The sequence below is a fragment of the Flavobacterium sp. genome (assembly GCF_052437795.1).
In the GTDB taxonomy this organism is placed as follows: domain Bacteria; phylum Bacteroidota; class Bacteroidia; order Flavobacteriales; family Flavobacteriaceae; genus Flavobacterium.
In genome coordinates, this window is record NZ_JBQVPA010000004.1 from 513,386 (window position 1) to 564,512 (window position 51,127).

Genomic DNA, 51,127 nt, shown 5'->3' on the forward strand with positions numbered 1-51,127 from the left:
GACCACATTGTTCCACGAGTTTGGGCACGCCTTGCACGGTATGCTTGCCGATACTGTATATCCCAGCCTTTCAGGCACAAGCGTATACTGGGATTTTGTGGAGCTGCCGAGCCAGGTAATGGAGAACTGGTGTTATGAGCCGGAAGCACTCGCATTGTTCGCACACCACTACCAAACAGGTGAGGTGATCCCGATGGAATACATTGAAAAGATAAAGGAGAGTGCCAGCTTCCAGGAAGGAATAGCTACAATGCGCCAATTGAGTTTCGGGCTGCTGGATATGGGATGGCACAGCGCGGACCCAAGCGGCATTACCGACCTGAAGGCTTTTGAAACGGAACAATTCGCCGCGACAAAACTTTATCCTGATGTAAAGGAAAATGCCATGAGCACGGCCTTTTCGCATATTTTCCAGGGTGGTTATTCTTCAGGGTACTACAGCTATAAGTGGGCAGAGGTGCTGGATGCCGATGCGTTTGAGCTCTTCCGCGAAAAAGGCATTTTTGACAGGGAAACCGCAACTAAATTTAAAGACAACATATTATCCAAAGGCGGAACGGAACACCCGATGCTGCTGTACAAACGTTTCCGCGGGCAGGAGCCGAAGCCGGAGGCGTTGCTGAAAAGGGCAGGATTGGTATAACAAAAAAGAGCTGTTCAAAACAGCTCTTTTTTGTTAATCTTCTTTTTTATCGGTCTTATAAGCACGCTGCTTCGTATATAGGTCGAATAGTGATATGTCTACCACGATGCCCGCGCGCCAGTACCATTCTTTTTCAACAAATTCGGGTGTCCCGTCACTGTTCACTTTTGTAAGTTCCGGCCCCATCTGTCCGCCAAGATTGAGGGATATGGGGCACTTGCCAAACCCAAAAGTAAGGTAGGCTCCGGGCGCAAAGACATTCCCCCACGATACATCGGCCATTTCTGTTTCGTCATCCTGAAGCCTGAAGGCAGTAACCGCTCCCACATCTACTAAAGGAAGAAAGAGCCCAAAGGATTTACCATCGACACCTTTGAGCGGGTTCTCGCTATTTTTGCCAATGTTCCCCCAGCCTGCATATATGCCAACAGGAGCTGTAAAGCCATATATCGTGGCATCATCAGGGCCAAGCCCCGCAAAGCCTCCCGCATATGCGTTTATGGAAATATTAAAGGTTGAATTTCTTTTTATGCGGTAGCTCCCCACAGGATTGGCAGATGTATCGAGGGCATCCATCAGGTCATCTTTACTGTCCGCACTGAGGGCATTGGCTATGAACCCGGCATATTTTTTAAAGCGGGAGAACTTCTCGCTGTCTTTGTCAGCCGGAAAGAATATTACTATTATCTGTACGAGCTCGTTTAGTGCCAGCCCATAGTCTTTCTGCTGTATATTCCTTGCTATTTTTACCACCGAATCAAAATACCCCAGCGCAACTTCAAAATTTCCGGCATCAACTGTAGTATCAATATTGGCCTTATAAAGTGCAATGATCCTTTTGAGGCTGCCTGACACATCGCCTGCTGCTTTTATTACATCAATTGCTTCAAGTTTCCCTGTCGTATTCTTTGCGGCGAGGGTGCTGGCCAACTGCCCTATCAGCTGATATTCCCTGACAGCCTCAGTAACAAGCTTCTTTACTTTATCGGCATCACCTTTTTTAATGCCCAGCCCTTCTACATATTTTTCATTCTGCCTGTAAAGTAAAGCATAATAATGTTCCTGAAAAACAGAATTAGTACTGCCGGAAAAATAGGCCAGGTCCTTTTTATCCATGAACATACCCACGCCTGAGCCATTTTTATTTCCGGCATTAAACACCAAGGCAAGCCCGTAAAGCGACTTTTGCAAAACACTGTCATTCCCATTATAATTATAAGCCATATCGTTCACGACCCTGACTATGTCCTCTGCTATGGCACTGTTAGACAATCTTAACAACAGCATTATCTGGTCTTCATAACCTGCCGTTGCTTCATACTGCTTTAATACGATTGGCAGGGTAATAAATAAGTTTTGCGAATCTACCCGGAAAGCCTGCTTGAGCGCATTCATGAAAACAGGATAATTATAGGGATCGCTGTTTAATAAAACCTTTTTACTTTCGGGAAATAACGATCCTAAATGATATTCATCATTTTCCAACGCTTCCTTGAATTTCTTAAGGAAGGCAATATTTATTTCCTGTTTAAAACGTTCGGCGATAACACTGCCCAAAGCGTCTACTCCCAATGCAGGGTTCAGGATACCCGGTAACGTTCCCGCCTGTGCTCCTGCAATGGTCGCATCCTGCATACCTTTAATACGGCCTTTATCCCCATTCGGGTCAACGCTAAAATCAGCCAGTGTAAATCCGTATTTTTTATTAAATGCCTGTATCTCGGCATTACCGTCAAAGTAGTTCGCCAGTATCTTGTCCCTTTCGGCCGGCGTTGTCTGTATATCTTTAGCATCATTGAAGATGCTCCTGCTGAACATAAGTTCTTCAGCAGGTGTTTGCGAATAAGCCATAAAAGCTGTCACAAAGAATAATACTGTAATGAGGTACTGTTTTTTCATAATGTAGATCGTTTTATACTAATTTGGTTTGCGTGTTGTCCAAGATCGTGTTCATAGGTATCAGATAGGTAAACTGCCCGTTGCCGCCTATTACCATACCTATAGCTACTTTATCCTTAGTCCTGTATACCAGTGCACCCGAGTCGCCCGGATCTGTAAGCGAAACAGGATCGTTGGACCTGTTGGCCGCTATTTGTATCAGCCTTGCATGCCTGAAGGTGCCTCCGTTATACTGAAAAGGAATTTCGTGGCTAGTAAAGCCAATAATGTAGCCGTACTTTTGATTGAGGTTGCCATTTACAAATACCTCTTCATGCTTCATATCTTCCCTGAAGGGTGGTGGATAAGTTGCATTGGGTACCGGGTCTGTGTACTGCTCGCTGTCGATCAGGGCAACATCGAATCCGGAATCAATAACCCCATAGGCCCATGAGCCCAGACTGCCATAACCAATGTCGGCGCTGCTTGCATCATCGGGCAGCGGGCTGGAGAACCAACCTTTGTCAACAGCAGCGCTTACGGAAGAAAGGCCACCGGTCATGACGTGCGCGCAGGTAAGCAGGTACTTTTTATCACCCCGGCTCACGGTACAGCAGATTGTGCCGGACGTTTGTGCTGTTGCAATATTGCACACACTATCGCCTGAGTTGATGTAGGCCCTTGGAATAGTGAACCCATACACCACCTCTGCCTTAACTTCAAAATCTTTCCCGCTGGGCAGTTTAGCTTTAAAAGATGGCGGGTATGTACCTCCCGAGGAAAGTGATGAGTGCAGTATGATCACCGGCCTGCGAAAAGAGGGATCGGAAGAGATGCCAACAAAATAATTTTCTACACCGGGCAGCACGGCGATTTTTTGCTTATTCTGTTCGATGGCTATCCGTGCCAGCTCATTATGATCGGCATTGATGTATTCGTCCAGCTGTTTGGTATTCTCGAATTCGTAGGTATGCTTGTCTACCAGCTTCGCCTTAAGGTTTTTGGCCTCCAGCAGCAGGTCGAGCAGGTCATGCCAAAATTTGGAGCCAAGGCTTATGAAAGAGCCGGTAAGCGCACAGCCGAACAATATCGATACAAGCCGCTCAAATCCACCCTCAGCAAAGATATTCTCATCTTCCCAGCTGAACAGATGATTCCAAACCCCTGCCTCATCCGGCGTAAAAGAGAACATATCAAAAAGGCTGGCTTTCGCACATAGCGCAATAAAAAACCCGACGGTAAGGTTTATGGCCAAAATGCTTCGGGACCGTTTGGCCTCAGCCGCAGCATCATTCATTTTGGCACTTGTATCTACTTCTTTTGGCACAACGAAGAAAAGGAACGTCCGCCCCTCCGTACACCAAAGCTTAATAAAGGTGACTACCCTTTCGCTTATCATGCTCAATATAAAAAGCATTGTAGCAACTGCTGTTAATTTGTCTGAAACTGCCATAGGATCGGTTTTGGTTGTGATAAAATTAACAATTTAAAAGTTGCCCCATTTAGGTATTTCCTACTGTTTTTCAGGAAAATACCTAATAGGTAAAAATACCTGCTAAATTATATTTCATTTATTTTTGAAAGTTTAAAAATAATCTGTAATTTTGACACTATGGAATTCAGGGAAGCAAAAAATAAGTTCGTACAAACCTGGGGTGCACTCGGCTCCCAGTGGGGCATCAATAAGACCATGGCGCAAATTCACGCCCTGCTTCTTATTGCACCCGAACCACTCTCTATGGAAGATGTTATGGAGGAACTTCACATATCCCGTGGCAATGCCAGCATGAACCTGCGCGCCTTAATGGACTGGGGTATCGTATACAAGGAATTCAAGCAAGGGGAGCGCAAGGAGTATTTCACATCCGAAAAAGACCTTGACGAACTTGCCGTAAAAATTGCCCAGGAGCGCAGCCGCCGCGAGATCAAGCCTGCCCTGAAAGTATTAAAGGATGTTTCAACCTCTGTAAAAGAAAGTGATTCGGCAGAGGCCAGGCATTTTACAGAGCAGACCGCAAAATTGTACGACTTTGTACTAAAGGCAGACAATATGCTGGAGAAAGTTACCGAATATAAAGACAACTGGCTTGCCCGGCTTGTAGTAAAGATCATGGGTTAAAAAAATTTAATTAATTGTTTCATTTTTTTCTGAAAGTTTAAAAATAATGAAGGGTTTAAACAGAATGAATTATTTTATGATGGGTGTACCATCTTTATTAGGGTTATTGGGATTCCTTGAACCTGGATGCTGGTTTTTCGGGGCGTTGTTTACCATTGTCACGGGTGGCTTCCAGTTCATTACAGGAACTGGGTTACTTATAGATACCGCAGGTAAACGAATAGAATATGTGATCTACTTTGCCGGGACAATATTATTTTTTATCCTTTGGATGGCTACCGACTGGTTCTGGATCGTCCTGTTGCCACCTGCCCTCGCCCTTTATCTGTCTGTACTCCTTTTTATCGAAACAAAAAAAGAAAAACCATGAACATCACCATCCCCAACTGGCTGATCATCCTCGGCGGCTGTGGCCAGATCTTTACCGCACTTATCTATCCTTATATCCGTCACAAGGTATTCGACTGGTACAATGATGTAAAGCAGCTGAAGCCCCTAAACCAGGAGATCGCCAAAACCTACGGCCGCTACATCCAAGGGCTCAACTTCAGCTTCGGCCTGATAGCAATATTGATACCTGCTGAACTGAAAGACCAGACCCATCTTGCAATAGCGCTTACAGGATTGATAGCTGCCTACTGGGTGGGCAAAGTGGCCACTCAGATCGCTTACTACCCTATGTATGACATTCCTAAAAAGCAATTGTTTAAATGGGGTGGCTACGGCATGAATACATTATTTGTGTTCTTTGCTGTGGTCTACACATTATTACTGATCCATAATTTAAAAGTCCTGTAGCATGAAAACCATCCACCAAATCAACTTCTGGACATGTATAATTAACGTTTTCCTTTTTATAGTGCCCTATTTAGGACTGCTATTCATGACGGTACTGGGTGCCATACAGCTCATATTGGCAATGGCGGTCGTATTTTGCTATTATCGCGAACTGGATCAAAAAATGCGTAAGATGATCATAGGGTACTGGGTATTTGTGGCGATAGACTTTAGCGGACTGGCATTGGCCTATGGACACGACAGTTTTTCTAACGATCTGTTCTGTGTGCCCCTCCTGTTCCTCTTCCCCGCTGCCATAGCCATCTATTTTGTATACACGAGTTATACCATTACCAAAAACCTCAGCCATGAACATGCTGCAACTCAACACTGAACTGCTGCACGCGCAAAACAATCGCAGCACTGCCGACCTGTATAACGAAGCTACCGAAGACTACGAATTCTGGAGCCGCGACTTCAACATGCACTTTGGGTATTACAGTCCGTTGAGCACTGATCCGTTCCGCCGCGACAGCATGCTCAACGAAATGAACCGCCAGATCTACCAGAGGCTCGGCACAAAAGGGGTGCTGTGTGACATGGGCTGCGGAATGGGTGGCACCATGAAATTTGGCCTGAAAAATTACAGGGACCTGAAGATAATAGGTGTAACCCTTTCTGATTTCCAGGCGGAAGAGGGTAACAAAAGGCTTAAGGGAATGGATGGGATAATACTGAAAGAAGACTACAACCATACCTCTTTTGCCAATGAAACATTCGATGGGGCTATGGCCGTCGAGAGTTTTTGCCACAGCGGGCACAGCGCCGATCCGTTTAAGGAAGCCTGGCGCATACTAAAGCCCGGCGCAAAGCTGGTGATCGCCGATGCGTTCCTGAAAAAGGATTACGAAGACCTGTGTATTGGCGGGAGCTATTGCTATAAAGGCTTGTGCAACGGGTGGAGCCTTGAGAAGCTGGGCAACATCCACAGGATAAAAACCATGCTGGAAGAAATTGGGTTCAGGGATATAAATATTGAAGATATTTCGTTCCGCGTGGCGCCATCGGTACTGCATGTGCCGTTCGCCATCAGCGGGTTCCTGCTGCGAAAAATTTATAACGCCGAACCGCTAAAAACCCAAAGCATCAAAAACCTGAAGGGGTCACTGTTCGCGTTGCTATCCGGCGTGCAGCTGAATAATTTTGGGTATTATATCATTACGTGTACTAAATAACTGTAGGACAGACCTCACCCCCAACTCCTCTCCAAAGGAGAGGGGAGCCGGAATGGATACTCAAACTTTCTATTTCCATCCGAGTGAAGCTTCTCCCTCTCCTTTGGAGAGGGCTGGGGTGAGGTCAAAAATCAATCACAATGAAAAAAATGATGATCGCCGCCGGCACCGGATTCTTAGGAAATGTGCTCATTGAACATTTTAAAGGAAATTATAACATTGTGGTGCTGACCCGCGGCAAAGCCGAAATAAAAAACGACATCCGCTACATAAATTGGGATGCCAAAACTATGACCGGCTGGGAAGCCGAACTGGAAGGCATGGATGTACTCATCAACCTGGCGGGGAAGTCGGTGGATTGCCGCTATAATGAGAAGAACAAGAGCGAGATCATGGCATCGCGGGTGGACAGCACCGTGATACTGGACAAAGCTGTAAGCGAATGCACCAACCCGCCAATGCACTGGCTCAACTCGTCTACCGCGACCATATACAGGCATTCGGTAGACAAGCAGATGGACGAGGAAACGGGCGAGATCGGGCATGACTTTTCGATGAACGTAGCCAAGGTTTGGGAAAAGGCTTTCTTCCGTAATGAAACACAGGGAACCATAAAAACCGCATTACGTACCTCCATAGTTTTAGGGAAAAATGGCGGCGCATTCATTCCGCTGAAAAAGCTGGCACAATTTGGCTTTGGCGGCAGGCAGGGCAGCGGCAGGCAATTGGTAAGCTGGATACACGAAAAGGACTTTGCCCGCGCGGTCGAATTCATTATAGATAATCAAATGGAAGGCGCGGTGAATGTGGTCTCCCCAACTCCCATTCGCAATGCCGCTTTTATGAATATGCTGCGCAAAACCGTGGGCATGCCGGTTGGTATCCCCATTGGCACAGGCCTGCTAAAGTTTGGCGCTATGCTCATTGGCACCGAAACAGAACTGGTTTTAAAAAGCCGCAATGTGATCCCAAAACGATTAATAGATGCAGGGTTTACTTTTGGGTATGGGGATCTGGGGACAGCGCTGGGGAATTTGACCTGAAATATCAGAAACGAACGCAGATAAAATTCATCGCTATCATCACGCATACCGTCATTGCGAGGCACGACACCACCTTTCCTCCGGTCCGTCAATACTACTTTTGTTGATACAGAAAGATTGCTTCGTCGTTCCTCCTCGCAATGACTGGGTGGTCATTACAACCAACCAAACAACACCACCGATCCCAGCCAAAATATCGGCACGGCTTCTACCCAAAATAATGTGTAATACTTTGGGCGGTTGGGCGTAGCGTAGATCGTAAATAAAGCGGTAGCGGTTACCATACAGAAGTTTGCGGCCAACTGGCGGTAGTCGATAGTTGTGCGGAGCAATTCCAAAAAGAACAGTACCGTTAAAAGAATGAGGTTGAGGATCTTTGCCTTGCGCACTCCTATCTGCTGGGGGATGGTTTTCAGGTGTGGGTCGTCCTCCCGCAGGTCGATGATCTCGAAGATGGCAATGAGGGTAATGATGAGCAGGAAACGCTGGCAAAATTTTAAATAAACATCGGATGTGATGGGTGCCCCAGCATCGATTAAGGGTAACAATAGCGTTATCCCGGCCCAGCACAGGGCAACAATGTAAATTTTGACCCCGCTCCAGTTGCGCAGGTTCTTTGTTTTCGGGAAGAACGGGACGGTGTACAATGCCGTAAGCCCGAAGGAAAGGACTGCTGTTATTTGCGAGGCCCTTTGTAGGAAAAAGAAGCTTACCCCGGCGATCACCAAGGCCACTGTGCTCAATGCAACGATGATCTTTACCCTTGGCCCGGCGGCCTTTTTTACGCGGAAAAGCCCGTCATACTTCATGAAGTTATAGCTGAACATCGTACCACAATAAGCAAAAGCGGCCACCCATATATTGAAAGGCAGGCCAAACTGATGGCTGGTCATAAGCACAAGTGCCAGCACGCTCATGGCAACGTGCATACTCCCGTAGATATAAAGCGAAAATAACTGTTTAGTGACTTTCATACCGTAAAAATAATGAATATCACAACAGGAGCCGATTTATAATGAAAAATTCACAAAATGTCATTTGCAATAGTATTTTTATCCCAATTAAAATAATTACTTTTGTGCTTCTTAAAACTATACGCAACACACATGAAAACAGATGCTTTTGCATTAAGGCATATCGGACCACGAGAGGCAGATCTGCAACATATGTTTAAGGCCATTGGAGTAGGATCCATTGACCAATTGATATACGAGACCCTTCCGGACGACATCCGCCTGAAAGCCCCGCTAAACCTGGAACCTGCCATGACCGAATATGAGTACATGAGCCACATCCAGCAATTGGGGAACAAGAATAAGATATACAGGTCATACATAGGGTTGGGCTACCACCCTGCCATAGTTCCGGCCCCAATTCAACGCAATATTTTCGAAAATCCGGGATGGTACACTGCCTACACGCCGTACCAGGCCGAGATAGCGCAGGGCCGCCTTGAGGCATTGCTGAACTACCAGACCACGGTTATCGAGCTATCGGGCATGGAGATCGCCAATGCATCATTGCTTGATGAAAGTACCGCTGCCGCAGAGGCCATGGCACTGCTATTTGACGTACGTACCCGTGACCAAAAGAAGAACAACGTAAATAAGTTCTTTGTTTCTGAAGAGATACTGCCGCAAACCCTTTCGGTGCTTCAAACGCGTTCTACCCCGATCAGTGTGGAGCTTGTTGTGGGCAGCCACGAAGAGTTTGGTTTTGGTGATGATTTCTTCGGGGCGATACTGCAGTACCCGGGCAAATACGGCCAGGTATATGACTATGCGGGCTTCATCGCGAAAGCAAAAGAGAAAGAAATAAAAACAGCAGTTGCTGCCGATATCCTGAGCCTTGTAAAACTTACTTCACCAGGTGAAATGGGCGCTGACGTTGTAGTGGGAACCACACAACGCTTTGGTATCCCGATGGGATATGGCGGGCCGCACGCGGCTTTCTTCGCAACCAAAGAAGAATATAAACGTTCGATGCCGGGTAGGATCATCGGGGTGACCGTTGATGCGAACGGCAACCGTGCGCTACGCATGGCATTGCAGACTCGTGAGCAGCACATCAAGCGTGAAAAGGCAACTTCGAACATTTGTACCGCACAGGTACTGCTTGCTGTTATGGCGGGTATGTATGCCGTTTACCACGGGCCAAAAGGCCTTGGCTACATTGCCGATAAAGTACACGCGTCTGCCGTTACGACTGCCGATGGGCTGAACAAGCTGGGCGTATACCAAACCAACACGGCTTTCTTTGACACCATCCTTGTAAAAGCCGATGCTGCAAAAGTAAAAGCCGCTGCCGAAAAGAAAGAGATCAACTTCTACTATGTGGATGCTGAAACGATCTCTATCTCATTCAACGAAACAACGTCTGTAAAAGACATTAACGACATACTTGCCGTATTTGCGGAAGCAACAGGAAAAACTGCTGAAAATGTAACCGAACTCTCAGAAGGCACTGCCGTTCCTGACTCGGTGAACAGAACAAGCGAATTCCTTAAGTATGATGTATTCAACAAATACCACAGCGAAACGGCCATTATGCGCTACATCAAAAAGCTGGAGCGCCTGGACCTGGCACTGAACCATTCGATGATATCGCTGGGCTCATGTACCATGAAGCTGAACGCAGCATCGGAAATGCTGCCGCTGAGCATGGCCAACTGGAACAATATCCATCCGTTCGCACCAATTGAGCAGGCGGAGGGCTACCAGCAAATGCTGAAGAAACTTGAAGAGCAGCTTAACGTTATCACAGGCTTCGCAGGTACTACCCTGCAACCCAACTCGGGCGCACAAGGTGAGTACGCAGGCCTTATGGTTATCCGCGCCTACCACGAGTCGCGCGGCGAGGGTCACAGGAACATTGCCCTTATCCCCGCTTCGGCACACGGCACCAACCCTGCTACAGCCAATATGGCGGGCATGCAGGTGGTTGTGACCAAAACGTCTGAGAATGGCAACATTGACGTGGAAGACCTGAAGGCGAAAGCATTGCAGTATAAGGATAACCTTGCCTGCCTTATGGTAACGTATCCATCAACCCACGGCGTATATGAAGCATCGATCATCGAAGTGACCAACTTTATTCATGAAAATGGCGGGCAGGTGTATATGGACGGCGCAAATATGAACGCACAGGTAGGATTGACTAATCCGGCAACTATCGGTGCCGACGTATGCCACCTTAACCTGCACAAGACTTTCGCGATACCACACGGTGGCGGAGGACCCGGAGTTGGCCCTATTTGTGTTGCGAAACACCTGGTCCCGTTCCTGCCTACCAACCCTGTGATACCAACAGGTGGTGAGACTGCCATCACAGCTATCTCTGCTGCCCCATGGGGATCGGCACTGGTATGCCTTATATCTTATGGCTATATTATTATGCTTGGCGCAGATGGGCTTACAAGCGCTACACACCACGCGATACTAAACGCCAATTATATTAAAGAGAGGCTGAGCGGCCACTACGAAACGCTGTACACCGGTGAAATGGGAAGGGCTGCGCACGAAATGATCATCGAATGCCGACCATTCAAAGCCAATGGCATTGAGGTGACAGATATTGCCAAGCGCCTTATGGACTATGGCTTCCACGCGCCTACAGTATCGTTCCCGGTAGCGGGCACACTGATGATCGAGCCTACTGAGAGCGAGAACCTTGAGGAACTTGACCGCTTTTGCGATGCGATGATATCCATCCGCAAAGAGATCGAAGAGGCAAACGCCGATGACAAGAACAACGTATTGAAAAACGCGCCGCACACACTTGCGATGCTTACAACTGATAACTGGACACTTCCTTACACAAGGGAGAAGGCCGCATTCCCTATTGACTACCTGCAGGAGAACAAGTTCTGGCCGGGCGTAAGGAGGGTTGATGATGCCTACGGTGACCGAAATTTGATCTGCTCTTGTGCGCCCATCGAGGCGTATATGGAAAACTGATCCTGAAGAGGCTGCCGCAGGGCAGCCTTTTTTTTATGGCATCCCTGATGATTGCCGGGGCCATGTCATCGCGAACGAAGACATACCGGAAGAAATGAGCGATAGTTAATGACCCCGATCATTTTTTAAATTAATGAAATTCGCGTAATTCGTGCAAAATATTTTTTATGAAAGAGATTGAGAGCAGGCAGGACCTCGAATTCCTGCTGGCTGAATTTTATAATAAACTGCTTAATGACCCCGTCATAAGCTACATTTTTACCGATGTCGCAAAGATCGATCTGGAGCACCACCTCCCTATCCTCGCCGATTTTTGGGAACTGAGCATTTTTCACACTGGCAATTACCGCAATAACCCAATGCAGGTGCACATGGACCTCAACAATAAGGAAAAGCTGACCGAAGAACATTTCAACATTTGGCTCAGCCACTTTTATGACACTGTTGATGAACATTTTGAGGGATTGAATGCCGAAAAGATAAAAACGCGCGCCATTTCCATTGCGACAGTGATGAAAATAAAGTTAGCATCCTCATAAATTGTTGTATTTCTTAAATTTCTCCATTAAATTTGTTTTTATCAAAATAGTATGCACGCATAATTCCTTGGTGTGGCAATTGTGATATATTTGTTTAACTTAGCTGTAAATTAGAGACCATGAATATTAAGATTACAGGTTCAGGAAGTTATATACCCAATCGTACTGTTACGAACCTTGACTTCGCGCAACACGTGTTTCTTAATGACGACGGAACACCGCTGGCATATTCCAACGAGGTGATCACCGAAAAGTTCAGGCAGATCACCGGTATAGAGGAGCGCCGTTATGTGGAAGATAACCTTCAAACATCGGACATAGCGCTGATCGCAGCACAAAGGGCTATCGAATCGGCAGGGATAGACCCTGAAACCCTCGACTATATTATTTTCGCCAATAATTTTGGAGACGTGAAGAGTGGAACGATACAAAGTGACTATTTGCCAAGCCTTGCTGCCCGCGTTAAACATAATTTAAGAATAAAGAATCCGAAATGTGTTGCATACGATATCATTTTTGGTTGCCCGGGCTGGGTTGAGGGCGTTATACAGGCACAAGCTTTCATAAAGGCAGGCATGGCTAAAAAATGCCTTGTGATCGGGGCGGAAACTTTATCGAGGGTCGTAGACATGCATGACAGGGATAGTATGATCTATTCTGATGGTGCCGGAGCAACAATAATAGAAGCAACAGAAGATGAAGGCGGGATACTTGCCCATGAGACAGCATCGTTCACGTACGATGAAGCTAATTTCCTGTATTTTGGCGGTTCATTCAATGCGACGCATGACCAGGATGTACGTTATATAAAAATGCATGGCAGGAAAATATATGAGTTCGCCCTGAACCATGTGCCGTTGGCCATGAAGGAGTGCCTTGATAAAAGCGGTATACTGATCGAGGACGTTAAAAAAATACTGATACATCAGGCGAACGAGAAAATGGATGAGGCCATAGTGCAACGTTTTTTCAAGCTGTACAACCATCGGTTTGAAAAGGACCTTATGCCGATGTGTATAGGCAAGTTGGGCAACAGCAGTGTTGCTACCATCCCTACACTTTATGACATCATGATAAAAGGCAAAATGAAAGGCCAGCAATTGGATAAAGGCGATATTGTGATCTTTGCTTCGGTGGGCGCAGGAATGAATATAAATGCTTTTGTATATAAGGTGTGATACTGACAAGCCGTAAGATGCCGGATCTTCAAATAAATGAATATATAAAGCCCCAAAGCAGGAACTTTGGGGCTTTATAATTTTTTGCTATAGGGACAAAATTCCAAAAACTATCGCTTTATCTTGCCCAAAAACTTATCTGCAGAAACGTTTAACTGGTAAACGAGCCTTAGCCTGTAAGCGATAATTACATTTACGGCGATGTATAATACCGTTTTGTAAATAAGGGTAACCAGTTGATAGGCATTAGATGGCAGAAAATAAATTATAGTACCAGTAATGGCAAACACCATTCCCAATTGAAGGAATTTTTTATCGAAAGGCAGCAGGCCGAACTTCTTGTAAATGAAGGCCAGCTTGCTGATATTGAATAATGTCATACTGATGAACGAAGCCCACGCGACCCCAACAATGCCATACCCCTGCGCAATGAACCATAAATTAAGTGATATCGTGAGCAATATGAGCAGGAGCACCGCAATGAGGTTAAAGCGGTAATACCTGGAGTAGGTAATGATCTCCCCATTAAAGCCTGTAGCCATATTGATCAGCACACTAAGACCCAGTATTTCGATCATTGGAATTAAGGGTTGCAGTTTTTCATGATCGGGCATTAAATGAAAAAGGTCTTCGAGCCCGATGAAGATACAGCCATACAATACCGCCCCGATGAAGAAAAGCAACCTTGCGATCTCCTTGTATTTAATACTGAGTTCCGATAAATTGTGATCGCGCAGGTAATTGGATATAATGGGCGCGTAAAGTGCGAACATCCCAATGGCGGGTATCTGTAGTGTCGTGGCAAGCATAGCAGCAGTACTGAACTCGCCATTGGCCTCCATAGAGATCATGTTCGGTATCAGGATACCGTCAATGCGGAAGGCCAATAGCGAGCCGAGGCTACCTGCCAGTGAATACAGGCTGTAGCGAAAATACTCCTTCCTTGAAACCTCCCCGAACAGCGTTTTGAAGCGGTAATTGAAACCGGGCTTATATGTGTTAAAAAGGTAAACTGAAGTGAGCAGCAGTATCAGCAGAAATCCGCTCATATACAGCCAGAGGGCTTCATTACGCGATATGCCCGCATACAGGAGAAGCAGGAATGCAGCCGGAAGCACGATCTTTGGAATGATCTTTTCGAACATTGCAGGTATGGCTATCTTTTGCAGATCCTGTAACTGTTTTTTGAAAAGTTCGACAAAAGCCAGGGCGACGGCTATGGGAAAAGCAAAATATACCAGCCCCTTAAATTCCGGCTCGCCATAATTTTCATATAAAAGTACTCCAGACAGTACAAACAGGCTTACTGTGGCGATCGATAGCAGGCTGTATGTAAAAAGCTGCTTTTGCCGCTGCACATCGAGACCCGGGTAAAACTTTATAAGCGCCTGGCTGGCGCCAAGCACCATGATAGGGAACAGCAGTTGCGAAATACTGTCAACATACCGCACCATGCCCATAAACTCATATTTTTTAGGGTATATGAGCAACGACGATACCACACCTAACGCCGTTCCGATGTAGTTAATGATAGCGAACCAAACTACCTGCTTCATGGGTGCTGCCTGCTGCTTTTCCATTATTTGGCACGTTTGCGGGCGGTGGTTACCTGTCCGGGTTTGGTAATGAAATTCCAGTAATAGCCCAACAGGGCCTTTGCCATTTGACCCACTTCTGCCCTGCTGTAAAATTTGCTGAAATATTTTGGCAGGCCGATAGCTTCCTTTAAGCCTTGCATGTAAGCATTAAAATAGCTCCGATTGGGATCTATGAGCGTGGCCAGTATTTTGTATTGGCTTTGGGTAAGGTCTTTGTTATAATTGCGTGTTATAGTGCGGTCATGTACGATCTTGGCATTGGTATCAATTAGAATATGATAACCATGATACAGCACGCGGTCGCAATAGTTACGGTCTTCACCATAGTGGCCAAACAGCGGTTCAAAAAAGCCAACCTTCCCGACACACTTGCGGCTGATCATCCATGCTGCTGCGTTGACAAATTTTGATATAAGAACATCCTGTTCGTCAAGCGTCTCTGAACGCCCGAGGTAAGTTTTAAAATTTGCGTCTAATGTCACTTCATCAGCCATATAATGTGCGGGACTGATAATACCGGCATTTTTATGCGACACCATGGTATCTAAAAGGCTACTAATGGTACTCTGAAAGACCCAGGCATCCTGATTAAGAAGGAAAAGATGATCCGCTCCCTGCTCCAGTGCCATTTGCATCCCGATGTTATTAGCCTTGCCAAACCCAAGGTTTTCTGGCGACTTTACTAATTGTACCTGCGGGTATTTTTCCAGCATCGCAACGGAATTGTCGGTTGAATTATTGTCGATAGTAATGATGCTAACAGGATAAGATGATGCCAGCAGTGATGTGATATTTTTATCTATCCACCTTGCACCATTATAAGTGACAATAATTACAAAAACCTTTTTATCCACTATTCCGCTTTTCTTCAGCAAAAATAAGGATATTTGCACCTACTCCGCCATAAAATGAAATATTACGTCATCATACCGGCTTACAATGAAGCGGCTTTCATCAGGGGCATGCTCGGATCTTTGGCGGCGCAAACCATTTTACCTTCCAAAGCAGTGGTGGTCAATGATAATTCGACTGATGATACTGCTGCGATAGTTACGGAATTTGCCCTAAATAACACCTGGTTATCATTGGTTAACAAAAAGTCCGATGCTGTGCACCTTCCGGGAAGCAAGGTGATCCAGGCCTTTAATGCAGGTTACGAAACTGTGGATGAAAATTATGACGTGATCGTAAAGCTGGATGCCGACCTTATCCTCCCTCCCGACTACTTCGAAAAAATACTGGGAGTGTTCAGGACCAACCCGAAAGCCGGGATGGCAGGCGGCTTTGCCTACATTGAAAAAGACGGAAGCTGGGTACTGGAAAGCCTGACCGACAAAGATCACATTCGGGGGGCATTCAAAGCCTACCGCAAAGAGTGCTTTTTGCAGATAGGAAAACTGCGTACCGCCATGGGCTGGGATACTGTAGACGAACTGCTCTCAAAATACTACGGTTGGGAGGTCATTACCCTCGAAAGCCTGAAAGTAAAGCACCTGAAACCCACAGGGGCGAACTATGACAAAGCTGCCCGGTACAAACAGGGTGAGGCTTTTTATGCCATTGGCTACGGATTTGTGATCACTTCGATTGCCGGGGCCAAGCTGGCCATGCGCAAAAAAAAGCCGCTCCTGTTCATCGACTACGTAAAAGGGTTCCTGAAAGCCAAAAGCCAAAAGGCAGCAATGCTTGTAGATAGGGAGCAGGCAAAATTCATCAGGAAGTACCGCTGGGATAAAATGAAGGCGAAATTATTTAATAAGTAAAGTATTAAAAAATTATTAACTGGTAATGGATACTGGCTGCAATGTGGTAATTTAGCAATTATTTTCAAGCTATAAATGATAAAAGCATTACACCAAATAGGTATCTACTTCCTCATGATCAAAGAGGTTTTCAATAAACCAACCAAATGGAAGGTTATGAAACCCCTCATTTTTAAGGAAATTGATGACCTTATAATAGGATCGCTGGGTATTGTCGCATTCATCTCGTTCTTTATCGGGGCGGTTGTTGCCATCCAAACGGCATTGAACCTTACCAACCCGCTTATCCCAAAAATGCTTATCGCATTTGCCACAAGGCAGTCTGTGATCTTGGAGTTCGCACCTACGTTCATCTCCATTATCATGGCAGGGCGTGCAGGATCGTACATTACATCGAGCATTGGTACCATGCGTGTTACTGAGCAGATCGATGCACTGGAAGTTATGGGTGTTAACTCGCTTAATTACCTCGTATTCCCGAAGATCGCAGCCTTTGTACTCTATCCGTTCGTTATCGCCCTATCAATGTTCCTGGGGATGTTCGGCGGGTATGTTGCAGGTGTGTATGGCGGATTTATCGGTAGTGAGGAATTCATACAGGGAATGCAGACCGACTTTAATCCGTATCACATATTTTATGCTTTCTTTAAAACGTTTATATTCGGTATGGTGCTCGCTACTGTCCCTTCATTCCACGGATTTTACATGAAAGGCGGGGCACTTGAAGTGGGTAAGGCAAGTACGACATCCTTCGTATGGACCAGCGTTACCATAATCCTGATCAATTATATACTAACCCAGTTAATGCTAAGCTAGATGATAGAGGTTAAGAACATAGAAAAAGCTTTTGGGGAAACAAAGATATTGAAAGGGATATCCACGACCTTTGAAACCGGAAAAACCAACCTCATCATAGGCCGAAGCGGATCTGGAAAGACGGTAATGCTTAAGACACTGCTTGGCATACACACGCCCGATTCGGGTACCATATCATTCGACGGAAGGATATATTCTGAACTTTCTCCTGACGAAAAAAGGACCCTGCGTACTGAGATAGGGATGGTATTCCAGGGAAGTGCGCTGTTCGATTCAATGTCGGTGGAGGATAATGTAGGGTTTCCGTTGAAAATGTTCACAAAAAAAAGGTCGCGTGAGGTAAAAGAACGTGTGAACGAAGTACTGGAGCGCGTAAACCTGAAAGATGCCAACCGCAAGTTCCCCAACGAACTGTCGGGCGGTATGCAAAAAAGGGTCGCTATTGCACGCGCTATTGTAAATAACCCTAAATATTTATTTTGCGACGAGCCCAACTCGGGCCTTGACCCGGAAACGTCGATACTCATTGATGAGCTGATCCAGGAGATTACCAAGGAATATGAGATCACAACGGTTATCAATACGCATGACATGAACTCGGTGCTGCAGATCGGTGAAAAAATAGTATTCCTAAAGAACGGAATCAAAGAATGGGAAGGCGACAACGAGCAGATACTCGAAACCCGGAATAAGTCCATTGTAGAATTCGTGTACTCATCCGACCTGTTTAAAAAGGTACGGGAAAGCCTTTTGGCCGAGAGTGAGGACGAGGAGAGTAAGAAGTAATTTCATATATATATCTTAGTTTAAAAGTAAGCCCGCTCTTTCAAACGGGCTTACTTTTTTAGTTTGCCTCCATTTGCAGGTACACCCACCCTGTTACCCTTTTCCCTTCGAATAACGTAACCACGTAGTAATATGTGCCGGTTGGCAGTTCGCCTTTATCCGACTGGCCGTACCACTCGTTTTTATAATTCTCTTTTTGATAAACCTTTAAGCCATGCCTGTTGAATACCAGCAATTCCTGTATGTCGAGATAGGACAGGTCAAAATAATCATTACTCCCGTCATTGTCAGGAGAAATGCCCCTTGGTATGCCGCATAGGGTACTTGTTACAGTTACAGAAGCTTCTGCCGAACAGCCTTCCGGATCGGTAACACTTACCTTATATTCCCCCGGAGGCAATCCACTAATGTCTACAGATGAAGATGAAGATGTCAATGAGCAGGATCACATCTCCCTTTGCAGATACACCCATCCCGTTACACGTTTCCCCTCGGAAAGCGTAACCACGTAGAAGTAGGTGCCTGTAGGCAGCTCGCCTTTGTCCGACTGGCCGTACCACTCATTTTTATAATTCTCTTTTTCATATACTTTCTGTCCGTAACGGTTAAAGATCATCAGTTCCCTAACGTCAAGGTTGGTAAGGTCAAAGCTCTGGTTGTACTGGTCATCATTCGGCGAAATGCCTCTCGGAATGAAACAGTTGGTATTATCAACCGTTACTGTTGCCTGGGCACTGCACCCATCGGCATTGGTTACGGTTACCGAATAGTCACCACCCTGAAGGCCGGTAATATTGGCTGCCTCAGCTGTAGAGCTGTACCCGGCAGGTCCGCTCCATTCAAACGTAGCGCCCGGTATCTCATTGATGTTTAGAATTGATATAATATAATCAAAGTCAAGGCATCCTGCTTCAAGAGTTACATCAAATGCATTCGTATTGAGCAGTACGTCAATTTCGTGTGTAGTGGTACAATTGCCGTTATCTACCTCAACCTCATACAGGGCGGCTTCAAAAATCTCGATACCGCTTGTTGTAAGGGTTGGATCTATAACACCATCTACATACCAGGTGTAGGTAACGTCATTTACGTTGAAGTTGCCTGGAACTACTGATATTTCGCTGCTTTGCCCTTCGCAGATCGCTGTGATGCCATCTATTGTAAACTGTGGCACTGCGTTCACCACTACTGCTACTGTAGATGCCGGAGATGCACATCCGTTCACTGTTACGGTAAGCGAATACGTTCCGCTATCAGCAGCATCGGCCACAGGGATCAGCGGGTTTTGGTCGGCAGATGTAAATCCGCCCGGTCCTGTCCATGCATATACCGCTCCCGGAACCACAGTAGCCGAAAGCTGTACACTGGCGCCTTCACAAACCGGTGCAACTGCTGCCAATGCAGGAGCGCCCGGCCTGTCTTTAAGCGAAATGCTTATAACAGCCGTATCGTCAGGGCCGCACCCCGAAGCCGTATAGGTGAACTGGTACGTTCCCGCAGCAACACCTGCCGCATTGAAGGTGCTTCCCGTAAGTGCGCCGCTCGCACCGGTATCTGTCCAGACACCGCCTGCATCTGCCGTTGCCGACAGGTAGTCAGCAAGGTCTATCGATTGTCCGTCATTACATACCGAAGCTGAATTATCAGCACCGGCATCAGGCGTAGCGCCTATGCTTACCGCAACGGTAGCCACCGGAGAGGCACATCCGTTGAGCGTTACAACAAGCGTATAGTTTCCGCTCTGGGCAACGATAGCATTAAGCAGGACAGGATTTTGCACTGTAGAAGAATAGCCATTAGGTCCGGACCATTGGTAGGTCGCACCCGCGACCGCATCGGTCGAAAGCTGTACATTATCGCCTTCGCAGGCGCCCGGTACCGCTGCTATTACCGGAGTACCCGGCCTGGTTTTAAGCTGCACGGTGATGATCGCCGTATCATCTACACCGCACGCGCTGGTAACGGTGTACGTGAAATTATAGGTTCCCTGGGCTATGCCCGTCGTATTGAATACCGACCCCGTAAGCGCGCCGCTGGCATTATTATCTGTCCATGTCCCGCCCGCGTCATGTGGCGTGCTTAGCAATGTCGCCAGGTCGATGGTCGTGCCATCATTACAGATCGATATAGTATTGTTGCTGCCCGCGTTAGCAAGCACATTTGGTGTTATGGTATAATCCAGGGTCTGGTTGATGCAGGAACCCGGGTTATCCGATGATATGATCACGTGGTAAAGCCCTGCTTCCGAAGCTTCAAAGGCCGGGAAATCCAACACGTTCGTAGTGCTCAGTATCGTTCCCGGTTCGCCATCTTTATACCATGCATAATCAAGGAAGGTAAAGTTCTGAACCGAAAGGGAACTGTCCTGCCCTTCACAGAAACCATTGGCCTCAATTGCGATAGGGTCAAGGGCATTTATATCTAACTGAAGGTTTACGGAGTTGCCGCAAATATCGGTCACTACAAAGTTATAGGTAGCCGGGTCCAGGCCTGAGAACAGGTTGGAGGTACCGTTATTCACCGCGAACGGATCGCCGTTCTTGGTAGTGATGGCATAATTAAGCGGGGCAACACCCACAGCGTCTATGATCACTTCAGATGTATTGTTGGCACACGGAAAGCTATAAGCTCCCTCGATCACCGGTACACCTTCAAAGTCAAATTCGTGGATCTCCTGTATGCATCGGAAGTTGGCAGGCATACCATTACTATATACATGGAATACTTTAAGTACCCTGAAGTGTCCTGTATAGGCCAGGTTAATATTGGTCGTATTATTAGTCAGGAAAACAGAGTTCGCGTTAGCGGGTAAATTACCTTCGGTATACGGCACACCTGTTCCCGGATGGCCCCATTGGCCGGTAACTTCGTTATATTTTTGCAACCAGAACGACTGAAGGTTCGAGCCATTACTGGTGTGCTGCATCTGGATGTTGAAAGAACCACAGTTCGCAATTACGTTAACCGTATTGTTCACTATCTGGTATCCCTGTATGGTAAGTGTCCTGTCTCGTGGAGTACCACAGTTATCCAGAGTTTCAAAGGTATAGCTTCCGGCAGGCAGGGAGTTCATGTAAAGGTCGCCGTCGCCCGGGGCAATGTTTGCCGAAACGTTCTGAGGTACCGCAAATCCCGGAGGACCCGCGGTTATTATAACCGACACCAGCGCATTGGTGTTCGCGCCAAGCCTTATCGACCCCTCGCCTATCGCACAGCCGGGACGCTGAAGGTCGGTAAGCTGGAGATCCTCGGGAGATGGCTGAATGGTTTCGGTAACCGTATATTCGTCCCCGCACTCATCAGTGATCACGTAGGTATAAGTACCCATAGGGAGATTGGTCTGTAAAAATCCTACCCCGGGCATAATGAATTCTGAAACATCATCCGGCAGCCCGCCAGGCACCTGATCGATATAATCCTGTGGTGCGGCAGTTATTACAATAGATGTAATAGCCCTGCTGCCTACCGTAATGCCAATTTGCCCCAGGCAGGTCTCTCCACTCACACTGCTTATTACCGATGGCTCGGCACCGTCTATTATTTCGAGGTCCTTGATCATAGTCCGGCCACAAGCATCGGTGATCTGTATTTTATAGATCCCGTGCGGTACCGGATTTGCATCAGATCCGTAATCCGTACTCGGCCCACTGTGCGTTGGAAATCCAGGATTGAAATTGATCGGGTTAAAGCCCGCCGGTGCGATCAGGAACGTTACAGTGTAAGGCGACCTGAATACCTTTGGCTTTAGCGTAAAGTAAAAATTACCGCAGCTTTCATTCTGCGGAAGCGCGTCGAAATCAAACTTCTTGTTGATAATGTTGTTATTGCGTGTAAAAATATTGCCACAGGCATCGGTTACTTTTACATTATAAGTATACTCCTGGTTATGATAAAAAGGAAGTGTGCTAATAATATGATTATCATTATTATTTCCCGAAGCCACTGTTTGTGTTACTATGATAGGTGCGCCGCCACCCGGAGGGAACACGGTATATTCAAAAGTAAGCGGGTAAAATATCTGATTGCCGGTAATAGTGGCAAAAAAATGGTCTATTACGATACTATTACACGTAGGAAGCTCCATATCAGGAAAAGCTACCGGATCAACCAGTACGCTCGTTGATACTTGCGTAAGCTGCACCGTTGTTACCACTATGTTATTGCAGTTATCTACGACCCTCACCGTATAAGTTCCTACCGGTAGGTTATTAAACACGTTCGATGCCTGCGGTGCAGTTGTTACAGGACCCGTTAAGATCTGGTACGTTACTGCCGTACCACTGTTCACAGTAATGGTTATCTTACCATCGCCGGGACAGCGCACGTGTGTGGGAACTGCTGTATAGGTAAGGGTTTGCACCTGGTTGGTAATGGTCACATTCGCCTGAGCCGTGTTAGACTGCCCACCGAGCGACTGAATGGCGATAACGAGATAATCGCCTGCAGGCAGACTGCCAACCGTAGCCGTAGATACCGTAGCGAAAGGGGTGGTCGTATTGGGCAAAAGGTATACCTCATAGGCTATCGTAGCGCCTGTTGCGGTACCTGCCACGGCAAATGACAACGCACCGTTACCAAGGCAGGTTTGCGGAGTTGGCGTAACCGTCAGCGTGAAGGGATCGAGTTGCGCATACGCACTGAAGCCTGAAAACAACGATAGCAAAAAGCATAGTTTAATAAATAGTTGTTTCTTCATAAGATATAAATTGGTAGGTTGGTTTCTTTTAATTCTCCCGCTGCAGGTATACCCAGCCAGTCAGGGTCTTTCCTTCCGGCATTGCAAGCTTGTAATAGTATGTGCCCGATGGCAAGTCGCCAATTTCTGACTGCCTGTGCCATTCGTTTTGTATTCTTCTCTGTCATGATATCAATGCTGCATCGCATCATCATCGAAATTTTGGGGCAAAACAGATAAAACCAAACTTTGCGCCTCACAGAACGTGGTTTTGCCCTCTACCGTAAACTGCGGTACAGGGCTAACCGACATTATAACAGTTGAAACTGCAAATACACACCCTGCAAATGCAAATTTTAACATAAAAATTTTAGAATAATTTTCTTTATACTAAAAATCAACACATTACATCATACGAAATAAACTCATCGATAGGGCACTTTATAAGGCCCACACAAATAGGGGCCAACAGCTTCATAACGGCGTGTGGGGCAGCCCTCGCCCGGTCTCTATATGTCCGGATTGAAGACTTGCAAATTAACAACAGAACTCTAAACACTTCTGAATAAGCAAAATATCGAGGTTTAGATGGTGTACCTTCATTATCAAAATATCCCGAAGATTGTAAAGAGACTTTACAGGCTCCTTTTTTCATAAGCGGTTAATTTACCTGTCTTTGCAAGTATACCCATCCTGTTACTTTTTTGCCTGCAGAAAGCGTCAGCACGTAAAAGTATGTTCCTGTGGGCAATTCGCCACGATGCGACTGGCCGTGCCATTCGTTTAGGTAATTGTCCTTTTCATATACTTCCAGCCCATAGCGGTTAAATATCTTGATATGCTTTACATCCAGATTGGAAAGATCGAACGAGTTATTGTAGTCATCATTGTTCGGGGAAATGCCGCGCGGTATGAAGCAGCTGGTATTGTCAACCATTATTGATGCATTTTCGCTGCATCCTTCGGCATTGGTCACTTCTACAAAATATTCGCCCGCTGCAAGGTTGGTAATTACTGCCTCCTCCCCTATATGGTAGTAACCTTCAGGGCCGGTCCATATAAAGCCGGCGCCGTCAATGTTCTCCAGGTTGGTTATGGTTATCACATACTCCGTATTCCGGCATCCGGCATCAAGCTGTACAGTAAACATTCCTGTACTCTGCGTTACCGGGATCCCGCGTGAAGCCATACATCCGTTATTGGTAACCTCAACTCTGTAATCGCCGGTCTCGAAAACCTCAACTACGCTCTCATCAATGCCGGGCAGCAGGACATTATCATGGTACCATGCATAGGCTACCCCTGTTACAGGAAAGTTTACAGGGATAACACTAAGCACTGTGCTTTGCCCTTCGCAAAAAGAGGTTGTCCCGCCAATGGTAAAAACAGGTACGGCATTAACCGTAACATTTACCGTTGCTACCGGCGACGTACAACCATTCACGGTCGCGACCAGGGAGTAGGTGCCGCTCAGTGCCATTGTGGCATCGGATAATAATGGATCTTTTTCAGTAGACGTAAAATTGTTCGGGCCTGTCCATTGGTAGGACGCACCTGCAATGGCTGTAACCGAAAACTGGACAGCACTTCCTTCACACACGGCAGCCATAGGGGCAATGACCGGTGCTGTTGGCCTGGCTTTAAGCTCGATGGTTATTACCGCCTCATCGTACTGACCGCAAGGGCTTGTCACTTTATATGTAAAATGATAGGTCCCGCCTGCTATTCCTACCGTATTGAAGGTACTGCCTGTCAATGCGCCTGGGGTATCGGCATCTGTCCAAACCCCTCCCGTTGTATGCGGCACCGACAGGTAATCTTCAAGATCGATCTGTTGCCCGTCGTTGCAAAAGGAAAGGCTGCTGTCGGCTCCGGCAAGCGGGGCCGACACGATCGAAACTGCCACCGTTGCAACAGATGATGCACATCCGTTAACTGTAATGGCTAATGAATAAGTACCACTTTGGTTTACCGTTGCATTTGCAAGTACAGGGTTTTGTAGTGAAGAGGTAAAATTACCCGGCCCCGTCCATGAATAGGATGCTCCGGCAACCGCTGCAACCGAGAGCTGTATGGATGTACCTTCACAAACAGCCGGTACAGGGGCAATGACCGGTGTACCCGGTATGTCTTTTAGCTCAACGGTAACTACAGCCTCATCCTCAAGATCGCACGCGGCGGTTACTTTATACGTAAACCGATAGGTCCCTTCGGCAACACCCATTGTATTGAATGCATTTGCGGTAAGCGCACCTGTATTGTCGGTATCTGTCCAAACCCCGCCTGTAGTATGAGGCGCAGACAGGTAACTATCCAGATCAATGATCTCGCCATTGTTACATATAGAAAGGCTGTTATCATTTCCTGCATTGGGGAGCGCGTTGGGAGGCACTTCATATTGCAGTACCTGGTTGATGCAGGAGCCTACAGCAGGCGATGTTATGCTTACAAAATAAGTACCCGCCTGCGTAACTGAGTTGAATGCCGGAAAATTGAGGCTGCCGGTGGTACTCAATATCGTGCCCGGATCCCCTGCCTTCCACCATTGGTAGGTAAGGAATGAGAATTCCTCTACCGAAAGCGAACTGGCCTCGCCTTCACAAAAACCGTCAGCCGCGATCTCTATGGGGTCAAGCGCATTGATGTCGAACTGTATATTCCTGAGATTGCCGCAAAAATCGGTCACCTGAAAGTTGTAGGTTGCCGGTTCCAGTCCTGTAAAATGGTTTGAGGTGCCGTTTTCCACTACAAAAGGTTGGTTGTTTTTTGTGGTAATGCGGTACGTAAGCGGCGGCACGCCTTCGGCTACGATCAGTACTTCGGTTAGCCCACCCGCACACGGAAAACTGTAGGCATCGGTGATCACAGGGTTACCGTCAAACTCAAAATCGTATATTTCCTCAATGCAGCGAAAGTTCGCCGGGCTGCCATTCCCCCAGGTATAGAACATCTTTATGACCCTGAACTGCCCTGTAGCAGCAATGTTGATATTGTTAGCGTTATTGTTAAGCAAATAAGCTGTATTCGTATTGGGTGTTGCTCCTTCTGCATAATCGACCCCCGATATGGGGTGTTCCCATACACCCGCTATGGCATCGTACCGCTGCAGCCAAAAAGTTTGGAGGTTGCTGCCGTTGCTGGTATGGTGCAGGTTAAGATTGAATGAGTTGCAGTTTGGGGTCAGGCCGATATTATTTACGGCAATATGATAACCATCCAAAACCACCTGCTGCTCGGTAAGGGCGCCGCAATCATCTATCACACTAAAAACATATAATCCCTCGGGAAGCGAATTCATATACAAACGCCCATTCGTAGCGATATTAGATGATACGTTAAACGGAAGCATTTCTGTAAAAGCATCAGGAGCATCAATAATTTCCACGAATGTCAATCCTGTAGCAGCAGTGGTTATCCTTATCGAACCAAAACCTTCCTGACATCCGGGATATTGCGATATGGTTAGTGGCGAGGCTGTTGGTGCAAGCTCAAAATCCTCTTCGTATACGCCACCGCAGGAATCGGTGATCATCACGGTATAATCGCCCAAAGGCAGCCCATCCATAAAGAATGAATCTCCTTCGATCAGTTCCGATACATCATGGGACAGGGGGGCGGGATATGTTGCGGGTGCTGCCGTTATTATAACCGATATGATGTTCCTTCCCGGGAACTCTATTGTTAAGTCTCCTGTGGTGGCACAACCATCAACAGATGGTATCACCTGTGGTGTAACCTCGGGGTCGTCTACAACAAATTCTTTTGTAACACTGTGCCCGCAGGCATCAGTAAGCGTAAAAATGTAAGTTCCGTTCGGTACAGAGTTAGTGGCCGCATCGCCATAAGGTATGTTATCAACATCAAACGTAGGATGCTCCGGATTATAGGCTATCGGGTCAAATCCTGCCGGCACGGTAGTAAAATTAATGGTTACAGGCCCTACATAGTATTCGGGCTTTATGACAAAAGCATTATCGCCGCAACCCTCAACGCTCTGCTCCACTCCTGCGATAAGGGTACGGTTCACAATGATGCCATTGCGGCTATAAATATTCCCGCAGGCATCAGTCACCTTCACGTTGTAGGTGTACTGCTGCCCGTAGAAAAAAGGTATATCCCTGGTAAGCGCTATCGAGTTTTGCGTAGTACCATTAATGACCTGCGTAATTACCTGAGGAGCGCCGCCACCGGGAGGGAATACTGTAATTTGGTACGTTAACGGAAAGTATATCTCAAGTGAAGGTGAAGTAACCGCAATATTATGGCCTATAGTGATCGTGTTACAGTCCGGCATCTCCCCTCCGGCAAATACAACGGGCGAAATGCTGAGCCCCGTATTAGCCTGGACAAGTGTATACGTAACAACTACAGCTTCGCCACAGTTATCATGTACCCGTATCTGATAAACACCAACCGGAAGGTTGTTAAAAACAGGCGATGCCTGTGGTGCTATGGTTACCGGCCCGGAAAGTATTTCATAAGATGCTGCTATACCTGACGTAACGTTCACTGTGATCTTGCCATCGGTCCCGCACCTCACCTTTGCAGATGAAAGCGTATAAGCCAGCGAAACGATATTATTTGCAATAATAACAGTATCGGTCGCTGTATTGGACTGGCCGGCGAGCGATTGCGTTGCTACGACCATATAATTTCCCGCTACAAGCCCTCCTACCGTTTGGGCAGTAACAATCGTAACGGGAGTTGTGGTATTGGGCAGGAGATAAACAGCATAATCCATTGATGCAGCAGGGTCATTACCGGTCACGGCAAAGGCAAGAGAGCCATTACCCAGACACGTTTGCGGCATCGGGGTAACATCGAGCGTAAAAGCCGGGAGCTGGGCAACACAATCAAACGAAAAAATGAGTGCCATTATCGCTAACAACACCCTATAGGCTGGTAATCTTATATCCATTGCAATTTTTTGAAAGGACTAAAGATAACCATTCTGCCTTATGACTGTCAGCAGATTACAAAATTTAACAAAATAGACTTACTATTTATTAAGTATTCTGTGTAACGATCGCAGTGATCTTTTTGATCTCCTGTTCCTTTCCTTTTGGATAAATAAGCAATATTCGCTCTTTATCAACAATGATATAATCGTTAAGGCCGTCTACGATCACGATCTTTTCCTTATCGGTCCTGATAATGTTGTTAGATGCGTTCTCTATGAACAGCCTGGCATTCACGACCGTATTATTGTTGGCATCCTTATCTAATTTGTCGTGCAGCGACCCCCAGGTCCCCAGGTCATTCCAGTCAAAGGCTGCAGGCACAACATATACGTTCCCGGCATTTTCCATCACGGCATAATCAATGGAAATATTATCCGAACCAGCATAGTTCTGTTCGATCCATGATCGCTCACTTGGAGTGTTATAACTATCATAGCCGCTCATGAACATGGCGTACATTTCCGGCTGGAACTTTTGGAAGGCATTGGTTATCGTCTTTACGCTCCAAATGAAAATACCGCCATTCCAAAGGAAGTTACCGCTTTCTAAAAACGTTTTTGCAGTTTCGTAATCGGGCTTTTCCCTGAACTGGAATACTTTTTTTATATCATTCTGGTCCTGCGTACCATATTCTATGTAGCCATAGCCCGTATTAGGGAATGTAGGCTTTATGCCAAGTGTCATCAACACGTCCTGGTCCTGCGCATAGTCAAACGCCATTTGCAGGTTATCAATAAATGCCTGCTCATCCTCTATCCAGTGATCGCTTGGCGCTACCACCATTACGGCGTCAGGGTTCTGCTTTTGTATTTTCAATGACGCATACAATATGCATGGCGCGGTATTGCGCATTGCAGGCTCTAACAGTACCTGCTCCTGCTTTACCTGTGGCAGCTGCTCGAGCACCAGGTCGTTGTATAAGGCGTTGGTAAGTATAAGGATATTTTCTTCGGGTATAAGCTTTGAAAGACGGCTGAATGTTTTTTGTATCAGCGTTTCGCCTGTGCCGAGCATATCATGGAACTGCTTTGGGAATTGCTGTGTACTCACAGGCCAAAATCGTGAGCCTACGCCGCCTGCCATTAAAATTGCATAATAATTGTTGTTCATTGGTGATATGGTTATTTGGAGGGTAAAGGTTTTAATTTATCTGTAGAATTCAAAGGCGTTTAATCATCATTTAACATCATGGCAGCAGTTCCACTTCGGCATTGGGGTTGAATAGATATGTGCGGCCGGTACTTACCTCGAGGCATTCGAACCGTTTTATCCGCTGTGCGCCCTTTTTAAATATCTTGCCGTTGTATATCTTGAACGTGCTTCCATAAGGAAGTTCGAAAATGTACGTTTTGTCTGTCGCTTCGTCAAACTGCTTCAAGGCCAGCGACAACGTTGCATCGGTATCGCTGCTGGCTTTTGGGTTCCTAAAATGCCTGGCCAAAAGGGGCAATAGCTGGTTAGGGAATATCTCAGGCCTTATAAAAGGCACCATCAGCTTTTGGAACGTGAGCTTCCACTCGTCACCATGCGGCTTTATGTTACGCCCGTATTTTTCGAAAGCCGCCAGATGGGCTATCTCATGCACCAGCGTCATCAGGAACCGGTACTTGTTAAGACTGGCGTTCACAGTTATGCGATGGTACCCACTGTCATCACGTCGGTAGTCGCCGTGCCGGGTAACACGCTCGTTCACGATCTTCAAGTGTACGCCATACAGTTTTATCAATTCAAAAACCGCATCAGTAGCATGTTCCGGTATGTATCGTGCCAATACGTCCTTCACTTTTTATCCTTATGGTGTGCTGGAGGAAACCTGCAGCACCTTACCGTTGTAATAGTCATTTCCCGTTAGGGCAAAGTTATATATATAATCTGCCATTTGCTTTGGCGAAAGCGGTGCTTCATAACCCGGGAATGCCTCGCGCAGCATTTCGGTATTTACAGCTCCCAGGGCCAGAACATTAAAAGCAATACCTTGTTCTTTATATTCTTCAGCCAGGAGCTCCGACAGTGTTGTCACGGCGCCTTTACTAGAGCTGTAAGCCGACAGCCCGGCAAATTTTACAGTGCCCTGCACACCGCCCATGCTGCTTACGGTAACTACATGCCCGCCTTTTTTCATATAGGGTAACACCAGCCTGTTGAGCGCGGCCACGCCAAAAACATTGACCTTGTAAATGTACTCGAACTCTTCTGAGGTGATCTGCCCGAACGGCTTCAGGAGCAATGCTCCGGCATTATGGATCACGATGTCGGCATGCTGCCAGGTGTTTTCCATAAAGTTCTTAACAGTCTCAAGTCCCGCAGGTTCCGACAGGTCGGCTGACAGGCAGGTAATATTGTTATTATCCCGCAACTCTGTTGGTATTTTGCGTGAAATGGCCAGCACCTTATGCCCTGCTTCGGCAAACTGTAATGCCAACTCATAGCCTATACCCCTGCTGGTGCCTGTAATGATAACGTTCTTCATTATTTTTTCAGTGTGATCTCCTGTGTCCTGGCATTTACCATCTTTTCTACGACCGGTATCATTTGCTGTATGAATGATGTCATGTGCTTCGTATCCATAGCTTCAAATTCGTCATCCAGCTTGTGGTAAAACGGAAAGGTGCTCATCTCTGTCGTACTAAAGGTATGTGAAGGCACATTGAATTCAAGAAAGAAAGGGTAATTATCTGAAAACTTGAACAGCTGATATTTCATCTCGAACTCATTCGACCCGATGATCTTTTTGCCGGCGTACTCATTGAATTTATCAGCCATGTTGCTTCGCCCATAGCCTGTAATGAAAGCAAGGTTGTCGCCACCCAACGGCACACCTGTCATTTCAAAATTAACCATGGTGTAGATATTGAAGCCCTGATCGTGCAATTTCTTCGACAAATGGTAACTCCCCAAAAGCCCGGCCTCCTCTGCAGAGAAAAAACAGAACAGTATGCTGCGCTTGTTGGTCTTGTTCTTGCCATAATAGTTTACCAGTTCTGCTACGGTCGTTGTCCCTGTAGCATTATCATCAGCACCATTAAAAATATCATCACCATTTACAGCTTCTTTAGCCATCCCGATATGGTCATAATGGGCGCCTATAACCACAAACTCTTTTTTCAGCGTAGGATCGGTCCCTTCCAGTACACCTACAATGTTATAGGCCGGTTTCGGGAAATTAGTAAGTGTATCACGATACGTAGCAAAGTAAGGTTTTATACCGTTCTTTTTCAGTATATCTTCAAGATGCGCGGCAGCCAGGTCCATTTCAGGAGTGCCCGGAGCACGCCCCTTCAATTCATCCGAAGTAAGGAACTTCAATGTAGCCGAAACACTTTTTTCATCTACTTTATAGGGTTTGCTTTGTGCACAGGAAAGCGACACAAAACCAAGTGATATCAATAGCAGGAACAATGCTTTTTTCATAAAGGTCTATTTGACAGCTAAAGTAAGAAAAAAAGAATAGTGATACCTATTAAATTTGTGTAAGCGTCCATATCATTCGGCAATAAAAAACCCGTCCTTGTAAGAACGGGTTACTATCATCTGGCAGCGATGCGGGCTTACGCCAGCATAGTTACCGGGTTTTCTATGTACTGTTTCAGCGTTTGCAGGAACTGTGCCCCCGTAGCCCCGTCTACCGTGCGGTGGTCGCAGGTAAGTGTTACCATCATGGTGTTGCCTACCACGATCTGGCCATTCTTCACAACCGGCTTCTGCACGATCGCGCCTACCGAAAGGATGGCCGAGTTCGGCTGGTTGATGATCGAGGTAAATTCCTGGATGCCGAACATCCCTAAGTTAGAAACCGTAAATGTACTTCCGTCCATTTCGGCAGGGGTCAGTTTTTTGTTCCTCGCTTTTCCGGCAAGGTCTTTTACCGCACCGCCGATCTGTGAAAGTGACATCATGTCGGTAAACTTAACTACCGGTACTACTAAGCCATCCTCTACCGCTACGGCAACACCAATGCTGATGTGCTTGTTGTAAATGGTCACATCGTCCTTCCACTGCGTGTTTACCTGCGGATGCTTGCGAAGCGCCATGGCACTGGCCTTGATCACCATGTCATTAAATGACACCTTGGTATCAGGAATACCATTGATCACGTTACGGCTCGCAATAGCACTATCCATATCCAATTCTATAGTAAGGCTGTATTCCGGGGCGCTGTATTTCGATTCGGCCAGGCGACGCGCTATGGTCTTGCGCATCTGGTTATTTTTCACCTCTTCGGTAGCTACTTCACCAACCGGCATGTAAACCGGAGCGGCAGCAGGAGCCGAAGCCTGTTGTGCAGGTGCAGCTTGCTGTTGTGCCGGCTGTGCAGCCTGAGGCGTGTAGTTCTCTATATCTTTCTTTACAATGCGGCCGTTCTCGCCACTGCCTTTTACCTGCTCAAGGCTTACACCTTTATCTTTGGCAATCTTGCGGGCAAGCGGAGATGCGAATACCCTTCCGCCATCATTGGCAGCAGCAGCTTCCTCAGCTTTAGGCGCTTCGTTCGAACCTTCTTTCTTATCTTCAGCAGCAGGCTTGTCCTCGCTTTTGCTTTCAGCAGCAGGAGCGCCTTCTTTACCATAGTTTTCCGCAATACCCGTTACATCCGTCCCTTCCGGGCCTATGATGGCAAGTATGCTGTCTACCGGAGCGGTCTGCCCTTCCTGAACGCCAATGTACAATAGCGTACCGGCATTGAACGACTCAAATTCCATTGTGGCCTTGTCCGTTTCGATCTCAGCAAGGATATCGCCTTCGGCAATTTTGTCGCCTACTTTTTTCAGCCATGTAGCCACGGTACCATCGGTCATAGTATCGCTAAGGCGCGGCATGGTAACCACTTTAACACCGGCAGGAAGTGCGGCAGGAGCAGCTTTCTTCTCTTCCGCAGGCTTGTCTTCTTTTTTATCTTCGGGCTTTTCAGCAGGCTTTTCCTCCTGTTTTGGCTCTTCCTTCTTTTCATTATCACCGGCAGGTGCAGCTTTACCGTCAAGAAGCGCTTTGTAGTCTTCGCCTTCTTTACCGATAATGGCCAGTACAGAGTCAACCGCAGCGGTCTCGCCTTCGTTTATCCCTATGTATAATAGTGTTCCCGCATCGAAAGCCTCAAATTCCATTGTGGCCTTATCAGTTTCAATTTCTGCAAGGATGTCGCCTTCTTTTATCGTATCGCCAACTTTCTTTAGCCACGTAGCCACGGTACCTTCGGTCATGGTGTCGCTAAGGCGCGGCATTGTTATGATCTTTGCCATGGTTTATTGTAATTTATGTGGTAAGAATGGGTAATTTTCCTGATCGTAAACAACGTCATACATTACACTAAGATCCGGGTATGGCGACTCTTCAGCGAATTTCTCGCATTCGTCTACAAGATTTTTCACCCTTTCGTCCATTGCCTCGATCTCAGCTTCGGTAGCGTAGTTGTTTTCTTTAATGACATCAAGCACTTGGATGATCGGGTCGATCTTCCTGTACTCTTCAACTTCCTCTTTGGTACGGTAATGCTGCGCGTCGCTCATTGAGTGTCCACGGTAACGGTACGTTTTCATTTCAAGGAAAGTTGGGCCATCGCCCCTGCGCGCCCTTTCCATGGCTTCATGCATGGCTTCGGCAACTTTCACAGGGTTCATCCCGTCTACGGGGCCACATGGCATTTCGTAGCCAAGGCCAAGTTTCCATATATCGGTGTGGTTCGCCGTACGCTCTACCGAGGTACCCATGGCGTAACCGTTATTCTCTACAATGAATACTACAGGAAGTTTCCACAGCATTGCCATATTGAACGCCTCGTGAAGCGACCCCTGGCGTGCTGCACCGTCACCAAAGTAGGTAAGCGTTACACCGCCTGTCTCAAAATACTTATCGGCAAATGCCATACCTGCACCTACAGGTATCTGCGCACCTACGATACCGTGGCCTCCATAAAAGCCATGTTCTTTGGAGAAGATGTGCATCGATCCGCCAAGACCTTTTGAAGTACCTGTGGCTTTACCCAAAAGCTCGGCCATTACCCTTTTAGGGTCTACTCCCATGCCTATTGGCTGCACGTGGTTACGGTAAGCAGTGATCATTTTGTCTTTGCCCAGGTTCATGGCGTGCAATGCTCCTGCGAGTACCGCCTCCTGGCCGTTGTATAAGTGAAGGAAACCTCTAACTTTTTGCTGAATGTACAGGGCTGCCAGCTTGTCTTCGAATTTTCTCCAAAACTGCATATCCTCGTACCACTTCAGATAAACTTCTTTTGTTATTTCTTTCATTGCTCAATTATTGGTGCTAATGTGATTGTAGTAAAAAAATGTTCTTTTGGCCGCAAAAAGTTTCCTCACACAAATTTGCGAAATGCAAAAATAAGACTTCCCGATTAGAAGTGAAAATTTATAGGAAGTATTTTGATATTTTTTAGAAGCCTCTCCCCAACCCTCTCCAAAAGAGGGGGAGCAGCTACACTCGTACGACATAGAGGTTCTTTCTTTTGCCACGAATTACAATAATTCCACGAATTTCTAAGCGCATTTGCCCAGTACTGTCATGTCGAGGCACGAAACGATCTTTCTATTCCAAAACGATTTGAAGGAAAGATCGCTTCGTCGTTCCTCCTCCTAATGATCCGCCCGGAAGAGCATCGATAAAAAAAGAGGCCCTCGAGCCTCTTCCATTTATAAATAATCCTTATCAAATACCAGCGGTAGCAGGTTTTTCAAGGATTCAGATCTGTATACTTTCCCGGTTTCACCCATAAAGTAGATCTCCATTGGCACGTCCTGCTTCATTTCATATTCGGCGAGGGACTGGCGGCAGGCACCACAGGGCGGTATCGGGCTGTCAACTACTTTACTGTCGGCGGCGGCTGTAATGGCAAGGGTAAGTATCTTTGCCCCGGGATGTGCTGCCCCGGCATGGAACACTGCCACCCTTTCGGCACACAGGCCCGAAGGATATGCTGCATTTTCCTGATTGCTGCCTATCACCACTTCACCGTTATCCAGTTGTATGGCCGCGCCTACCCTGAATTTCGAATAGGGCGCATAGGCTGTTTTTCGAACTTCAACAGCACGCTGCATCAGCATTCGCACCGGCTCGGCCAGATCGTTGACCGAATCGTAAACCGTAAACGTGGTTGTTATGGTTAGTCTTTCCATTAATATTCATCCCACTCGTCGCCAAAGTCGAATGATAGCGAAAAGCGAAGCGTGTTTTCAAGAGGGTTACGTACTTGTGAAGCCGAGAACAGGTAAGACACATCAATTTTGATGGCCGTATATTTAAATCCTGCTCCAAGCGAGAAGAACTTACGGGCACCTTTCATTTGGTCCTCATTAAAGTATCCTAAACGAAGTGCGAACGAGTCCTGGTACAGGTATTCCGCACCTACAGCGTAAGTAAACTCCTTAAGTTCCTCACTAAACCCGTCAGGCGCATCGCCAAATGACTTGAACATTCCCGACACCCAGTTAACATCGTTATACCTCTCGTTGCGGATGATATAATCCTGATTGTCTATTTCGCCGTCATCGTTAAGGTCTTCAATTTTTTGAGGTGTTGGCACTAAAAGTTTGGTCACTTCCAGGTTCACGCCAAGCTTGTTATATTCGTCAAAAATAAAATCAAACCCTCCACCAAGTCTTAAGTTGGCCGGAAGGAAGTTCGAGCTTAATGTCTCATCATTATCATAGCTGATCTTTGGACCCAGGTTCTGGAAATTGAAACCTGCCCTCCAGCGCCCGTTGAAATCGGACATAGCCACTTCTTCAGACTGATAATAACCGGCAACGTCGATCGCAAATGTGCTTGCCGCTTTAGAGTCACCACCGCCAGCAGCTTCAGGTATCCTTAAGTTGGAACGGATATAACGCGCTGCGACCGACATTGAGAATTGCTCATCGAGCTTGAGTGCAAAGGAACCATCGATGGCAAGCTCGTTTGGATTCCTGGTAACCGGTACCTCGTTAGGGTCACCCGTCTGCCTTAATTCAATGTCACCAAGGCCAAAGTAGCGAAGGCTTCCCGCAAATGCCATCCTCTCGTCAAACCTGTTAAAGTAATTTACCTGCCCCAGCGATATGTCATTCGCAATATCGGTAAGGTAAGGGGTATAGCTTACTGCAAGGCCGTGCTTCCTGAGGGCGAAGGCATATTTTGCCGGGTTCCATTGCTGGGAATATACGTCGGATGAAGTAGCAACACCCTGGTCGCCCATACCTGCAGCCCTAGCATCGGCTGCTATCAGTAAGAAGGGAACTCCGGTCGTGATCACTCGTTCACTCTGGGCTTTGGCCATCTGTATGCCCAAAAAGCACAGGGCAACTAAAAGTATTCTTTTCATTAGTATTTTGGAATTAAACGGGGAACAAATATAAGGTTTTTTATAGCAATACAAGTTTTTCATATTTTTCAGCAGTTTTATTTGACGATGCCGACCGGACAGTTAGCTTATAAATATACACGCCCTTACCTATCCTGTCCCCAAAATCATCACGACCGTCCCACTTGATCTCACGGCACAAAAAACCATCGGTAGTTACCTGCTGGTTTATGGTCTTTACGATCTTACCGGTCACCGTAAGCACCTGCACCTGAACATCGAGAGGTTCAAAAGGCCTGTTATGGGTAAACCAGAATTCTGTATAACTCACAAATGGGTTAGGGTAATTTAGTACTTTGTCAAGCTTGAGCACATCATCGCCTATTACAACAAATTGTATTTCCGCCGTAACGAGGTTATTGTATACATCCCAGGCTTTAAAAGTAAGGGTATGCAGTCCTTTTTCAAGATTGGCTAAAGGGAAGCGCAGTTTACCTTTAGTATAATCGTTAAGTTCGGTCTCGTAATAATCGTTCATTATGAACGGGTTGTTCTCATCGCCATCCAGTATGCCAATGATATCGTGACCGATCCCACTCGCGGTGTTAATGCCGTGCTCATCTTCAAGGAAGGCCAGCAATATTGGCGAATCGTTGGTAATACCCCCGGATATGAATGTTTCGTCGTTCATGTACAGCCGCACTTTGGGAGCAATATTATCGGCTGCCGCATTTTGGTTCACCCCACCTATCTTTATAGCAGTGCTATAACCGGTATGGTCTTCAAGGGCGTTATTCTTTTTAGCATAAAAACTTACCCTGCCCTGCCCTATCGGAATGCGGATATCCCTTGGCACGACAAAGCCAAATTCAAACTTACCATTGGTCACAGAAGCATTCCCCCTGAAGATCGTTTCACCTAAAACATCGAACGGAGTGACTTGGCCTACGTTGTCGTTGTCAAGCGTATTCCTGCTCATCTGCTTATCAAACACGGTCACTTCCAGTTCGCCGTTATAATTGGACAGCAGCACATCATTTTCATTGGTGACCTGTCCGGCGAGCTTAACATAAGCCAATGACTGCAGCACATCGGTAGATTGTGCTACAGGGACATCATTTATCTCGGTAAGGACGATCTTAGGTTTTGGGATCGCCATTTTTAAAGCCGGATCACCTATAAAGGCCACACAACGGATCGAAGTATCCGACAAGACGACTTTTGTCTGCCTGAGCGCTTCGGCCATAGACGGATAGTCATTACCCAGTGCGTTATCAAAAGCATATAGCTTAGACGTAATGTTCCTGTTAAGGCTGTAAGCCGCACTGGTATATATAGACCTGGTAGTTGTTATCATTGCAATGGCGCCCCCTCTGGAATTCCAATAGAGGTATTCGCCTGCAGTGGGCCTGTAGGGGTTGTCAAATCGTGTAAGCTCACAGGTAGCTGTTAAAAACAGTGGATATTTGTACCGATTGGTCAGGTTTTGCGCATCGGTCTTTTCAAAAAGGCGCTCACCCGCAAGGCCATCCTCGCCACCATGCCCCAAGTAATTCACCACCAGGCTTCCGTAATTGATAGCCCTTACGATCTGCTCCTTTGCTTCAGGGTAGCGCTGCCCTCCGGCAGATGCCTGCTGCACGAACGCATCGGAATGCACCTTCTTGACATTGATGAACTTCCTGCTGCTACCTACCATACTTTGATAAAGCAGTTCCATTTGAGGCACGAAAGGCCCTCCATTATTATCAAGATCATCAGTGATCATTACATATTCATTACGCCACCTCCCATAGGACTCCGGACTCAGGTAATCGACAACCTTATCTATCATTTCATCTGCCTGGCTTTTCCCGTCAACCAGCATACGGCCAACGGCAATATCAAGGCGCTCTGAACTGTCATTAAACAGCATCCTGCCTTCATTTGGGTCCATATACCCAAAAAAATCGTCTGAAACAAAAGTTACCACATTACTGTAGTTAGCAGTTGGGCTCGAAGGATTAAATCCGTGGAAAGTAGGTACTATATTGGTATTATTAGGGATCCTGTCCTTGTAATCAAATGAAGCATCACCAAAGAGGTTCAGGTATTTCAGTTTTCCCGCTGGGACCGATGCATTATTGTAAATATATTTTACAAAATTTCGAATTGCCCCAATATCCTGCTTGCCGGATGAAAACTCCTGGTAGATATTTTCGAGGGCAACAACTTTTACCGAAAGGCCAAGGTTGCGGTGGATCGTGGCCAGCCTCTCGGCAGTTGAAGTGAGCGAAGCCGGTGTGACAATAAGATAATCGAGATCCTGGAACTGACCCTGGGCATTTTTAAGTATCGTGCCTTTGAGGTTTTGATTAGCCACTTTCGCACGGCCCTCGCGCAATGGGATATAATAGTCATTTGGCACTACGGTAATGTACTGCCTCACTTCTCCCATAGATGCTTTAAAGGAAAACTGGCCCTGCCCGCCATCATTCACTATTTTTGAAGCGTCATATATATTGGTAACATCCCACACTTCCTTAATGCCTGATGCATTTGAAAGGTTGTATTGAATAACACCTATATTATTTGCAGCATCGTTAAGCCTGAAGCGAAATTGTTTTCCGTTGCCATTAAGGTTACGTTTGGCCTTCAAAATAATATAGTCGAGCCAGGCGTTATTGCCGGGCACACCATTATTATTATATGCAAGGTTTATTGTGATCGCTCCGCCAGAGGGTGTAAAAGTACCGGTAACCATATCCTCAGAGGCGATTATATCATCATTATTATTCGCAAAGCTCATACTACCCACATCGGTGCCATTTGCTTTGACAGCCATTGATGTACTGTTGCGTGAGTTAGATGCCGCACTCACTGTTATCGTCGCAGGTCCTGGTGCAATGTCGGGAATGTTGAAGTCGAAATCCTGGTCATTTTGCACGTTGAATTCCTCTCCATGCCATTTCCTGCCCAGCCTGGCAATGTTCACCAGGTCCTTTTCATGATACTGGTATTCATCAAAAACAGATGTATTCGTAGTTGCCGCGCCCGAAGGCTGTGGCTGCACAGCGATGCGCTTACCATTGCTACCGCCTGCGGTAACATAATAATAGGACCTGTCAACAAAAAGATTGCTGTGTGTATTGCTGTCCGTATTCCAGTTATCCACACCTTCGGCATAGAATAGTATGTAGTCACCACTACCAAAACTACCATCCTCTTCACCGATGACCGTAATAGCATTCTCAGCAAGGTCTGAAGGATAATCGACACCGTTCAGAAGTGGGAGCATCCTGCCGCCGTTACCATATATTTTAATGGTACGCGGATCTACGTTCACGCTCATGCCCAAACTTTGAAGGAAAGAACGGGTAACTTTATACACTCCCGACTTTTCCACATAAAAGCGATGCCATTCACCAGTTGCCAGGACAGAATTCGAGATCACATTAAAATCTGCCGCGTCCCTTAAAGCTGACCTTGAAGCATCGAAACTGAAAGCATAGCTAAAAGACTTTATACGCTTATAGCCGCTACCGTCCTTTATAATAGGAGAAAGCGCAATGGAAGCATACCATTGATCGCGGGCCCTCGAGGAGGTAAGCTTTGCATTGATAGCTGCCGGAAGGGCAGATAGTGAAAGTGTACCCAACTGTGCAGGGGTAACATTCTCATATAATATATTGGTGATGGCAAGAGACTCAGGGCTGGCAGTAGCGTCTATAACTATACTGTTGCGAAATGATACTTGTTTACCGGAAGCATCGTAGCTGCAATACTCATCCTGGAATTGCGGAATGCTGACAGGCGAAGTGCCGACAAGCACTTTGACATTATCTCTCCATTCAAGAACAACCTCCCCCCTTTGCTGCCCGAAAGACACTAAAGAAGCAAGAAGTATAATAAATAGTAATCTCTTTTTCATCATTGACACAACGCAGATAGCGCCGATATATTACACAGCAAATGCAAAGTTTTTAATTTTGGCTCTTGCAATATTACTTCAATTTAGGCGTTATAGACAAAGACATTTAACTTAATTTTGGAATTTCATTAAAAATTTTCAAAACGTGTTGCAGTTTAATGGTTAATTATTATATTGCGCCACGAAATTTATTTACCTACAGAAAGATGAAAGTTAACAAAATCACGGCTTTAAAATTGTTGGTCGCATTGGCGATAACGGTTGGTTTTACCGGTTGTAGCAAGAAAAACTCCAGCGGTAATACGTCCACGGCTACGGGTTGGAAGATCAATGACAAGAAAGGTGGTTTCCAGCACAATTCAAAGTACAAGGGACAGGAAACAGCTCCGGGCCTTGTTGAAGTGGAAGGCGGAACATTCACCATGGGCAGGGTTCAGGATGATGTTATGCACGATTGGAACAACACTCCAACGCAGCAACACGTCCAGTCTTTCTATATGGATGAAACAGAGGTGACCAATGTAATGTACATGGAATACCTTGACTGGCTAAAAACTGTTTTCCCACCTACAGAGGAAAATTACAAGAATATTTATGTTGGTGCCCTTCCTGATACATTAGTATGGAGGAGCGCACTTGGTTATAACGAAACCATGACCAACAACTACCTTAGGCACCCTGCATACAGCAGCTACCCTGTAGTAGGCGTTAACTGGATCCAGGCTGTAGAATTCAGCAAGTGGAGGACAGACCGCGTGAACGAATTGATGCTTGAAAAAGAAAAATTCCTTAAAAAGGATGCAAAAGTAGTAGACAGGAGTGCGGAAAGCACTTTCAGTACCGAAGCATACCTTGAAAGCCCTACTAAAGCTTACGGCGGTAACGAGGAGATCGTACTAAAAGGTAAAGGCAACAAACTGGCTTCTAAAGAAGATGCTAAAAACGTATATGCACAAAGGTCATCGGGCATCATACTTCCTGAGTACAGGCTTCCAACAGAAGCTGAGTGGGAATATGCAGCTGTAGCACTTGTAGGCAACCGCGAATACAACCTGTACAGGGGTAACAAAAAATATCCTTGGAAAGGCCAGTACACCCGTAACTCTAAGCGCCAGTCTAAAGGTGACCAGCTTGCCAACTTTAAGCAAGGTAAAGGTGACTACGGCGGGATCGCAGGATGGTCTGACGATAATGCGGACATCACTGCTCCGGCAAAATCATACCCACCAAACGACTTCGGCCTTTATGACATGGCTGGTAACGTTGCAGAATGGGTAGCAGACGTTTACCGTCCGATAGTAGATGATGAAGCTAACGACTTCAACTACTACAGGGGTAACGTGTACATGAAAAACAAGATCGGTGAAGACGGAAGGGCTGAGATCGTAACTTCTGAGACTATCGAATATGATACGCTTGCCAACGGAAGGATACAGTACAGGAACCTGCCTGGCCAGATCGCGCAACAGCAGATAACTTCTGATGATACCTATCTAAGGCAGAACTACACCAAGGCTGACAACAGGAACTTCAGGGATGGTGACAAGCAGTCTACACGTTACTTTGACTTTGGAACATCTGAAGAAGAAGCTACACCTTCTGACAAAGAGGTTGAAAGGATGTACCACTCTCCTAAGCACCTTGTGTCTAAAGACAGCGTTGGCAACATGGTAAGGAAATATGACACATCTTCAAAAAGGACTACGCTTATCAATGATAACGTAAGGGTTTACAAAGGTGGCTCATGGAGGGATCGCGCTTACTGGCTTGACCCTGCACAAAGGAGGTACTTCCCACAAGATATGGCAACAGACTACATCGGGTTCCGTTGCGCAATGTCTAAAGTTGGACCAAAATCAGGCAAGAAGACAGCCCGTAACAAATAATATTTCGATTTAAAATATACAATAAAAGCCCTATCTTAGGGCTTTTATTTTTTTACATACTATATGGAAACCGCCGAATTATACAGCCACTTCCTGCAATGCAGCTCCCTATCCACCGACACCCGGAAAATTATGCCCGGGTGCCTTTTCGTTGCCCTGAAAGGCGATAATTTTGATGCCAACACTTTTGCCGCCGAAGCACTTGCTAAAGGTGCAAGGTATGTGGTCATAGATGACCACGAATATAGATCGGATGACAGGATGTTGCTTGTACCTGACAGCCTTGAAGCATTGCAGCAGCTGGCCCGGCACCACCGGAGAGAACTCGGTTTGCCTGTAATAGCCCTCACCGGCAGCAATGGCAAAACGACTACTAAGGAACTCATCAATGCCGTGCTTTCGCAAAAATATACCACTACTGCCACTGTCGGCAACCTGAACAATCATATAGGCGTACCGCTTACACTACTTTCCTTTACCAAAGACACAGAAATAGGTATCGTAGAGATGGGTGCCAACCATCAAAAAGAAATTGAGCTGCTCTGCTCCATAGCTGAGCCCAACTTCGGGTATATTACCAACTTCGGGAAAGCACATCTGGAAGGATTCGGCGGATTCGAAGGTGTAATAAAAGGCAAGAGCGAACTTTATGCCTATCTTGAAAGCCATACCAAAATGGCATTCGTAAACCTGGACGACCCCATTCAAAAAGAGAAAACTGATAAGCTACCCCGATTTACCTTTGCCAAAGAAGAATATAATTGCGATGTTCGCATAGAAGCCGTAGAAGCAGCCCCCATGGTAAAGCTTCAATACAAAGGACTTGATATACAGTCGCACCTTATAGGCATATACAATGCGGCCAACATAAGCGCGGCCATAGCGATAGGCACCTACTTTCGCGTAAGCGATGTAAAGATCAAGGCAGCGATCGAGGGTTATATCCCATCAAACAATCGCTCGCAGCTTATGGAGAAGAATGGCAACAGCATTATCATGGATGCCTACAATGCTAATCCGAGCAGCATGGCGGCGGCGATCGCCAACTTCAGGCAGCTTGAGGGAAACAAGATCGCCATACTGGGCGACATGTTCGAACTTGGTGAAGAAAGCCATGAAGAGCATCAAAAGCTTGTTACCCTGCTTGCAAAAGAAGAGAACATTGAGACATATTTTGTAGGCAAATACTTTTATGCCAATAAAACCAGCGATGCCCACCTGCACTTTTTTGAAAGCTTTGATGCCCTTAAAGGATATATTATTGGCAAATCTTTCAGCAACAATATTATCCTGATAAAAGGATCGCGGGGAATGGCGCTCGAAAGGTTGCTGGATGTGATCTGATATTACATCGTATCAGGTAAAACTCTAACATAACTTTAAAACCTGCTGCGTTTTAATTCGTTATCTTTGATTACCTGCTAATTATATAAATGACAAATTCCGAGCGATTTTATGCTGAGCTTCCGGCTCACCGGATGTCGCTGAGCCAACTGGTTCCGGACGCTTCATTATTCCATCCTGTTCCGGATGACTGGCTTGTAATCATTACAGACATAAAAAACTCTACCGGGGCCGTTATGGATGGCAGGCACGAGGACGTAAACCTTATTGCTGCCGGAAGCATTGTATCGGTCCTTAACATTGCCTACAACAGCGATATTACCCTGCCTTTCTTTTTTGGAGGTGACGGCGCTACTTTCCTAATCCCCTCCATACTGGCCGATGATATTATGAGATCGCTCACACGATACGCCGGGAATACACGCGACAACTTTGGAATGGAATTACGCACAGGTATACTGCCAGTAAAAACTATTTATGATCGCGGCTACGAAATATTGATCGCAAAATACAGCAGCTCCAAGACCTTCCTTGTACCGATAGTTTTGGGCAATGGCCTGGCTTATGCCGAAAAGGTAATTAAGGCTGAAGATCACCTTACAGATCCACCTGTCGGCCAAGCGGAACCCGATCTTACGGGCATGCAATGCCGTTGGGATAAGATACCGCCTCCTATTGATAAGGAAGAGATAGTGAGCCTGCTGGTAATTGCGCGACACGTAACCCAACAGCCGGAAGCTTTAGGCAGGGTACTACAAAAATTAGACGAGCTTTATGGACCGCCTGAGAAAAGACAGCCAATATCGGTAAACAAACTGAAGCTGAAAACCACCTTTAGCCGGCTTGGCACTGAGATGCGCGCCCGCTTGGGGCGGATAAAATGGCTGGAATTATTGAAGACATGGTTTATCACGCTGTACGGCTACATTTGGTTCAACACCAAAAATGGGCAGCGCTATTTGGAACGTCTTGTCGAGATGTCGGACACACTGGTGATCGACGGTAAAATAAACACGGTGATCACGGGGTCGTCGCGCCAACGGGAAGATTTGCAAAAGCTATTAGAAACAATGGAGAAAGAGGGCAGCATACTCTACGGCCTGCACGTAAGCAACGCTTCGGTCATGTCGTGCTATGTACGCGACATGGAAGACGGTCACATTCATTTTGTAGACGGCAGCGAAGGTGGCTATACACAGGCTGCACGAATGCTGAAAGGCAAATTGCACAGCGGGCAACACGTATAACACCGAAAATTCGGCCGGGTGAAATGTGCCTTGCGTCAAAGGCGGTCTAGGTCCAAAGAGGCATGGAAAGCAATATCCGCGCCTTTAGCAACTGAGCATATAGCGCACACCCCGACGCGCAACACAGTGGAAAGGACTCCAAAAAAATTACACTATTTTGACGACTTAGACAGCAGTTTCAGAAGTCCCGCCGTTACCAATGCACCGGTAAGGTAATAGCCCACGGTAAGTGCTTTAGTCTTATTGGTTTGTGCCACAGGTCCTTCATCCAGCCCCAACTGTTTCGGGAGAGTAACTGCCCCTACTCCTGCGGCAAGCCCATAAGCAATAGCCCGGGTAAACAGGTAGTCACGGTCGCCGTTGCCTATCATTCCATAAAACATGGTATTACTAATGATGTCGCCGGCGAGCGTAGCAGTGTAGAGGTTTTTCTTATCATCTATCCGGGTACCGAAATGCTGTAATGTTTTTTGCAGCGCTTCTTCACCCAGCAGGTCAACCCGCGGCATGTCGCTGTCTTTTTTCTTGAGAGATTCGTGCAGTACGTTGAGGGCTATCGCCCCTCCAAGGCCCGCGAGGTAATTATGTACTTTATTCATGGCTATTTTGTTTTAATTCAGATCTATAAAGTTCCGATTAAAAATGAGGCAAGTATGTTAGTAATAGTGTAAAAGCATGGTAAAGGTGCGTTAATTAAGGAAGTCACCGATCATCCCCACTACCCTTTCATACATAGCGGGATCGATCACAGGTGTACATATCTCGCCAATGTAATCGCCATGGCCGGAAGGAAGGATTAGCAGCCTGGCGTTAGGGATAAGCTGCGACAGTTTCAGGGCATGCGTGCTTTGCACTGCCTCCTTATCACCGTTGATGACAAGTGTTGACGCCTTTATGCTTTTTACCAACTCTTCGCTTATGTCTTTAAAATTGACCATACGCTCCACGTCACGGTTGAACATTGTAACCAGACCTTTACTATTTCCGGGACTTGCTTTAAGGTAGGCATCTTTGAGTGGTTGCGGCATGTCGTCAAACTTAGCGCCTTTCATATAGTCGAAAAAACCGGGGAACATCCCCTCACGGCTGTAAACGGCCGAAGCCAGGATAAGCCTATCCACAATTTCCGGATGGCGAATAGCTACTTTCATTGCTGTAGTGCCCCCATTACTGAAACCCATAATGTGGGCTTTGGAAATGGAAAGTTTTTTCAATAGTGCGGCTACATCATCGGCATCCTGCTCAAAGCTCAGTGGCTGGCTGCGGTCGGCTGTGTGGCCGTGCGCCTGCAATTCGATGGCAATGACTTTATAGGTTTTGGCTAACAACGGGATAATGCGCCCGAAATTAGAATCAATGGTCGAGCCGCCTCCGTGCAAGAGAACAACAGGATCTCCTGAACCGTGTATCTCATAATAAATGTTCAGGCCGTTCAATTCCGCATAGCCGCCCTTTTCCTGAGCAGTAATACCGGTAGTTATAGTAAGGATCATTGCTGTAAAACTATTTCTTGTCATAAGATCGTATTTAATATCGTAAATTTAGTAGATCATTAATTTAAAACAGGGGGCATCTGTGCCGATCACAAGGGGCGAACGGGGCAATAATGCGTAGCCTGATCATTGAACTGAAGAAAACAGACCTGACGAACAACGCATTTTTCCTTATATTTGATTTACGCAAACAAGCAGATGGAAACAGCATCATTACGTGACTTTTACCGGGAAATGGGATTTACAGATGAGAACGAATTAAGCATCATACTTCCCGAGGGCATCAATAAAGAGATCGGACACTTTAATGTATTTGGTACCGCAGCTATGCGCAAAAAGGTAAAGCAGACCAAAACCATGCCTTACAACCGGCGTACCTATTACAAGATCAGCCTCATTAACGGGCACAACCGCGCCGAATATGCCGATAAGATCATCGACATTAATAAGCACGGACTCCTTTTCGCCTCCCCCAAGATCCCATACAACTATATACCACAGGACGACGAGCAGTCAGGCAGTTTTTGCATTTTTACCCACGAGTTCCTTGCATCATCCCATAATGGTGTGCGCCTGGATGAACTGCCTATCTTCAAACCCGGCGGTTACCCTGTTTTTCAATTAACAGGACCACAAGCCAAAGAAGTTGAAGCCATTTTCGAAAAGATGTTTTCTGAGCTCGATTCTGATTATGCATTTAAATATGACCTGTTGCGCAACTATGTAATGGAACTCATCCACTATGGACAAAAGCTGCAGCCGGACATTACGCTTTATACTACCCCCACGGCTTCGGCCCGCGTTACAGGACTTTTTATCGAGTTGCTTGAGCGGCAATTCCCAGTTACTTCTGCAGGACAGCAGCTGGAGCTCCGAACCCCGAAAGACTATGCAGAGAAGCTTGCCATACACGTAAACCACCTGAACAAGGTACTACGTGAAAGTACGGGCCGCACAACATCCGACTTCATCAGCAGCCGGATCGCCCAGGAAGCCAAGATCCTTCTACGGCAAACAGATTGGAATGTTTCGGAAATAGCGCGTTCACTCGGCTTTGAGGAGGTAGCACATTTCTCAAATTTCTTCAAAAAGCTGGCAGGTGTATCACCGCTTGCTTTTCGCACATGACACATGCCTGAGCCTTTGCTTCAGATAAATGAAATTTGATTCTTGCAAAAAACAGATTGATTACGGCAAACTGCACCTAATAGGTTTGTACGAAATTTGCCGTATCAAATTATAAACGTTATGAATTTAAAGAACAAGATCGCACTGGTAACCGGCGGCAGCCGCGGATTGGGCAGGAATATGGCATTGGCACTTGCCAAAAAAGGGATTGATGTGGTACTGACCTATCATACTAACAAAGACGAAGCCGATAAGGTAATTGCAGAGATACAGTCCGTTGGGCAAAAGGCAGTGGCCTTTCAGCTTGATGCCGGAAACATAGCAACGTTTGACAGCTTCTTCAGCAATGTAACAGCACATTTAAAAGAAAAGACGGGCAGCAGCAACTTCGATATCCTTATCAATAATGCGGGCACTGCGCTTTATGCACCGTTTGCAGAAACAACCGAAGAGCAGTTTGATAATGCGATGAACATTCACTATAAAGGTGTATTCTTCCTAACCCAAAAGGCCCTGGCTTTCCTGAATGACGGCGGGCGGATCATCAACATTGCATCAGGCTTGGCTCGCTTTTCATTTCCCGGCTCATCTGCCTACGGATCAATGAAAGGCGCGGTAGAGGTACTTACGCGTTACTTGGCAAAAGAACTGGGACATCGTGGCATTGCGGTCAATGTGGTAGCGCCTGGTGCCATAGAAACCGATTTTGGCGGTGGAAGGGTGCGCGATGACAGGGAAATGAACAATCATATAGCCGGTATTACAGCTTTGGGACGTGTAGGGCTGCCGGATGACATTGGCGGTGTTGTGGCTTTCCTTTGCACGGATGAAGCCGGATGGATCAACGGCCAGCGGATAGAGGTATCGGGAGGCATCTTCCTGTAAACTGAAAAGCCCTGGGCATTGCTCCGGGCTTTTTTATTATTTTACTGAGCCTTTTAAATACTTTATAATGGCCTCGCTCCTGTTCTGTACGTGGAGCTTGCGATATATGTTTTGCGTGTGTTTTTTTACTGTCTCCAGGCTTATGTTATGGCGATCGGCAACTTCCTTATACAGGAAACCCTGGGCCAGTGCCGAGAGGATCTCTACTTCCCTTGCGGTCAGGTCTTCAAAAGCCGCCTTACCATCTGTTTGTGGCTCTCTCATTGACTGCAACACTTTACGGGCAATGAATGGACTCATAGGCGAACCTCCGGCAAAAAGTTCATGCACGCCGTCGATCATTTTGTCGATACCAGAATTCTTTAGGAGGTAACCATCGGCGCCAACCTTTAGCGCACTGAATATTCTGTCGTCGTCATTATGCATAGAGCAGACCAGGCAAAGGGTGTGCGGATACATTTGCTTTATTTTTGGTATATATTCAATACTGCTTCCGTCGGGCAGGCTGATGTCAAGCCAAAAAAGATCCGGATAGAGATCTGGCAACTCGATCATCAGATCTTTTATTTTAGAGAATGCGCCAATGGTTTCCAATCCTGGAGTTCTCGCAATAGCCTCAGAAGCGCTTTCGCGAAACACGGCATCATCTTCTAATAATACTATGGTTTTCATTTATTGTTGTGGTATTTGGTATTGATAGACATTGACAAAGTAATGACAGTCCCTGCTGATGAAGACCGGATATCTGCATCACCGTCAATTTTAGCAAGCCTGTACTTAAGATTTTTAAGGCCTTCCCCGCCACTTTTGGAACCTATGTCAAAGCCCTTGCCGTTGTCGGATATTATGAGGGTAAGCCGTTCATTAAATTCGGCTTCGCAACGCGCAGTATCCGCATCCGAATGTTTTACAATGTTATGAAAGCACTCTTTAACCGCTAAATAGATCTGCCGCCTGGCATATCCGGGAACATCTATCTTTGGAATGTCGAGGGGTAGTATCATTGAGAAATTAATTCCTGTCGCCGAAAAGTGATCTTTACCTTGCTTTTGAATAAATAATAAAAGGTCCTCGAGATTATCGTGCTCCATATTTAGTTCCCAAATTACCTCACTAAGCCTGCGGCTCACCTTTTGGCTATTTTCTGCTATCTTAACAGCATCACGTCGTATCTCATCAATGTCCTGGCTTTTTGCAAGGAGGCCGGTAGCGATCGCTAAGCCCGCAATGCCCGAGCCAAGATCATCATGCAGGTCCGCCGAGATACGGCGTCGTTCTGATTCGGCGACATCAAGGGATAATTGTTTTTGCCGCAAGAGTTCTTCGGTTGCCTTACGCTTCTTGTAAAAATGAAGCCAGATGAAAATGAATATCAGTATCAAACCGGCAATAGCAGCTGTCGAAATAAGTATGATGGTATTACGTTTTTCATTCGCTTTGGCTTTTTGAATCATCAGTGCTTCCTTTTTATCATACTGATATTCGAAATCCCTTTCGATAAGCTGTTTTTTATTTTGTTCATTAGTAATGGAATCATCCATTTTGTTATACAATTTATAAAAGAAGTAGGCATTTTTATAATCCCCATTTCGTTCGTATGCATCATATAAAAGTAACGAACTCGTTTTAAGGGATTTTGGAAAACCAACTTTTTTTGCAAGCTCATAACTTTCCTGACCGTAGGATATGGCTTTAGCAATGTCGCCACGGTTTAAAAATACCGTACCTATATTTTTTAGAGTAATTGACTTGCTTTCCCAATCTTCTTCTTCATTCCATATCGCAAGGCTTTTTTCAAAATTTTCTATTGCCTTATCCAAAAACGCTGTTTCTCTCTTTTCAAGTTTGTTATACCGCTGGAGATAGTTATCACCGATATTATTCAGCACCAATCCTTCACCATAACGGTGTTTCATTCTAACAAATATATCAAGCGCTTGCTTGTAGTATTCCTGGCCCTTTTCAAGTTCTCCTTTTTTATTATATACCAAACCAATGTTATTGTAACACATAGCGAGATTTGGATCCTCCTTTCCATTAAGCGCTTGCTTTCGGATTTCAAGGGCTTCAAAAAAATACTTCAGGGCTTTATCATAGTTCTTTTGGGACTGATAGGTATATGCAAGGTTATTGAGCACAACTGCTTCGAGTAGCTTGTCATTAACCTTTCGGAATATTTTCAACGCTTTATCATAGTAATCGATAGCAAGCCGCAGGTTACCCTGATCTTCATAAGCAAAGCCAATGTTGCAGTATGACGAACCGATGCTCTCTTCATCACCGATCTCCCGACTTAGCTTTACACTTTCCAGGTGGTATTTTATAGCCAGTTCAAGTTTGGGGAATTTAGCATTTTGATAATAGTAGCCATAAACATTTAGAACATTTGTTTTGTGATGTATGAATAGCTTTCGCTCTGCCTCATTTAAGTCATTATTCGAAAGATTCTTTTCAACTATTTTTTCGAGTTCAAGATTATACTTTAATTTATCGTCGAGATCATAAAGTTCAGAAATATATTCGTGTATCAAACGGCAGCGGACGGTGTCGTGGCTGGCTTGTTTCAATGCAAGTTCCAATGACTTTCCCTCTTGGGAAAAGCTCTTGCATGCTACTAAGCTCATCAGTATGAAAACCAGGTATCTTATCATATGGTGTTTATATCGTGGCTATAAGCAGCCGCTGAAATTTAGTGATTTTTAGACACATATCCTCCTATATAAAAATCAAACTCCAGATTTATGACATCAAAAATATAAGAAAGGATGAGTATTGGAAATACCTACTTATAGGTATAATATACATCAACATACTGAGACGCTACCAGTATCTATAGCCAATTTAATGACAGTATTATTGTAATACATATCAACAAAGGGTGATTTTCCTAAACTTCCCAAAACAAAAACCCCTTCATCGTTATGATGAAGGGGTTCTAAAAAAAGGCGATGACATACTCTCCCACAAGATGCAGTACCAT

General features: G+C 46.1%; 39 protein-coding genes (1 of these 39 only partly in view). 18 read left to right on the forward strand and 21 right to left on the reverse strand.

Translation table 11 applies throughout. From position 1 onward, the window contains the following. Nucleotides 1-643, forward strand: partial view of a M3 family metallopeptidase gene (locus ACT6R0_RS15225; RefSeq protein ID WP_444653891.1) — the 3' portion only. The gene continues 1,385 nt to the left of window position 1, outside the view; only the last 643 of its 2,028 coding nucleotides appear in the window; its start codon lies off the left edge, out of view; it ends in the stop codon at nt 641-643. 33 nt (nt 644-676) lie between these two features. Here the strand turns inward: ACT6R0_RS15225 and ACT6R0_RS15230 are convergent, their stop codons facing one another. Together ACT6R0_RS15230 and ACT6R0_RS15235 are read right to left on the reverse strand one after the other, a co-directional pair. Beyond that, nucleotides 677-2,542 (reverse strand): hypothetical protein, encoded by a 1,866-nt coding sequence (locus tag ACT6R0_RS15230; protein WP_444653890.1) that lies wholly within the window; start codon nt 2,540-2,542, stop codon nt 677-679. Between the two features lie 13 nt (nt 2,543-2,555). Then, nucleotides 2,556-3,974 carry a hypothetical protein gene (locus tag ACT6R0_RS15235; protein WP_444653889.1) on the reverse strand — a complete coding sequence of 473 codons (1,419 nt, stop codon included), beginning with the start codon at nt 3,972-3,974 and terminating at the stop codon, nt 2,556-2,558. Nucleotides 3,975-4,133: 159 nt separating this feature from the next. Here ACT6R0_RS15235 and ACT6R0_RS15240 point away from each other — a divergent pair, with 159 nt between their 5' ends. From ACT6R0_RS15240 to ACT6R0_RS15265, 6 genes are all read left to right on the forward strand, one after another. After that, nucleotides 4,134-4,640 carry a GbsR/MarR family transcriptional regulator gene (locus ACT6R0_RS15240; protein ID WP_444653887.1) on the forward strand — a complete coding sequence of 169 codons (507 nt, stop codon included), beginning with the start codon at nt 4,134-4,136 and terminating at the stop codon, nt 4,638-4,640. A 64-nt stretch (nt 4,641-4,704) separates the two neighbouring features. Beyond that, complete coding sequence (locus tag ACT6R0_RS15245) at nt 4,705-5,010, forward strand: hypothetical protein (protein WP_444653886.1); 306 nt, start codon at nt 4,705-4,707, stop codon at nt 5,008-5,010. Further along, entirely contained in the window at nt 5,007-5,438 is a 432-nt protein-coding gene (locus ACT6R0_RS15250; protein ID WP_444653885.1) for a hypothetical protein, read from the forward strand. Before ACT6R0_RS15245 ends, ACT6R0_RS15250 begins: the two co-directional genes overlap by 4 nt. 1 nt (nt 5,439) lies before the next feature. Beyond that, nucleotides 5,440-5,811 carry a hypothetical protein gene (locus ACT6R0_RS15255; protein WP_444653884.1) on the forward strand — a complete coding sequence of 124 codons (372 nt, stop codon included), beginning with the start codon at nt 5,440-5,442 and terminating at the stop codon, nt 5,809-5,811. Further along, nucleotides 5,786-6,652: a methyltransferase domain-containing protein gene (locus ACT6R0_RS15260; protein WP_444653882.1), complete on the forward strand. Its 867-nt coding sequence runs from the start codon at nt 5,786-5,788 to the stop codon at nt 6,650-6,652. Before ACT6R0_RS15255 ends, ACT6R0_RS15260 begins: the two co-directional genes overlap by 26 nt. Nucleotides 6,653-6,792: 140 nt before the next feature. After that, the gene (locus ACT6R0_RS15265) at nt 6,793-7,695 is read left to right on the forward strand and encodes a TIGR01777 family oxidoreductase (RefSeq protein WP_444653880.1); all 903 of its coding nucleotides are present in this window, start codon (nt 6,793-6,795) and stop codon (nt 7,693-7,695) included. Between the two features lie 155 nt (nt 7,696-7,850). On the opposite strand, the gene ACT6R0_RS15270 is transcribed toward ACT6R0_RS15265, so the two are convergent. Beyond that, complete coding sequence (locus ACT6R0_RS15270) at nt 7,851-8,669, reverse strand: hypothetical protein (RefSeq protein WP_444653879.1); 819 nt, start codon at nt 8,667-8,669, stop codon at nt 7,851-7,853. Nucleotides 8,670-8,801: 132 nt separating this feature from the next. On the opposite strand from ACT6R0_RS15270, the gene gcvP reads away from it, so the two are divergent. From gcvP to ACT6R0_RS15285, 3 genes are all read left to right on the forward strand, one after another. After that, on the forward strand, nt 8,802-11,651 hold the full coding sequence (gcvP, locus tag ACT6R0_RS15275) for an aminomethyl-transferring glycine dehydrogenase (protein ID WP_444653878.1): 2,850 nt from the start codon (nt 8,802-8,804) through the stop codon (nt 11,649-11,651). 167 nt (nt 11,652-11,818) lie between these two features. Next, nucleotides 11,819-12,190: a group III truncated hemoglobin gene (locus ACT6R0_RS15280; protein WP_444653877.1), complete on the forward strand. Its 372-nt coding sequence runs from the start codon at nt 11,819-11,821 to the stop codon at nt 12,188-12,190. Nucleotides 12,191-12,309: 119 nt separating this feature from the next. Then, the gene (locus tag ACT6R0_RS15285; protein WP_444653875.1) at nt 12,310-13,368 is read left to right on the forward strand and encodes a 3-oxoacyl-ACP synthase III family protein; all 1,059 of its coding nucleotides are present in this window, start codon (nt 12,310-12,312) and stop codon (nt 13,366-13,368) included. A 110-nt stretch (nt 13,369-13,478) separates the two neighbouring features. On the opposite strand, the gene ACT6R0_RS15290 is transcribed toward ACT6R0_RS15285, so the two are convergent. After that, a complete protein-coding gene (locus ACT6R0_RS15290) occupies nt 13,479-14,948 on the reverse strand; it encodes a lipopolysaccharide biosynthesis protein (protein ID WP_444653874.1) in 1,470 nt (489 codons plus the stop codon). Next, nucleotides 14,948-15,841: a glycosyltransferase family 2 protein gene (locus tag ACT6R0_RS15295; protein ID WP_444653873.1), complete on the reverse strand. Its 894-nt coding sequence runs from the start codon at nt 15,839-15,841 to the stop codon at nt 14,948-14,950. The genes ACT6R0_RS15290 and ACT6R0_RS15295 overlap by 1 nt, the downstream gene beginning before the upstream one ends. A 33-nt stretch (nt 15,842-15,874) precedes the next feature. On the opposite strand from ACT6R0_RS15295, the gene ACT6R0_RS15300 reads away from it, so the two are divergent. The 3 genes from ACT6R0_RS15300 (at nt 15,875) to ACT6R0_RS15310 (ending at nt 18,331) form a co-directional block, all read left to right on the forward strand. Further along, nucleotides 15,875-16,729: a glycosyltransferase family 2 protein gene (locus tag ACT6R0_RS15300; protein ID WP_444653871.1), complete on the forward strand. Its 855-nt coding sequence runs from the start codon at nt 15,875-15,877 to the stop codon at nt 16,727-16,729. Nucleotides 16,730-16,804: 75 nt separating this feature from the next. Then, nucleotides 16,805-17,545, forward strand: a complete 741-nt coding sequence (locus ACT6R0_RS15305; RefSeq protein ID WP_444653870.1) for an MlaE family ABC transporter permease — start codon at nt 16,805-16,807, stop codon at nt 17,543-17,545. Further along, nucleotides 17,546-18,331, forward strand: coding sequence for an ABC transporter ATP-binding protein (locus ACT6R0_RS15310; protein WP_444653869.1), 786 nt, complete (start codon nt 17,546-17,548; stop codon nt 18,329-18,331). Between the two features lie 58 nt (nt 18,332-18,389). On the opposite strand, the gene ACT6R0_RS15315 is transcribed toward ACT6R0_RS15310, so the two are convergent. From ACT6R0_RS15315 to porU, 12 genes are all read right to left on the reverse strand, one after another. Beyond that, complete coding sequence (locus tag ACT6R0_RS15315) at nt 18,390-18,767, reverse strand: gliding motility-associated C-terminal domain-containing protein (RefSeq protein WP_444653868.1); 378 nt, start codon at nt 18,765-18,767, stop codon at nt 18,390-18,392. Nucleotides 18,768-18,776: 9 nt separating this feature from the next. Then, a complete protein-coding gene (locus ACT6R0_RS15320) occupies nt 18,777-23,027 on the reverse strand; it encodes a T9SS type B sorting domain-containing protein (protein WP_444653866.1) in 4,251 nt (1,416 codons plus the stop codon). 640 nt (nt 23,028-23,667) lie between these two features. Next, nucleotides 23,668-27,924, reverse strand: coding sequence for a T9SS type B sorting domain-containing protein (locus tag ACT6R0_RS15325; RefSeq protein ID WP_444653865.1), 4,257 nt, complete (start codon nt 27,922-27,924; stop codon nt 23,668-23,670). Nucleotides 27,925-28,012: 88 nt separating this feature from the next. Beyond that, nucleotides 28,013-29,077, reverse strand: a complete 1,065-nt coding sequence (locus ACT6R0_RS15330; protein WP_444653864.1) for a mannose-1-phosphate guanylyltransferase — start codon at nt 29,075-29,077, stop codon at nt 28,013-28,015. 76 nt (nt 29,078-29,153) lie between these two features. Then, a complete protein-coding gene (locus ACT6R0_RS15335; RefSeq protein ID WP_444653863.1) occupies nt 29,154-29,750 on the reverse strand; it encodes a SprT-like domain-containing protein in 597 nt (198 codons plus the stop codon). A 9-nt stretch (nt 29,751-29,759) separates the two neighbouring features. Further along, on the reverse strand, nt 29,760-30,437 hold the full coding sequence (locus tag ACT6R0_RS15340; RefSeq protein WP_444653862.1) for an SDR family NAD(P)-dependent oxidoreductase: 678 nt from the start codon (nt 30,435-30,437) through the stop codon (nt 29,760-29,762). Then, complete coding sequence (locus ACT6R0_RS15345; RefSeq protein ID WP_444653861.1) at nt 30,437-31,378, reverse strand: M28 family peptidase; 942 nt, start codon at nt 31,376-31,378, stop codon at nt 30,437-30,439. Before ACT6R0_RS15345 ends, ACT6R0_RS15340 begins: the two co-directional genes overlap by 1 nt. 137 nt (nt 31,379-31,515) lie before the next feature. Next, nucleotides 31,516-33,204, reverse strand: a complete 1,689-nt coding sequence (locus tag ACT6R0_RS15350; protein WP_444653860.1) for a pyruvate dehydrogenase complex dihydrolipoamide acetyltransferase — start codon at nt 33,202-33,204, stop codon at nt 31,516-31,518. A gap of 3 nt (nt 33,205-33,207) precedes the next feature. After that, on the reverse strand, nt 33,208-34,209 hold the full coding sequence (pdhA, locus tag ACT6R0_RS15355) for a pyruvate dehydrogenase (acetyl-transferring) E1 component subunit alpha (RefSeq protein WP_444653859.1): 1,002 nt from the start codon (nt 34,207-34,209) through the stop codon (nt 33,208-33,210). Nucleotides 34,210-34,608: 399 nt separating this feature from the next. Further along, complete coding sequence (gene cdd / locus ACT6R0_RS15360) at nt 34,609-35,091, reverse strand: cytidine deaminase (RefSeq protein WP_444653858.1); 483 nt, start codon at nt 35,089-35,091, stop codon at nt 34,609-34,611. Then, the gene (gene porV / locus ACT6R0_RS15365; RefSeq protein ID WP_444653856.1) at nt 35,091-36,275 is read right to left on the reverse strand and encodes a type IX secretion system outer membrane channel protein PorV; all 1,185 of its coding nucleotides are present in this window, start codon (nt 36,273-36,275) and stop codon (nt 35,091-35,093) included. Before porV ends, cdd begins: the two co-directional genes overlap by 1 nt. A gap of 40 nt (nt 36,276-36,315) precedes the next feature. Further along, the gene (gene porU, locus ACT6R0_RS15370) at nt 36,316-40,167 is read right to left on the reverse strand and encodes a type IX secretion system sortase PorU (RefSeq protein ID WP_444653854.1); all 3,852 of its coding nucleotides are present in this window, start codon (nt 40,165-40,167) and stop codon (nt 36,316-36,318) included. Between the two features lie 203 nt (nt 40,168-40,370). On the opposite strand from porU, the gene gldJ reads away from it, so the two are divergent. From gldJ to ACT6R0_RS15385, 3 genes are all read left to right on the forward strand, one after another. After that, the gene (gldJ, locus tag ACT6R0_RS15375) at nt 40,371-42,050 is read left to right on the forward strand and encodes a gliding motility lipoprotein GldJ (protein WP_444653852.1); all 1,680 of its coding nucleotides are present in this window, start codon (nt 40,371-40,373) and stop codon (nt 42,048-42,050) included. A gap of 63 nt (nt 42,051-42,113) precedes the next feature. Then, nucleotides 42,114-43,394: a UDP-N-acetylmuramoyl-tripeptide--D-alanyl-D-alanine ligase gene (locus tag ACT6R0_RS15380; protein ID WP_444653851.1), complete on the forward strand. Its 1,281-nt coding sequence runs from the start codon at nt 42,114-42,116 to the stop codon at nt 43,392-43,394. Between the two features lie 89 nt (nt 43,395-43,483). Further along, nucleotides 43,484-44,641: a DUF3095 domain-containing protein gene (locus ACT6R0_RS15385; RefSeq protein WP_444653849.1), complete on the forward strand. Its 1,158-nt coding sequence runs from the start codon at nt 43,484-43,486 to the stop codon at nt 44,639-44,641. A gap of 152 nt (nt 44,642-44,793) precedes the next feature. Here the strand turns inward: ACT6R0_RS15385 and ACT6R0_RS15390 are convergent, their stop codons facing one another. Both ACT6R0_RS15390 and ACT6R0_RS15395 read right to left on the reverse strand, forming a co-directional pair. Then, entirely contained in the window at nt 44,794-45,240 is a 447-nt protein-coding gene (locus tag ACT6R0_RS15390) for a hypothetical protein (RefSeq protein WP_444653848.1), read from the reverse strand. 90 nt (nt 45,241-45,330) lie between these two features. Further along, the gene (locus ACT6R0_RS15395; RefSeq protein WP_444653847.1) at nt 45,331-46,158 is read right to left on the reverse strand and encodes an alpha/beta fold hydrolase; all 828 of its coding nucleotides are present in this window, start codon (nt 46,156-46,158) and stop codon (nt 45,331-45,333) included. A 174-nt stretch (nt 46,159-46,332) separates the two neighbouring features. Between ACT6R0_RS15395 and ACT6R0_RS15400 the strand changes: the two genes are divergently transcribed. After that, entirely contained in the window at nt 46,333-47,262 is a 930-nt protein-coding gene (locus tag ACT6R0_RS15400; protein ID WP_444653846.1) for a helix-turn-helix domain-containing protein, read from the forward strand. A 120-nt stretch (nt 47,263-47,382) separates the two neighbouring features. Continuing rightward, on the forward strand, nt 47,383-48,147 hold the full coding sequence (locus ACT6R0_RS15405; RefSeq protein WP_444653845.1) for an SDR family NAD(P)-dependent oxidoreductase: 765 nt from the start codon (nt 47,383-47,385) through the stop codon (nt 48,145-48,147). Nucleotides 48,148-48,183: 36 nt separating this feature from the next. Here the strand turns inward: ACT6R0_RS15405 and ACT6R0_RS15410 are convergent, their stop codons facing one another. Both ACT6R0_RS15410 and ACT6R0_RS15415 read right to left on the reverse strand, forming a co-directional pair. Continuing rightward, nucleotides 48,184-48,819, reverse strand: a complete 636-nt coding sequence (locus ACT6R0_RS15410; protein ID WP_444653844.1) for a response regulator — start codon at nt 48,817-48,819, stop codon at nt 48,184-48,186. Continuing rightward, nucleotides 48,816-50,798 (reverse strand): ATP-binding protein, encoded by a 1,983-nt coding sequence (locus ACT6R0_RS15415; RefSeq protein ID WP_444653842.1) that lies wholly within the window; start codon nt 50,796-50,798, stop codon nt 48,816-48,818. The genes ACT6R0_RS15410 and ACT6R0_RS15415 overlap by 4 nt, the downstream gene beginning before the upstream one ends. Nucleotides 50,799-51,127 lie beyond the last annotated feature (329 nt).

Excerpts from the sequence above, each read along its gene's own strand:
- ACT6R0_RS15300 (WP_444653871.1), top strand. The coding sequence starts at position 15,875 with ATGAAATATTACGTCATCATACCGGCTTACAATGAAGCGGCTTTCATC.
- ACT6R0_RS15235 (WP_444653889.1), bottom strand. The coding sequence starts at position 3,974 with ATGGCAGTTTCAGACAAATTAACAGCAGTTGCTACAATGCTTTTTATA.
- ACT6R0_RS15325 (WP_444653865.1), bottom strand. The coding sequence starts at position 27,924 with ATGGATATAAGATTACCAGCCTATAGGGTGTTGTTAGCGATAATGGCA.
- ACT6R0_RS15410 (WP_444653844.1), bottom strand. The coding sequence starts at position 48,819 with ATGAAAACCATAGTATTATTAGAAGATGATGCCGTGTTTCGCGAAAGC.
- ACT6R0_RS15380 (WP_444653851.1), top strand. The coding sequence starts at position 42,114 with ATGGAAACCGCCGAATTATACAGCCACTTCCTGCAATGCAGCTCCCTA.
- ACT6R0_RS15230 (WP_444653890.1), bottom strand. The coding sequence starts at position 2,542 with ATGAAAAAACAGTACCTCATTACAGTATTATTCTTTGTGACAGCTTTT.
- ACT6R0_RS15290 (WP_444653874.1), bottom strand. The coding sequence starts at position 14,948 with ATGGAAAAGCAGCAGGCAGCACCCATGAAGCAGGTAGTTTGGTTCGCT.
- ACT6R0_RS15400 (WP_444653846.1), top strand. The coding sequence starts at position 46,333 with ATGGAAACAGCATCATTACGTGACTTTTACCGGGAAATGGGATTTACA.
- ACT6R0_RS15270 (WP_444653879.1), bottom strand. The coding sequence starts at position 8,669 with ATGAAAGTCACTAAACAGTTATTTTCGCTTTATATCTACGGGAGTATG.
- ACT6R0_RS15255 (WP_444653884.1), top strand. The coding sequence starts at position 5,440 with ATGAAAACCATCCACCAAATCAACTTCTGGACATGTATAATTAACGTT.
- ACT6R0_RS15310 (WP_444653869.1), top strand. The coding sequence starts at position 17,546 with ATGATAGAGGTTAAGAACATAGAAAAAGCTTTTGGGGAAACAAAGATA.
- ACT6R0_RS15345 (WP_444653861.1), bottom strand. The coding sequence starts at position 31,378 with ATGAAAAAAGCATTGTTCCTGCTATTGATATCACTTGGTTTTGTGTCG.
- porU (WP_444653854.1), bottom strand. The coding sequence starts at position 40,167 with ATGATGAAAAAGAGATTACTATTTATTATACTTCTTGCTTCTTTAGTG.
- ACT6R0_RS15395 (WP_444653847.1), bottom strand. The coding sequence starts at position 46,158 with ATGACAAGAAATAGTTTTACAGCAATGATCCTTACTATAACTACCGGT.
- ACT6R0_RS15305 (WP_444653870.1), top strand. The coding sequence starts at position 16,805 with ATGATAAAAGCATTACACCAAATAGGTATCTACTTCCTCATGATCAAA.
- ACT6R0_RS15340 (WP_444653862.1), bottom strand. The coding sequence starts at position 30,437 with ATGAAGAACGTTATCATTACAGGCACCAGCAGGGGTATAGGCTATGAG.
- ACT6R0_RS15405 (WP_444653845.1), top strand. The coding sequence starts at position 47,383 with ATGAATTTAAAGAACAAGATCGCACTGGTAACCGGCGGCAGCCGCGGA.
- porV (WP_444653856.1), bottom strand. The coding sequence starts at position 36,275 with ATGAAAAGAATACTTTTAGTTGCCCTGTGCTTTTTGGGCATACAGATG.
- gldJ (WP_444653852.1), top strand. The coding sequence starts at position 40,371 with ATGAAAGTTAACAAAATCACGGCTTTAAAATTGTTGGTCGCATTGGCG.
- cdd (WP_444653858.1), bottom strand. The coding sequence starts at position 35,091 with ATGGAAAGACTAACCATAACAACCACGTTTACGGTTTACGATTCGGTC.
- ACT6R0_RS15385 (WP_444653849.1), top strand. The coding sequence starts at position 43,484 with ATGACAAATTCCGAGCGATTTTATGCTGAGCTTCCGGCTCACCGGATG.
- ACT6R0_RS15250 (WP_444653885.1), top strand. The coding sequence starts at position 5,007 with ATGAACATCACCATCCCCAACTGGCTGATCATCCTCGGCGGCTGTGGC.
- ACT6R0_RS15245 (WP_444653886.1), top strand. The coding sequence starts at position 4,705 with ATGAATTATTTTATGATGGGTGTACCATCTTTATTAGGGTTATTGGGA.
- ACT6R0_RS15285 (WP_444653875.1), top strand. The coding sequence starts at position 12,310 with ATGAATATTAAGATTACAGGTTCAGGAAGTTATATACCCAATCGTACT.
- ACT6R0_RS15260 (WP_444653882.1), top strand. The coding sequence starts at position 5,786 with ATGAACATGCTGCAACTCAACACTGAACTGCTGCACGCGCAAAACAAT.
- ACT6R0_RS15280 (WP_444653877.1), top strand. The coding sequence starts at position 11,819 with ATGAAAGAGATTGAGAGCAGGCAGGACCTCGAATTCCTGCTGGCTGAA.
- pdhA (WP_444653859.1), bottom strand. The coding sequence starts at position 34,209 with ATGAAAGAAATAACAAAAGAAGTTTATCTGAAGTGGTACGAGGATATG.
- ACT6R0_RS15320 (WP_444653866.1), bottom strand. The coding sequence starts at position 23,027 with ATGAAGAAACAACTATTTATTAAACTATGCTTTTTGCTATCGTTGTTT.
- ACT6R0_RS15350 (WP_444653860.1), bottom strand. The coding sequence starts at position 33,204 with ATGGCAAAGATCATAACAATGCCGCGCCTTAGCGACACCATGACCGAA.
- ACT6R0_RS15240 (WP_444653887.1), top strand. The coding sequence starts at position 4,134 with ATGGAATTCAGGGAAGCAAAAAATAAGTTCGTACAAACCTGGGGTGCA.
- ACT6R0_RS15330 (WP_444653864.1), bottom strand. The coding sequence starts at position 29,077 with ATGAACAACAATTATTATGCAATTTTAATGGCAGGCGGCGTAGGCTCA.
- ACT6R0_RS15415 (WP_444653842.1), bottom strand. The coding sequence starts at position 50,798 with ATGATAAGATACCTGGTTTTCATACTGATGAGCTTAGTAGCATGCAAG.
- gcvP (WP_444653878.1), top strand. The coding sequence starts at position 8,802 with ATGAAAACAGATGCTTTTGCATTAAGGCATATCGGACCACGAGAGGCA.
- ACT6R0_RS15265 (WP_444653880.1), top strand. The coding sequence starts at position 6,793 with ATGAAAAAAATGATGATCGCCGCCGGCACCGGATTCTTAGGAAATGTG.
- ACT6R0_RS15390 (WP_444653848.1), bottom strand. The coding sequence starts at position 45,240 with ATGAATAAAGTACATAATTACCTCGCGGGCCTTGGAGGGGCGATAGCC.